This window comes from Streptomyces sp. NWU339 (assembly GCF_003143855.1).
Classification (GTDB): Bacteria; Actinomycetota; Actinomycetes; order Streptomycetales; family Streptomycetaceae; genus Streptomyces.
On record NZ_QFRK01000039.1, the window covers coordinates 1 to 56,973 of the forward strand.

Annotated in this window: 47 protein-coding genes and 6 pseudogenes (1 of these 53 only partly in view); 23 read left to right on the forward strand and 30 right to left on the reverse strand. The window is 70.6% G+C overall.

Going from position 1 to position 56,973, the window contains the following annotated elements; translation table 11 throughout:
• The 3 genes from DIZ27_RS32435 to DIZ27_RS32450 form a co-directional block, all read right to left on the reverse strand.
• The coding region (locus DIZ27_RS32435; protein ID WP_109381992.1) for an IS630 family transposase at positions 1 to 970 on the reverse strand (970 nt) is incomplete at its 3' end.
• 215 nt (positions 971 to 1,185) lie between these two features.
• A complete protein-coding gene (locus DIZ27_RS32440; protein WP_109381993.1) occupies positions 1,186 to 2,427 on the reverse strand; it encodes a PP2C family protein-serine/threonine phosphatase in 1,242 nt (413 codons plus the stop codon).
• A 472-nt stretch (positions 2,428 to 2,899) separates the two neighbouring features.
• Positions 2,900 to 3,103, reverse strand: a complete 204-nt coding sequence (locus DIZ27_RS32450) for a cold-shock protein (protein WP_109381995.1) — start codon at positions 3,101 to 3,103, stop codon at positions 2,900 to 2,902.
• Between the two features lie 398 nt (positions 3,104 to 3,501).
• Here DIZ27_RS32450 and DIZ27_RS32455 point away from each other — a divergent pair, with 398 nt between their 5' ends.
• A complete protein-coding gene (locus DIZ27_RS32455) occupies positions 3,502 to 4,671 on the forward strand; it encodes an ISAs1 family transposase (RefSeq protein ID WP_109381996.1) in 1,170 nt (389 codons plus the stop codon).
• An 82-nt stretch (positions 4,672 to 4,753) separates the two neighbouring features.
• Here the strand turns inward: DIZ27_RS32455 and DIZ27_RS32460 are convergent, their stop codons facing one another.
• The 7 genes and pseudogenes from DIZ27_RS32460 to DIZ27_RS32500 all read right to left on the reverse strand — a co-directional run bounded on the left by DIZ27_RS32460 (position 4,754) and on the right by DIZ27_RS32500 (position 11,119).
• The gene (locus DIZ27_RS32460) at positions 4,754 to 5,092 is read right to left on the reverse strand and encodes a MerR family transcriptional regulator (RefSeq protein WP_109381997.1); all 339 of its coding nucleotides are present in this window, start codon (positions 5,090 to 5,092) and stop codon (positions 4,754 to 4,756) included.
• A 626-nt stretch (positions 5,093 to 5,718) separates the two neighbouring features.
• Positions 5,719 to 6,846: pseudogene (locus DIZ27_RS32475) on the reverse strand (PP2C family protein-serine/threonine phosphatase); the annotation flags it as partial.
• A gap of 337 nt (positions 6,847 to 7,183) precedes the next feature.
• Positions 7,184 to 7,495 (reverse strand): SCO5918 family protein, encoded by a 312-nt coding sequence (locus tag DIZ27_RS32480; RefSeq protein ID WP_109382000.1) that lies wholly within the window; start codon positions 7,493 to 7,495, stop codon positions 7,184 to 7,186.
• Positions 7,496 to 7,586: 91 nt separating this feature from the next.
• Positions 7,587 to 7,853 (reverse strand): annotated as a pseudogene (locus tag DIZ27_RS32485) (CBS domain-containing protein); the annotation flags it as partial.
• Positions 7,854 to 7,899: 46 nt separating this feature from the next.
• Positions 7,900 to 9,408 carry a DEAD/DEAH box helicase gene (locus tag DIZ27_RS32490; protein WP_109382002.1) on the reverse strand — a complete coding sequence of 503 codons (1,509 nt, stop codon included), beginning with the start codon at positions 9,406 to 9,408 and terminating at the stop codon, positions 7,900 to 7,902.
• A gap of 250 nt (positions 9,409 to 9,658) precedes the next feature.
• Positions 9,659 to 9,862 (reverse strand): cold-shock protein, encoded by a 204-nt coding sequence (locus tag DIZ27_RS32495; protein WP_007387007.1) that lies wholly within the window; start codon positions 9,860 to 9,862, stop codon positions 9,659 to 9,661.
• Between the two features lie 471 nt (positions 9,863 to 10,333).
• On the reverse strand, positions 10,334 to 11,119 hold the full coding sequence (locus DIZ27_RS32500) for a hemolysin III family protein (RefSeq protein ID WP_375232029.1): 786 nt from the start codon (positions 11,117 to 11,119) through the stop codon (positions 10,334 to 10,336).
• A 265-nt stretch (positions 11,120 to 11,384) separates the two neighbouring features.
• On the opposite strand from DIZ27_RS32500, the gene DIZ27_RS32505 reads away from it, so the two are divergent.
• Positions 11,385 to 11,945, forward strand: coding sequence for a hypothetical protein (locus tag DIZ27_RS32505; protein ID WP_181383791.1), 561 nt, complete (start codon positions 11,385 to 11,387; stop codon positions 11,943 to 11,945).
• A gap of 381 nt (positions 11,946 to 12,326) precedes the next feature.
• On the opposite strand, the gene DIZ27_RS32510 is transcribed toward DIZ27_RS32505, so the two are convergent.
• Complete coding sequence (locus tag DIZ27_RS32510) at positions 12,327 to 13,091, reverse strand: IS5 family transposase (protein ID WP_109382004.1); 765 nt, start codon at positions 13,089 to 13,091, stop codon at positions 12,327 to 12,329.
• Positions 13,092 to 13,325: 234 nt separating this feature from the next.
• The gene (locus tag DIZ27_RS32515; protein WP_109382005.1) at positions 13,326 to 14,192 is read right to left on the reverse strand and encodes an NAD(P)H-binding protein; all 867 of its coding nucleotides are present in this window, start codon (positions 14,190 to 14,192) and stop codon (positions 13,326 to 13,328) included.
• Positions 14,193 to 14,293: 101 nt separating this feature from the next.
• Here DIZ27_RS32515 and DIZ27_RS32520 point away from each other — a divergent pair, with 101 nt between their 5' ends.
• On the forward strand, positions 14,294 to 14,683 hold the full coding sequence (locus DIZ27_RS32520) for a helix-turn-helix domain-containing protein (RefSeq protein ID WP_109382006.1): 390 nt from the start codon (positions 14,294 to 14,296) through the stop codon (positions 14,681 to 14,683).
• A 326-nt stretch (positions 14,684 to 15,009) separates the two neighbouring features.
• Here the strand turns inward: DIZ27_RS32520 and DIZ27_RS32525 are convergent.
• A protein-coding gene (locus DIZ27_RS32525; RefSeq protein ID WP_109381977.1) for an IS5 family transposase occupies positions 15,010 to 15,851 on the reverse strand; the annotation gives its coding sequence in 2 pieces (ribosomal slippage) (positions 15,010 to 15,467 and positions 15,467 to 15,851; 843 coding nt in all).
• Positions 15,852 to 15,940: 89 nt separating this feature from the next.
• On the opposite strand from DIZ27_RS32525, the gene DIZ27_RS32530 reads away from it, so the two are divergent.
• Positions 15,941 to 16,489, forward strand: a complete 549-nt coding sequence (locus tag DIZ27_RS32530; protein WP_109382007.1) for a GNAT family N-acetyltransferase — start codon at positions 15,941 to 15,943, stop codon at positions 16,487 to 16,489.
• A gap of 354 nt (positions 16,490 to 16,843) precedes the next feature.
• Here DIZ27_RS32530 and DIZ27_RS46055 read toward each other — a convergent pair whose 3' ends face one another.
• Positions 16,844 to 17,269: an alpha/beta fold hydrolase gene (locus DIZ27_RS46055; RefSeq protein ID WP_181383792.1), complete on the reverse strand. Its 426-nt coding sequence runs from the start codon at positions 17,267 to 17,269 to the stop codon at positions 16,844 to 16,846.
• Positions 17,270 to 17,442: 173 nt separating this feature from the next.
• Here DIZ27_RS46055 and DIZ27_RS32540 point away from each other — a divergent pair.
• Positions 17,443 to 17,763 (forward strand): annotated as a pseudogene (locus DIZ27_RS32540) (glycoside hydrolase family 6 protein); the annotation flags it as partial.
• An 81-nt stretch (positions 17,764 to 17,844) separates the two neighbouring features.
• Here DIZ27_RS32540 and DIZ27_RS32545 read toward each other — a convergent pair.
• From DIZ27_RS32545 to DIZ27_RS32560, 4 genes are all read right to left on the reverse strand, one after another.
• On the reverse strand, positions 17,845 to 18,687 hold the full coding sequence (locus DIZ27_RS32545; RefSeq protein WP_109382008.1) for a carbohydrate ABC transporter permease: 843 nt from the start codon (positions 18,685 to 18,687) through the stop codon (positions 17,845 to 17,847).
• Positions 18,688 to 18,694: 7 nt separating this feature from the next.
• Complete coding sequence (locus tag DIZ27_RS32550) at positions 18,695 to 19,678, reverse strand: carbohydrate ABC transporter permease (RefSeq protein ID WP_109382009.1); 984 nt, start codon at positions 19,676 to 19,678, stop codon at positions 18,695 to 18,697.
• 78 nt (positions 19,679 to 19,756) lie between these two features.
• Positions 19,757 to 21,100: a sugar ABC transporter substrate-binding protein gene (locus DIZ27_RS32555; protein ID WP_109382010.1), complete on the reverse strand. Its 1,344-nt coding sequence runs from the start codon at positions 21,098 to 21,100 to the stop codon at positions 19,757 to 19,759.
• 97 nt (positions 21,101 to 21,197) lie between these two features.
• Positions 21,198 to 22,217 carry a LacI family DNA-binding transcriptional regulator gene (locus tag DIZ27_RS32560; RefSeq protein ID WP_109382011.1) on the reverse strand — a complete coding sequence of 340 codons (1,020 nt, stop codon included), beginning with the start codon at positions 22,215 to 22,217 and terminating at the stop codon, positions 21,198 to 21,200.
• 207 nt (positions 22,218 to 22,424) lie between these two features.
• Between DIZ27_RS32560 and DIZ27_RS32565 the strand changes: the two genes are divergently transcribed.
• From DIZ27_RS32565 to DIZ27_RS32580, 3 genes and pseudogenes are all read left to right on the forward strand, one after another.
• Positions 22,425 to 23,795 (forward strand): mucin-1, encoded by a 1,371-nt coding sequence (locus DIZ27_RS32565; protein ID WP_109382012.1) that lies wholly within the window; start codon positions 22,425 to 22,427, stop codon positions 23,793 to 23,795.
• A 30-nt stretch (positions 23,796 to 23,825) separates the two neighbouring features.
• Positions 23,826 to 24,191 (forward strand): annotated as a pseudogene (locus DIZ27_RS48905) (lysoplasmalogenase family protein); the annotation flags it as partial.
• A 655-nt stretch (positions 24,192 to 24,846) separates the two neighbouring features.
• Entirely contained in the window at positions 24,847 to 25,089 is a 243-nt protein-coding gene (locus DIZ27_RS32580) for a DUF5302 domain-containing protein (RefSeq protein ID WP_109382042.1), read from the forward strand.
• 437 nt (positions 25,090 to 25,526) lie between these two features.
• Here the strand turns inward: DIZ27_RS32580 and DIZ27_RS32585 are convergent, their stop codons facing one another.
• Positions 25,527 to 26,939 (reverse strand): aminopeptidase P family protein, encoded by a 1,413-nt coding sequence (locus DIZ27_RS32585; protein WP_109382043.1) that lies wholly within the window; start codon positions 26,937 to 26,939, stop codon positions 25,527 to 25,529.
• A 235-nt stretch (positions 26,940 to 27,174) separates the two neighbouring features.
• Here DIZ27_RS32585 and DIZ27_RS32590 point away from each other — a divergent pair, with 235 nt between their 5' ends.
• Together DIZ27_RS32590 and DIZ27_RS32600 are read left to right on the forward strand one after the other, a co-directional pair.
• Entirely contained in the window at positions 27,175 to 28,167 is a 993-nt protein-coding gene (locus tag DIZ27_RS32590) for a helix-turn-helix transcriptional regulator (protein ID WP_109382015.1), read from the forward strand.
• Between the two features lie 1,065 nt (positions 28,168 to 29,232).
• Positions 29,233 to 29,427, forward strand: coding sequence for a hypothetical protein (locus tag DIZ27_RS32600; protein ID WP_109382017.1), 195 nt, complete (start codon positions 29,233 to 29,235; stop codon positions 29,425 to 29,427).
• Positions 29,428 to 29,443: 16 nt separating this feature from the next.
• On the opposite strand, the gene DIZ27_RS32605 is transcribed toward DIZ27_RS32600, so the two are convergent.
• Positions 29,444 to 29,917 carry a hypothetical protein gene (locus DIZ27_RS32605; protein ID WP_109382018.1) on the reverse strand — a complete coding sequence of 158 codons (474 nt, stop codon included), beginning with the start codon at positions 29,915 to 29,917 and terminating at the stop codon, positions 29,444 to 29,446.
• Between the two features lie 149 nt (positions 29,918 to 30,066).
• Here DIZ27_RS32605 and DIZ27_RS32610 point away from each other — a divergent pair.
• Positions 30,067 to 30,825, forward strand: a pseudogene (locus DIZ27_RS32610) (Tn3 family transposase); the annotation flags it as partial.
• 95 nt (positions 30,826 to 30,920) lie between these two features.
• Here the strand turns inward: DIZ27_RS32610 and DIZ27_RS32615 are convergent.
• Positions 30,921 to 31,619 (reverse strand): response regulator transcription factor, encoded by a 699-nt coding sequence (locus DIZ27_RS32615; protein WP_109382044.1) that lies wholly within the window; start codon positions 31,617 to 31,619, stop codon positions 30,921 to 30,923.
• Between the two features lie 10 nt (positions 31,620 to 31,629).
• Positions 31,630 to 32,769 carry a sensor histidine kinase gene (locus DIZ27_RS32620; protein ID WP_109382019.1) on the reverse strand — a complete coding sequence of 380 codons (1,140 nt, stop codon included), beginning with the start codon at positions 32,767 to 32,769 and terminating at the stop codon, positions 31,630 to 31,632.
• Between the two features lie 136 nt (positions 32,770 to 32,905).
• On the opposite strand from DIZ27_RS32620, the gene DIZ27_RS32625 reads away from it, so the two are divergent.
• The 5 genes and pseudogenes from DIZ27_RS32625 to DIZ27_RS32645 all read left to right on the forward strand — a co-directional run bounded on the left by DIZ27_RS32625 (position 32,906) and on the right by DIZ27_RS32645 (position 36,769).
• A complete protein-coding gene (locus tag DIZ27_RS32625) occupies positions 32,906 to 33,115 on the forward strand; it encodes a hypothetical protein (protein ID WP_109382020.1) in 210 nt (69 codons plus the stop codon).
• A 217-nt stretch (positions 33,116 to 33,332) separates the two neighbouring features.
• A pseudogene (locus DIZ27_RS32630) lies at positions 33,333 to 34,575 on the forward strand (IS1380 family transposase); the annotation flags it as partial.
• Between the two features lie 725 nt (positions 34,576 to 35,300).
• Entirely contained in the window at positions 35,301 to 35,720 is a 420-nt protein-coding gene (gene panD / locus DIZ27_RS32635) for an aspartate 1-decarboxylase (RefSeq protein ID WP_109382021.1), read from the forward strand.
• A gap of 45 nt (positions 35,721 to 35,765) precedes the next feature.
• On the forward strand, positions 35,766 to 36,113 hold the full coding sequence (locus DIZ27_RS32640) for a GNAT family N-acetyltransferase (RefSeq protein WP_109382022.1): 348 nt from the start codon (positions 35,766 to 35,768) through the stop codon (positions 36,111 to 36,113).
• 17 nt (positions 36,114 to 36,130) lie between these two features.
• Positions 36,131 to 36,769 (forward strand): aspartate/glutamate racemase family protein, encoded by a 639-nt coding sequence (locus tag DIZ27_RS32645; RefSeq protein WP_109382045.1) that lies wholly within the window; start codon positions 36,131 to 36,133, stop codon positions 36,767 to 36,769.
• Between the two features lie 527 nt (positions 36,770 to 37,296).
• On the opposite strand, the gene gndA is transcribed toward DIZ27_RS32645, so the two are convergent.
• Entirely contained in the window at positions 37,297 to 38,736 is a 1,440-nt protein-coding gene (gene gndA, locus DIZ27_RS32655) for an NADP-dependent phosphogluconate dehydrogenase (RefSeq protein WP_109382023.1), read from the reverse strand.
• Between the two features lie 418 nt (positions 38,737 to 39,154).
• Here gndA and DIZ27_RS32660 point away from each other — a divergent pair, with 418 nt between their 5' ends.
• Positions 39,155 to 40,396, forward strand: a complete 1,242-nt coding sequence (locus tag DIZ27_RS32660; RefSeq protein ID WP_109382024.1) for a transglycosylase family protein — start codon at positions 39,155 to 39,157, stop codon at positions 40,394 to 40,396.
• Here DIZ27_RS32660 and DIZ27_RS32665 read toward each other — a convergent pair.
• Positions 40,386 to 41,501, reverse strand: coding sequence for a DMT family transporter (locus tag DIZ27_RS32665; RefSeq protein ID WP_181383793.1), 1,116 nt, complete (start codon positions 41,499 to 41,501; stop codon positions 40,386 to 40,388). The genes DIZ27_RS32660 and DIZ27_RS32665 overlap by 11 nt on opposite strands.
• 425 nt (positions 41,502 to 41,926) lie before the next feature.
• Here DIZ27_RS32665 and DIZ27_RS32670 point away from each other — a divergent pair, with 425 nt between their 5' ends.
• The 3 genes from DIZ27_RS32670 to DIZ27_RS32680 all read left to right on the forward strand — a co-directional run bounded on the left by DIZ27_RS32670 (position 41,927) and on the right by DIZ27_RS32680 (position 47,868).
• Positions 41,927 to 44,554, forward strand: coding sequence for a PA14 domain-containing protein (locus DIZ27_RS32670; protein WP_109382026.1), 2,628 nt, complete (start codon positions 41,927 to 41,929; stop codon positions 44,552 to 44,554).
• Between the two features lie 302 nt (positions 44,555 to 44,856).
• Positions 44,857 to 46,263, forward strand: a complete 1,407-nt coding sequence (locus tag DIZ27_RS32675; protein WP_109382027.1) for a wax ester/triacylglycerol synthase family O-acyltransferase — start codon at positions 44,857 to 44,859, stop codon at positions 46,261 to 46,263.
• A gap of 111 nt (positions 46,264 to 46,374) precedes the next feature.
• Entirely contained in the window at positions 46,375 to 47,868 is a 1,494-nt protein-coding gene (locus DIZ27_RS32680) for an SDR family NAD(P)-dependent oxidoreductase (protein WP_109382028.1), read from the forward strand.
• Between the two features lie 13 nt (positions 47,869 to 47,881).
• Here the strand turns inward: DIZ27_RS32680 and DIZ27_RS32685 are convergent, their stop codons facing one another.
• On the reverse strand, positions 47,882 to 48,331 hold the full coding sequence (locus DIZ27_RS32685) for a hypothetical protein (RefSeq protein ID WP_109382029.1): 450 nt from the start codon (positions 48,329 to 48,331) through the stop codon (positions 47,882 to 47,884).
• Positions 48,332 to 48,815: 484 nt separating this feature from the next.
• Here DIZ27_RS32685 and DIZ27_RS32690 point away from each other — a divergent pair, with 484 nt between their 5' ends.
• The gene (locus DIZ27_RS32690; protein WP_109382030.1) at positions 48,816 to 48,989 is read left to right on the forward strand and encodes a hypothetical protein; all 174 of its coding nucleotides are present in this window, start codon (positions 48,816 to 48,818) and stop codon (positions 48,987 to 48,989) included.
• A gap of 89 nt (positions 48,990 to 49,078) precedes the next feature.
• Here the strand turns inward: DIZ27_RS32690 and DIZ27_RS32695 are convergent, their stop codons facing one another.
• The gene (locus tag DIZ27_RS32695) at positions 49,079 to 49,507 is read right to left on the reverse strand and encodes a VOC family protein (protein ID WP_109382031.1); all 429 of its coding nucleotides are present in this window, start codon (positions 49,505 to 49,507) and stop codon (positions 49,079 to 49,081) included.
• A 400-nt stretch (positions 49,508 to 49,907) separates the two neighbouring features.
• Entirely contained in the window at positions 49,908 to 51,329 is a 1,422-nt protein-coding gene (locus DIZ27_RS32700) for a lipase maturation factor family protein (RefSeq protein WP_109382032.1), read from the reverse strand.
• A gap of 170 nt (positions 51,330 to 51,499) precedes the next feature.
• Here DIZ27_RS32700 and DIZ27_RS32705 point away from each other — a divergent pair, with 170 nt between their 5' ends.
• Positions 51,500 to 53,641: a SpoIIE family protein phosphatase gene (locus tag DIZ27_RS32705; protein ID WP_109382033.1), complete on the forward strand. Its 2,142-nt coding sequence runs from the start codon at positions 51,500 to 51,502 to the stop codon at positions 53,639 to 53,641.
• A gap of 77 nt (positions 53,642 to 53,718) precedes the next feature.
• Here the strand turns inward: DIZ27_RS32705 and DIZ27_RS32710 are convergent, their stop codons facing one another.
• The 3 genes from DIZ27_RS32710 to DIZ27_RS32720 form a co-directional block, all read right to left on the reverse strand.
• Positions 53,719 to 54,381: a zf-HC2 domain-containing protein gene (locus DIZ27_RS32710; RefSeq protein ID WP_109382034.1), complete on the reverse strand. Its 663-nt coding sequence runs from the start codon at positions 54,379 to 54,381 to the stop codon at positions 53,719 to 53,721.
• 151 nt (positions 54,382 to 54,532) lie between these two features.
• Positions 54,533 to 55,054 (reverse strand): hypothetical protein, encoded by a 522-nt coding sequence (locus DIZ27_RS32715; protein WP_109382035.1) that lies wholly within the window; start codon positions 55,052 to 55,054, stop codon positions 54,533 to 54,535.
• Positions 55,055 to 55,190: 136 nt separating this feature from the next.
• The gene (locus tag DIZ27_RS32720; protein ID WP_109382046.1) at positions 55,191 to 55,736 is read right to left on the reverse strand and encodes a sigma-70 family RNA polymerase sigma factor; all 546 of its coding nucleotides are present in this window, start codon (positions 55,734 to 55,736) and stop codon (positions 55,191 to 55,193) included.
• A 239-nt stretch (positions 55,737 to 55,975) separates the two neighbouring features.
• On the opposite strand from DIZ27_RS32720, the gene DIZ27_RS32725 reads away from it, so the two are divergent.
• Positions 55,976 to 56,973 carry the 5' portion of a CapA family protein gene (locus DIZ27_RS32725; protein WP_109382036.1) on the forward strand. 157 nt of this gene lie beyond the right edge of the window, so the window shows 998 of its 1,155 coding nt (coding positions 1-998); its start codon is at positions 55,976 to 55,978; its stop codon lies off the right edge, out of view.

Sequence of the window (56,973 nt, forward strand, 5' to 3'; positions counted from 1 at the left end):
GGCGCTGCCTGCGGTGCAGGAAGCGCCGGGTCTCGCGGGCGAGGTCGTCGACGGAGGTGGCGCGGGCSGCGTGGACGTGGTGTTTCAGATCGGCGTTCAGCAGCTCGTCGGGGTTGAGCTCGGGGCTGTATCCGGGCATCAGGTGCAGCTCGATCCGCTCGGCGTTCTCCTCCAGCCAGGCCCGGACGGCTTTGCTGCGGTGGACCGGGTGCCGGTCGACGATCACATGGACCTTGCGCCCGGCGTGTGTGGCGAGGCGATCGAGGAACGCGCACATCACCTTGGCGGTGAACCTGCCGGGGAAGACCGTGAACCACAGCGCGCCGCGCGAGGCGACGGCGGACATGATGTTCACGCGGAAGCGGCGGCCGTTGACCCGCACGAGCGGGGTGTGCCCGGCCGGGGCCCACGAGCGTCCCGGCGGCGCGGTGTCCGAGCGCAGGCCGCACTGATCGGCCCAGACCAGCTCGGCCTTCTCCCACCGGGCCCGCGCTTTGATCGCCGGATACTCCTCCTGCAGCCACGCCCGCACCTTCTCCGGCTGCTGCCGGTAGGACCGGCGGGCCGGGCGCTGCGGCGTGAAGCCGTGCCGGCGCAGCCACTTGCCCACCCCCTGCTCGGTCATCGACACCCCGCACACCAGCTTGATCAGCGCCTTCACCGAGGCGCGGGTCCACAGCACGCCGCCGTGCCCGACCTCGGCAGGGGTGTAGTCCCGCATCGCCTGCAGCACCGCCCCGCGAGCTGATGAATCCAGCAACTCGCCCATTCCTGGACGCGGTTGCCGCACCACAGCGAGCAGGGCCTGACGGCCGCCGGCCCGGAAAGCCCTCCACCACGTGCCCACCGACCGCTCGGACACCCCGAACAACTCCGCGGCCTGGCCATACGTCTTGACCTGCCCGGACTCCAGCGCCGCGACCACCCGCAGCCGCAGGTCCGCCTGTGCGGCAGGCGCCAGCCGCCGCATGTCCCCACTCTCGATCACACCCGATCAACGAGCAGGAAACCCATCAGTTTCGGCTCAATATCTGCAGCCGCCAGCTCCGCGTATTCCTTGGGGGCCGGTTCTCCACCAGCTTGATGAACACGCTCATACCTTGACGATAGATCCCTCGCGGTCTTCTCGCGTGACATGCCAGATCTCACCGCCAACGGCCGCACCACCAGTTGGGCGGTATCGGCTCATTCCAGGCTGGCAAGGTGGTCGGCGGCGCCCCCGCGCCACTCGATCAGGAAGAGGGTCGCGTCGTCGCTGGTGAGCCCGCCCCGCTCCCGGATCAGGGTGTGGGAGAGGGAGCGCACCACCGCCCGAACCCCTTCCTCGGCGTGCTCGATGCGGTTGACCCAGGCGATGAGTTGCTCCTCGCCGAACTGCTCGCCGCGGACATCGTGCTCCTCGATCAGGCCGTCGGTGAAGCACAGCACCCGGTCGCCGACCTGGAGCGTCTGCTCGCTGAGCTGGGGCTCGTCGCCGCCGAAGCCGACCGGCAAGGTGGTGGGGCTGTGCAGTTGCCGGACGACCTGGTGGTTGCGAATCAACAGCGGCGCGGGGTGGCCGGCGTTGACCCATTGCAGGTGGCCTGTCGCAACGTTCAGGCGCATCATCTGTGCGGTGACGAAGTGCTCGGGCCCGAACTGCTCGGCGATGGCCCGGTCCATGAACGCGTAGATCCCGGACAGCCCGACGTCGGTGCGTCGGGCGTGCCGGTAGGCGCCGATGGCGACGGTCGCCATGGTGGCGGCGTCCAGGCCGTGGCCCATCGCGTCGACCATGGCGACGTGCAGGATGTCGTCGTTGAGGGCGTAGTCGAAGCTGTCGCCGGCGACCTTGTAGGCGGGTTCGAGGATGCCGGCCACCGCGACCTGCGGGGTGGACATCGACAGCGGGGGCAGCAGGGACCACTGGATCTCCGCGGCCACGCTCATCGGCTCGCGCCGTCGGGTCTGGAAGAACTGGTCGGTGTAGCTGTTCTTGGTGACCAGCAGGTGGGCGGCCAGGCCGGCCAGTCGGTGCAGCAGCCGCCGGTCGTCGTCGTCGACGGTGTCCAGGGTGAGCGCCAGCACCCCCACCTGGTTGCTGCCGTCCAGTAACGGCAGGTACATCCGCACGCCGTCTGCCTGCGGCACCTCGACGAGGGTCCCGCTCCGGAAGGCCGTGCCGGCGGGGGAGCCATCAATCGGCGCGCGCTCGCCGACGGTCAGCCGCCTACCCGGCAGCGGCAACAGCATCAGCTGTTCGTAGTCCTGCAGGAGGACCGAGACGGCACGGCCCCCGACCCGGCCCACCACTTCCACGATCAGCGGGGCGATCAGATGCGGTGGCATCTCGTGGGCCCGGTCCAGCAGCACCCCCAGCAGCCGCTCACCGAATCCTTCCGACCGGTCCACCGCGCCCTTTTCGGGCTGCGACTCTCCTGCCGTCACAGCCGCACCCGCCCTTGACGGATCCGCTCGAAGACCCCATCACGTGATCGGTACACACGGGCTCCTGATACGACCGTCAATCCGCACAGTCTGACGCGGCCAACCGGCCCAACGAGCCGATTACGCCAACGGCGGCATGTCACACCAGGTCGGGAGACGTGGCTCTCAATTCCGGTGTCCAAACAGCGGCTCCCGATCTCGCTGCCCGAGTGGCTCCGAAACACCGGATCAGGCACACATTCCGTGAGCGATCTTGAGTCCGGCTTCACCCGACCCCAGTGACGCGTGGTCCTCGCAGCTCACGTAACGCGCGCCTCCTGCCGGCGAGAGCCAGCAAGATCTTTCACGGAATGTGTGCCAGAGCCCGAAACACCCTGTCGAAAACACACCTGTCCGGCTGACAGCACCGCCCGCACGGGCGACGGCAGCTACCGGACGCGGTGTGCGCGATCCCTCGGGCAGGGCTGCCAGGTCAGGCCAGGTTGATGTTCTCGGCCTGCGGGCCCTTCTGGCCCTGGGTGACGTCGAACGTCACCATCTGGCCCTCCTGGAGCTCACGGAAGCCTGAGGAGTTGATCGCGGAGTAGTGGGCGAACACGTCCGGGCCGCCCCCGTCCTGGGCGATGAAGCCGAAGCCCTTCTCCGCGTTGAACCACTTCACAGTTCCCGTAGCCATGTCTCATGCCTTCCAGCCGATGAACGCCTCCCGCACCATGCGGAAGGCGGAGGTGATCGCCCTGGTTCCTGCGGCACAGCACAGCAAAGCGCCCACGCCTACGGCGTGGGCAATAGGGAAATTCCGAACCACGACAGCTGACCCAAACGCTACACGCCAACAACCGGCTGTCACCAGAGGAAAACGAGGGCACGACACGTGGGATAGCAGGTGCGCGCAGGCCCGCCGAGGGCCAGGGACTTTGCAAGGTTGCGGGTTGGGTGAGGTTGCCCGGTGATGGGCTGCCATGTCGCCTTATGGAGCCCGGATGCAGGTGCAGGCACGGCCTCGTTGATCATGTGAGTGTCGAGTTCACGTAACCACAACCGAAGACCGTGCCTGCTGTCTCATCTTCTCCTATGCCGTCGGGCCTGGAGCAACTGGCCCGTACCCCGTCACCGCAGCCGCTGCCCGACGCGGTGTGCCTCGCCCGCTTCCTCGCGGGGCTGCCGGATCCGCGCGACCGCCGTGGCCGGCGTTTCCCGCTGACGGCGATCGTGACGGCTGCCGCGGCGAGCGTCCTGACCGGTGCGAGATCCCTGACCGCGATCGCCGAGTGGATCGCGGATGCGCCCCGCTGGGTCCTTCTGACCCTCGGCTTCGCGTTCGACCCGTTCAGCAAGGCGGTCACAGTGCCGCATCCCACCACGGTGATGCGGCTGCTCAGCCGCCTCGACGGCGACGCCTTCGACGCCGCGGTGAACACGTTTCTGCAGGCCAGAGCCGCTGATCTGGAAGCAGGGAAAGCGCGGTGGCGGGCGGTCGCCGTGGACGGGAAACAGCTGCGCGGATCAAGAGCGGCCGGCGGGAAAGCGGTATGGCTGCTGGCCGCGATGGACCACGCCGGAACGGTCCTCGCACAGCGACAGATCGACACGAAAAGCAACGAGACACCCGCGTTCATCCCTCTTCTGGACGGCCTGGCCCTGGAGAACGCCGTCGTCACCGCGGACGCGGCCCACACCCAGCACGCGAACGGCCTCTGGCTGCGCGAGCAAGGCGCCCACTACATCGCTGTCGTGAAGGGCAACCATCCCGGCCTGCTCAAGCAGTTGAGGAAACTGCCGTGGTCCGACATCGCCCTGGACCACAAGGACCGCACCAGGGGCCGGGGCCGGCTCGAGGTCCGTCACCTGAAGACAGCCGCGTTCCGGCACCTTGACTATCCCGGCGCCCGTCAGGCCCTGCGCGTCATGCGCTGGCGCAAGGACCTGACCAGCAACAAGATCACGATCGAGCGGCTGTACTTCGTCACCAGCCTCCCACCCGGCGCGGTGTCCGGAGCCCGGATCGCGGCCTGGATCCGCGGCCACTGGAAGATCGAGAACCAGCTCCACCATGTCCGTGACACCACGTTCGCCGAGGACGCCTCCACCATCCGCGCCGGCCGGCTGCCCCGCGTGATGGCCAGCCTTCGCAACCTCGCCATCAGCGTCTGCCGGCAGGACGGCGAGACCAACATTGCCGCCGCCACCCGCCACCATGCCCGCCACCCAGGCCGCCCTCTGGCCACACTCGGATGGACATGATCAACCAGGACTCACGTGCTCAACCGGACAGAACCGCAACACGCAAAGTCCCTGCGCCGAGGGCTGGCAAGCGCGCCCCAGCTCAGGCCGCAGCTGCCCGGTTTACTGGTTCGGCGGCACGGCGGTGTTCGGCGTTGATGCGCTGGGCTTCCCCGAGCTGGTCTTCGAGGATGACGATGCGGCAGGCGGCTTCGATGGGGGTGCCCTGGTCGACGAGTTCCTGGGCGCGGGCGGCGATGCGCGGCTGGTAGCGGGAGTAGCGGCGGTGTCCGCCCGCCGAGCGGAGCGGGGTGATCAGGCGGTGCTCGCCGATCGCGCGCAGGAAGCTCTGGGTGGTGCCGAGGAGTTCGGCGGCCCTGCCCATCGTGTAGGCGGGGAAGTCGTCGTCATCAAGACGGCCGAACGAATCGTCCGCTGTCATCGCACCTCTCTGTGGAACACGTGGAGGGGCCCTGGTGCCTATCGCATCAGGGCCCCGAACGTCGCCGTCCACGACGGCCAGGTGCTTTACGCCGACGAATACCACCTGCCAACGCGCTGACCCGCGGCGGATAGCGCAACATGCAGGCCGAGTGCGGCTGGGGGCGCCGCTGCGTGCTCGCTACTCGGTGTGGCGGACCGCCTTCTTCACCTCAAGCTCCACGCCGGCCCGCATCGCGCCCTGCTCTTTCGCGTGCACGGTGACTGCGCCCTGCACGTCTTGGGCGAGGTCGCGCCATGTCTGCCATGCGGTCTCGTAAGCGGGCGGGTCGCCTTTGGTGCGTAGGGCTTGTACTGTCGCGTGCGCCTGATCGGCGGCGCGTTGCTTCTCCACGAGTTCTTCGAAGGTGTGTGCCACGTAGGGACCCTAAACCGTGCACGACTGGGCCCCTCCCCGCGACGTGCGCAGCAGGGAGCTCGCTCGTCTATTCCTCGGTCGGGCCGTGGTCGCTCGCGAGCTCTCCGCACCGACCCCGCCACCCAGCTCCTGCGTGCCCTGCTTGTCTTGACGAACCTCGAAGTCAACCGCTGACGGAGGTGGGGCCGCACCGTCTGAACGTTCCAAGACATGACGGTCGCGTCGTCTTCCAGGTGGCCGTGGCCGGCGTCGACGATCGCCCCGATGAGGGTGCGAGCGGCCTCTCGGGGGTGTAGCGCTCGGGTGCGGACGATCAGGTCGGACAGGTCCAGGCTGTTGGCGTTGCGTTCCAGCATGCCGTCCGTCAGCATCACGAGCCGGTCGCCGGGTTGTAGGTCCAGCGACTGCACGCGGTAGGGGTGCGGGGGCTGGAAGCCGAACGGTAGATCGACCTTGGGGACGATCTGCTGCACTTTCCCGTCCCGCATCCGCAGCGGCCAGGGGTGTCCGGCGTTGATGAAGTGCGCCTCGCCGTCGAGCAGGCTGATTCGCAGCAGTTGACCGGTGACGTAGCCTCCGTGGCCGTGCTCGCGCATGGCCTGGTCCGCCTGGCAGGCTTGTTCCTCCAGGCTGGCGCCCGCGCGCCGTGCCCGGCGCAGGGCGCCCACCACCAGTGTGGCCAGCAGGGCGGCGGCAACGTCGTGGCCCATAGCATCGGTGACGGACAGCTGGACGGCGTCCCGGTCGATCACGTAATCGAAGGTGTCACCCCCGACTTGCTCGGCCGGCTCGAGCGCCCCGGCCACCGCGAACTGCGCTGCCTCGCACGCCAGCGACACCGGGAGCAGCCGGTGCTGGATCTCCGCGGCCAGGCTCAGCGGGACAGTGCGCCGGCCCCACTGGTAGACGTCGGTGAAGGAGCGGTTCGCGATGACGATGTAGGCCAGCGCGTGTGCCGTCTCACCGATCTCCCGCATCGTCTCCGCATCCGGCACCGCCGGCAAAAACAGCTCCAGGACACCGATGGCGTCCCCGCGATTGGTCACCGGAGCGACGATCCGCACCGGCACCCCGCCGCCTTTGTCCTCGACCCTGGGGCGCTGGCTACGGATCACATCGTCGTACAGGGTGCCCCGCAGCGGGATACGCCGGGCAGGCTCACCGGTCTCGACACTGCCCGCGGCACCCAGCCGTACGACCGAGCTGCCGTTGAAGTCGGTAATCAGAAACGACACCGACGCCGCCCCCAGGCGCTCCTTGAGCATGCGCGCGACCACATCGAGCGACTCCACGGGCGCCGCGGCCTCCGCCGTCTCCAACGTCCCCGCCAGCGTCAACGCCCCGCCCGCACGACTCCCGCCTGGCCCCCATGCGGTCACGGCGCCTCCTCACTCCTCGACTCGATGCCGCTCAGGACTCGCGTCCCGGACACACGGGTGCCGGCGCCCAGTCCAGCACCGAACGAGTCATAAGGCACCACGTGTCCCAGCCCGCGCCCGGGTACCCAGCCGCCCGGCCGTCACCGCTCTCAGACCGTGTGCGGTCAGGTCCAGCCCCCGTGCGCCCTGCGCTGCCGTATGTGCCTCATGTGGCTGCCAGGAGGATGGCGTTGTAGTGCGCGGTGATGGCCGCGACGCTCAGCTGCTGCAACGGCGGCTCGCGCCTGCCCGTCGGTCAGACTGCCGCGGGGGCCCCGAGCATCGCGGAAGCCTCCTGGAACGCGCTGAGCGTGCGCGTGGGTGCGGCGGCTTGGGAGAGGTCGCGGCAGGTGAAGCCGAGCTGGGTCATGGCCCGCAGGACCTCGCCGGCGCTGAAGTCGCGGCGGTCCTGGCGGGTGACGACCTGCCCGACCTGCTTGACGGGGTAGGTGCGACGGCCGACGATCACGGACGCCCCGGAGACTTCCTCAGGCTTGACGCCCTTCATCGATTCCAGGACGCCGCTCTTGGTGAGGTCGAAGGGGAAGCGGGCGATGACACAGCGCATGATGCCTCACAGGGAGAAGAACGAGGGGACGGTTCTGCCGCGGTCGAGCGGTTCAGCGGGCCAGGGCGAGAACGCCCAGGGCGTTGCCGACGAGGATGTCCCGCAGTTGGACCCGGTCCGTGTACGCGGAGCTGTCGCGGACCGCGGTGAGCTGAGCCTGGGTGAGGATTCCGGTGCACACGCCGTCGTTGTCGCAGACGAGCAGGTGCCCGGTGCGGGCGCTTGCCATGACGGACAGGGCGACCTCGACGGTCGTGTCGTCGCGGACCTGCGGTCCGGCGGTGTCCATGGCGTCGGCCACTGTCCTGGGTACGGGGGCGGCGCCCGTCGGGCGGGGCTGCATCTGAACCATCGTCAAAAGGTGCCTCCTGCAGAGGTGGGCCAGTTTCCTGAACACGAAGGTGTTACGCCGCCGCGTTGAACGAGGACTGCCGGGTCATGCGCCGGGCGGCCGAAGCGGGGCTGCGTCGGCCGCGTGAGGACGTACTGCGCTGACGCCGCTCGGCGACCGGCGCGGTGATCGTCACGGGGATGCCGGAGGGGGTTTGGGCGCCGGTGATCTGGCTGAGTGCCTCTTCGCCGGAGCGGACCGGGGTGGTCTGCGGGGTGATGCCGGCAGCCGTCATGAGGCGGCTCATGGCGCGGCGCTGGTTGGGGGTGACCAGGGTGACGACGCTGCCGGACTCGCCTGCGCGGGCGGTGCGGCCGCCGCGGTGCAGGTAGTCCTTGTGGTCGGTCGGCGGGTCGACGTTGACGACCAGGTCGAGGTTGTCGACGTGGATGCCGCGGGCGGCGACGTTCGTGGCCACGAGCACGGTGACGTGCCCGGTCTTGAACTGGGTCAGGGTTCGGGTGCGCTGCGGCTGTGACTTGCCGCCGTGCAGGGCGGCGGCCCGGACCCCGCTGTTCAGCAGGTCCTTGGTCAGCCGGTCGACGGCGTGCTTGGTGTCCAGGAACATGATCACCCGGCCCTCGCGCGCCGCGATCTCAGTCGTGGCGGCGTGCTTGTCGGCGCCGTGGACGTGCAGCACGTGATGCTCCATCGTGGTGACCGCACCTGCGGACGGGTCGACGGAGTGGACGGCCGGGTCGGTGAGGTAGCTGCGGACCAGGCGGTCGACGTTGCGGTCGAGGGTGGCGGAGAACAGCATCCGCTGGCCCTCGGGGCGGACCTGGTCCAAAAGCGCGGTGACCTGGGGCATGAAGCCCATGTCGGCCATCTGGTCCGCCTCGTCCAGGACGGTGATCGCGACCTGGTTCAGCCGGCACTCCCCGCGGTCGATGAGGTCCTTGAGCCGGCCCGGCGTGGCGACGACGACCTCTGCGCCACTACGCAGCGCATTGGCCTGCCTGCCGATCGACATTCCGCCGACGACGGTGGCCATGCGCAGCTTCACCGAGCGGGCGTAGGGGGTGAGTGCGTCGGTCACCTGCTGGGCCAGCTCACGCGTCGGCACGAGGATCAGGGCCAGCGGCTGGCGGGGCTCGGCGCGCTGTCCGGCGGTGCGGGCCAGCAGGGCCAGGCCGAAGGCGAGGGTCTTGCCAGAGCCGGTGCGCCCGCGGCCCAGGGCGTCGCGGCCCGCGAGGGTGTTGGGCAGGGTCGCGCCCTGGATCGGGAACGGGACACTCACTCCTTGTGCGGTCAGCGCGGCCAGCAGCGGCCCCGGCAGGTCGAGGTCGGCGAACGCCTCGACCACGGGCAGCGCGGGAGTGATCGTCTCCGGCAGGGCGAACTCGCCCTGGACCGCTGCGGGCCGCCGGCCGTGGCCGCCCGAGCGGCTCGGGTTCCCTGAACGGCTCGGGGCGGGCGAGCCGAAGCGGCCGTCCCGCCTCGAACCGGCGCTGGAGCCGAAAGCGGGGCCGTCGCTGCGGTTGCGGCGGGATGAGCGGTCGTTCGTACGTGTGGAGTTCATTGTGAACCTTCCTTGATACGGCACGTATCAAGGAATTCCCGCAGCGGAAGCAGCGCGGGGAATCTCAAGAACGGGCCGAATGGAATGCGAAAAAGAATCTGGAGTACAGTAGATCTGGCGCGGGTTGCATCGACGAAATTTCTGACGCCATATGGACGTGAAATCCCGGACGCCTATCGGTTGCGCCTTGGACGAGACGCGCGTCCCTGGACGAGGGATGCGGGCCCCAGCTACGAAGTGCGCGTCAGCGTCAGGCGAGGACGATGTTCTCGGCCGTCGGGCCTTTCTGGCCGGCCGCGATGTCGAAGGTGACCTTCTGGCCTTCGAGCAGCTCGCGGAAGCCCTGGGCGGCGATGTTCGAGAAGTGGGCGAACACGTCGGCGCCGCCACCGTCCTGCTCGATGAAGCCGAAACCCTTGGCTGCGTTGAACCACTTCACTGTGCCTGACGCCATGTCATATCTCCTCTTGGGCAGTACGCCGGGACCCGCGATGCACGGATACCGGGTCGCTGCGATGATGCCCCGTCCGGAAAATGACCGGCCATACGAAAACGCCGCCGGCGGCTGAAAATACTGGCGAAGGCGCTTGAAGTTTTGGGAACCACAACTGCAACTGAGATCGACAGTAGCATGAGGTGGCGGCCTGAGTGCGGTAAATGAATCCGCCCTGTTGATTGCGGCAAAAACACTTTCCGCGTGACGTGTCAAACCCTCACCTCGCGGCCATAGATATTGCCCCACCCGAAGCGCAGCGTTTCAGGAAGGGCGGTCGCCGTTAAGCGCTCAAAAGAGCGCGATTATTCCGGTGGAGGTTTCCTGCCCGGCGTGGACCCCGGTGGCCCGTACGCCGGTCTCGCCACGGATCAGGGCCGCTGGTGGGGCGAGCAGGCGGACAGCCTGACAGGCGGGCAGATGATGTGGCGGTCAGTAGGTGGCCAGGGAAATGGCGATGTAGTGCGCGGTGAAGGCCGCGACGGTCAGCGCGTGGAACACCTCGTGGAAGCCGAACCAGCGGGGCGAGGGGTCGGGGCGCTGCAGGGCGTAGACGACCGCGCCCGCGCTGTAGAGGAGACCGCCGGCCACGATCAGGGTGAGCACGGCCGCTCCGCCGGTGTGCAGGAAGTCGGGCAGGTAGCGCACCGGTGCCCAGCCCAGGGCCAGGTAGCACGGGGTGTACAGCCAGCGCGGGGCTCCGACCCACAGGACCCGGAACGCGATGCCGGCCAACGCGCCCGCCCACACGATCCACAGCAGCATAAACCGCTGTTCCGGCGGGAGGAGGAGCACGGCCAGGGGGGTACAGGTGCCGGCGATGATCAGGAAGATGTTGGCGTGGTCGAGGCGTCGCAGAAGAGCCTCGCCCAGCGGTCCCCAGGTGCCGCGGTGGTAGATGGCGCTTGTTGCGAACAGCAGCCAGGCGGTGACCGAGTACACGGCGCAGGCCAGGACCGCCTGCGGGGTGCGAGCCAGGCAGATGAGTACGACGCCCGCGATCAGTGCGGCGGGGACCATTCCGGCATGGAGCCAGCCACGCAACCTCGGCTTGATCGATTCGGCCAGGTCGGCCGCCTGCTCCACCAGAGCGGCAACCGAGCGGGCGCTTCCTCCTGCACCGTCACCTTGTGGTCCGCGGGGCAACCCGACTTCGCGGCATTCTCCACACTCTGAGGCGACGTGGACACATTCGACCTCAGCGGCGTCACGGGACATGGCTTCCCGTCCTCCCCCGGGCTCCTGGGCGTCACTGGCAATCATGCGCTCATGCTAGGAGACCTCACAGGACAGCCTTTCGAGAGACTGGTCCGAAAACCAAGCGCACGTCAGCCAGGCGTGGGCTCTCTCGCCGCCGTGTGGACTCCGTCCCCTTGGCCTCGCCGCCAATTGGGCCGCCCGAAGCCGAGTAGAACGGCCGGTTGCGGGAACGATCAGGGCCTCCGAACGGGCATCTCCGCTCGCCTACCCGCAAGGATCGCCGATGCTTCCTCAGGTCCGCCCCCACGTGTCCGCCCCCCTCACAGACCAGTTGGAACACCAATTGGACCTGGCTCCAGACCTCAAAGCCAGCCATCTCGATGTGGAGCGCGTCGCCGGCATCGCAGTTGTCGCAGCCGCCCACTCCGGTGGCTACGCGGCCATCGGCCATCTCCTTGGACTGCTGGCCGCGCTCCCTGCCCCCACCGAGGCAGGCGAACGCTTCTGGTCCAACCTGTGGAGGTCCTCGGGCACCGCCTACCTGCTACCCGCCAACATCAAGGCCGAGGTGCTGCAATCCCTGGCAGGCGAAGGAACCGCGCTGGCCCGCCAGATCCTCTCGGCTGTCGATGAGATGACCCGGCCCCAACGCGTCGCGGCCGGGGAGGTGATCGGTCAAGCGCTCGCCGAGTCCGACCATCTTCCCGACCTCAAGACGCAGGTCATCGGAGAACTATGGCTCCAAGATCTCGAACTCACCGCCTGGCGCGTCCTGCACGCCGACCGCAGGTCGGACGACCCTGCTGGACGGAAAGCCTTCCTCGAAGCCTGGACGAGCGTCTGAACGTCTGCTCCTCCAACTGCACGACAGCCGCACAGGGCATGCGGCGCCCCAGCCGCCACGCGGCGCGCAGCCCCGGCCTCGTATCCATACTCATCGGGCCTGGTGCTCCTGTCGCTTCCGAGTAACACCCTGGTCGCCGACGACCAGGACCGTAGTGTCGTGGCCCCCGGCTCAACGGCTATGCGTACGGTGAGGCGAACGAGCCCGGGACAACGCTTGAAGCGACCGAGTTCAGGAACTCTCGACCGAGGTCGCGCCGTCCCCAGATGCACCCCGATCCTGTGCATGACAGGCTCTTTCGCCGCCCGCGAGAGGGGGATCCCACTGTCTGTTTTCGGCAGGATGAATGGGAGCCACTCCGGCACTGAGCGTTTTCCATCCTCAGTCTGAGCTGGCCAGATGCAGGCAGAGGACGGCTTGGACGAGGCCGGTGATGCGGGTGGTCGAGCAACGGATCTTGCGGAGGAGTCGCCAGGACTTGAGGGTGGCGACGGCCTGCTCGACGAGGGCTCGGATCTTCGCGTGGGACCGGTTGACGGCCTTCTGACCTCGGGAAAGCGTCTCCCACCGACCCCAGTACGGGACGCGGACCGTATTCCCGGCGCCTCGGTATCCCTTGTCGGCCCAGCAGGTGACGCCGGCCTCCGCAAGAGCGGCGATGACGCCGTGCTCACGGGCGGCCCGGACGTCGTGGACGGCTCCGGGCAGGGCAGGTGAGGCCCACAGCAGCCGGCCGGAGGGGTCGGCCAGRATCTGCACGTTCATCCCGTGCTTCTYGTGCTTGCCGGAGTAGAAGGGACGGTCCGCGGCGATGCGGTCGATCGGCAACAGGGTGCCGTCCAGCAGCACGAACGCCTTTGTCGATGCCGTCCGGGCCGCCTCGGCGAGAGTCGGGGCGAGGGCGGCCAGGAGCTCGACGGCCTCGGTGATGTACCGGTAGGCGGTGGYGGTCCCGACGCCGAAGCCGACTGCGAGCTGGGCGTACGGGTGGCCGTTGCGTAGGTGGGCGAGGGCGAGGAGGGCCTGCCGGCCCGGGCTCAGGCGCCGCCATCGGGTGCCGAGCTCCTGACGGTGTTGGCGGAGCTTGGCGGACAGGAAGCGCAGGGCAGAGCCGGACACGTCGACGCCGGAAGGGTRGACAAGCACACGAAGCCTCTGGAGATGGTTCTTCTTGGTCGAAAACCCATCTACCAGGGGCTTCACCCGTCTGTCAGCTCAACTGCCCAGCTTGCGCGACAGGTGGGAAAACGCTCAGTGGTGCATCACGAAGTGGGTGGGGTGCAAAGTGGCTCTTCGCAGACCAGGGTGTAGCTGCGATCTGGCGCCCCGCCGGACCCGAGTCCGACTCCGGCGGGGCGCCCGATGACCGTGATGTCGGCGCTACGAGGCGGCGACGGCCGAGCGCACGGCGTCAGCCGGGGTGGTGGTCGGTCGTCCGATGAGCGTGCGAAGGTCATCTCCCTCGACCAGGAGGTCACCGCGGGCGAGTCCCTGATCCGAATCCGCGAGGATCTCGGCGAAGGCCTCCGGGATGCCGAACGAMGTCAGCAGGGCCACGTACTCCGCGGCGGGGAGGTCCTTGTAGACGACGGTGGTGCCRGTGACGGCCGTGATCTCCGCGGCGAAGTCGGTCAGCGTGAACGCGACGTCGCCGCCGAGYTCGTAGACCTTGCCCGCCTGGTCCTCGCCGAGCAGGACGGCCACGGCGGCCTCCGCGAAGTCACGGCGGGTGGCAGCGTTGACCMGGCCGCTACCGCCGCTGCCCACGAGCACACCCTGCGCGAGGGTTCCCTGGATCTGGTCGGTCCAGTTCTCGAAGTAGTAGCCGTTGCGCAGCAGCGTGTAGGGAACTCCGGCGTCCGCGAGGATCGCCTCGGTCGCCTTGTGGTCCCTCCCCAGCACCGTCGCGTTGATGTCTGCGTTCGCGTTGCTCGTGTACGCGAGGAGTTCGACGCCCTCCGCCTTCGCGGCCTCGATCACGGTGCGGTGCTGCCCCGGCCGGTCCTTGCCCACCTCGGAGCTGGCGATCAGGAGGACCTTGCTGGCACCGGCGAGGGCCGCGGCCACGGACGCCGGGTCGTCGTAGTCCATCGCCGTGACCCGGACACCCTGGGCGGCGAAGTCCTCGAGCTTCTCGATGGAGCGGCCTGCGGCAACGATCTCCTTCGCCGGGACGTTGCGCTCCAGCAGCACCTGGAGAACGTGGCGGCCGAGCTTGCCGGTCGCGCCGGTGATGACGATGCTCATGGTGTTTCCTCTCGAGGTTTGTACGTGTTCACCRGTCACAACCTCCGCGACCACGACCTGCTTCCCCAGAGTTAGTACGCACTTTGAAGTAAGGTGCATGTATGACAGTTAGCACCTCCTCCSCGAGCCTCCCCGCGACCTCCACTGACAACGTCTTCCTGGCGGGCTGTCCCAGTCGGACAGTGGTGGAACACGTCACCAGCAAGTGGGGCTTTCTCCTGCTGATCGCCCTGTCCGAGGGCGAACAGCGCTGGAGCACCCTCCGCCGGCGTGCCGACGGCATCAGCGAGAAGATGCTGGCCCAGACCCTGAAGACCCTCGAACGAGACGGTCTCGTCCACCGACACGCCCAAGCCACCATCCCCGCGCGCGTGGACTACAGCCTGACCGACCGCGGCCACGAGCTGAGCGCGCTACTCGTTCCCCTCGCCACCTGGGCCATCCAGAACGCAGACGACATCCTCAGCGGGCAGGACTCCACACSGRCCTGACCCGRCCCCGCAGATCCTCGCGAGTAGCGGGGGCCTCGTGGCGCCCCCATTGACGACGGCCGGTGCAGGGGCTTGCCAGGCCGCTTACGACCCTTGGCGGTGGGTCAGCCACCCTTTCGCGGGGAGCGTGTCCAGCGCCCGCTCTCAGCGGGGCACAGTGAGCGGTTTCCCACCTGTCGCACAAGCTGGGCAGTTGAGCTGACAGACGGGTGAAGCCCCTGGTAGATGGGTTTTCGACCAAGAAGAACCATCTCCACCAGAGGCTTCGTGTGCTTGTCTACCCTTACGGCGTCGACGTGTCCGGCTCTGCCCTGCGCTTAGAGGTCCTAACAGAGTGCTCGGACGCGCCGGTACAGGATGAGGCAGACCGCCAACTGCAGGAAGCCGTCGTGGATGTCGTCCCGGCGCTCCCAACGGATCCTCAGATGCCGGAAACCGTGCAGCCACGACAGGCCGCGTTCGACCACCCACCGGTGGACGCCCAGGCCCGAGCCGTGGGACTGCCCCCGGCGGGCGATGACCGGGGTGATGCGCAGGGTGCGGACCATGCTGCGGTAGCGGTCGTGGTCGTAGCCGCGGTCGGCGTACAGCCGCCGCGGCCGGAACCGGGGACGCCCGCGGCGGCCGCGGACCGCGGGAATCGCCTTGAGCAGCGGCATGAGCTGGGTGACGTCGTTGCGATTGCCGCCGGTGAGCGAGACCGCGAGCGGAGTGCCGCGCGCATCGGTGATCAAGTGGTGCTTCGAGCCCGGCCGGGCGCGGTCGACCGGGCTCGGGCCGGTTTTGGGCCGCCCCGCAGGGCACGCACGTGGGTGGGGGTGCCCCCGGCGAAGCCAGGGGGAGCGTCGATGGCGGCGCGGGAGAAGTCCAGCTGGTTCGCGCCGCGCAGCTTGGCCGGCAGGATGGCCTGCAACTGCTGCCAGACGCCGGCCTGGTTCCAGTCCCGCAGCCGGCGCCAGCAGGTCATGCCCGAGCCGAAGCCCAGTTCCTGTGGCAGCCACTCCCACTGGATGTCGGTGGCCGGCACGAACAGGATGCCCTGCAGGGCCTTGCGGTCGTCCAGTCGCTTGCGGCCCGGATGGTCGGGCCGGCGCTCGACCACTGGCAGCAGCGGCTCGATCAGGGCCCACAGGTCGTCGTCGATTTCCCAGGGCTTGGGGCGGGACATCGCGCACCTCCTGGTCAGAGCGGATCCGCACCGACATCTCCAGATTAGCGCAAACGTTCTATTTTGTTAGGTCCTCTTAGCGTCGTGCCGTGACCACTGCTGACAACACTGCTTACCGGTACCGCACCGCCGTCCCCGAGGACGCCGAGGCCATCGGGGCCCTGGACGGCTCCTTCACCACCGGCACGGTCTTCCAGGTGACCGTCGCCGACGACGGGTTCGCCCTGCGGGAGATCGCGGTGGACCCGCCCCTGACCAAGGTGTTCCCCGAGGACGAGCACGACGGGGGCGACGCGGACTCCCGTACCTTCGTCGCCCACGGGGCCGCCGGCGACCTGGCCGGGTTCGTCGCCGTCTCGTACTCCGGGTGGAACCGCCGGCTGACCGTCGAGGACATCGAAATCGCCGCAGAGCACCGGGGGCGGGGGGTCGGCCGTGTGCTGATGGGGCTCGCGGTGGAGTTCGCCCGTGAGCGGGGCGCCGGGCACCTCTGGCTGGAGGTCACCAACATCAACGCGCCCGCGATCCATGCGTACCGGAGGATGGGCTTCGTCTTCTGCGGGCTGGACACCGCCCTCTACGACGGCACCCCCTCCGAGGGCGAGCAGGCGCTCTACATGAGCATGACCTGCCCCTGAGCGGACAGCAGGCGGCACACGGACGGAGCGCCCCCATCGCCCGGCGCGACCGTGACGGCCAGCAGCCAGGCCGGGTCTCCGTCCGCAGCCCTCTCGTACCACTCCACGCGCGCGTCGAGCAGCCAGCCGGGTGGCGTACCACCTCTGGAAGTGTTCGGAGCGCCACCCCACGAGCGGGACGGCCCGCTCGCCGCCGGTGCGGCGGGAACCGCGGCCCACCGCGCGCACGGCCGCTCCCGCCGCCCCCGGAAGGGCGCGCTCCACCGGCACCCCGAACATCCCGGCGAAGGGTAGGAGGTACGCCACGCGCTCGGCCTCCGGCGGCGCACCGAGCACCGCCCGGCCCGAGTTGTATCACACCCCCACTTGATGTTGGAGACCAGACCGGGAAGCCGGTTCATCGTCCGGGGAATCCAGAACAGAACGAAGTCCGAGCGGGGCATCGCCTCCTCCTCCCAGATGACTTGGTCCGCGTACGGCGGGTAGGACCCGCCCGCGGCGGGCTCCGGCAGGAAGACCGCCAGTCGCGTAACGGGCGCCGGGGATTACCGCGGCCACCTCACGACTCAGGTGGGCGGGAGTCAGCACGTCGTCGGCGAAGCCCACCACCCGCAGGGGCGTGGTGATCCGTGCGTACGCGGCCAGCCGGTCGGGGGCGGGCGGGCGCGGGCGGTGCGCGGCGGCGGAGATACCGCTGAGCACGGCGATCTCGAACAGGTCCAGCCATTCCGCGGCCGTGTCCTCGTCCGCCAGGGCCCTGGGGGAGAGGTTCTGCACCATCCGTACGAACGCCTCGTACGCCAGCGGCAGTCGCTGCCCGTCTCGGTGTACGAGGCCTCGGCGCGGGCCAGCGCGTCGCCGACCGGATCGGGCCGTCCCCGCGTCGCGGCTGGCACCGCGCCGCTCGCCAGGTGCGGATCGGTGGGGAGTAGTTCCTGTACCGCCAGGGGCCCGGTGGCCGTTACGACCGCCGCATCCACATCGGCAACTGGTGCAACCAGTCGGGAGCCGGACTCGGCGAGTGGCCCCAGGCGTCCCCGGAGCCCGGGATCGATGCCTACGTGTGGATGAAGCCCCCGGGCGAGTCCGACGGGTTGGACAAAGCCCTACCGAATGACGAGGGCAAGGGCTTCGACCGGATGTGCGCCCCCACGTACCCCGGCAACCTGCGGAACAACGTGTCGGAAGCGCTGCCCGCCACCCCGATCTCCGGACACTGGTTCTCCGCCCGGTTCCAGGAGCTGATGAAGAACGCCCACCCGCCGCTGCCGTAGAACCCGGGTGGGCCGACGCGGCCCCGTGCGGGACGGCGACGAGGAGTTCCGAGCCCTCGTCGCCGCCCCGTACGAGTGCGGTCAGCCCTTGACGGCGGAACTGGCGACCCCTTGGACGAACCAGCGCTGGAAGAAGGCGAAGACGACAAGGACCGGCAGGACGAGCAGGACGCCGAAGGCGAGGATCTGGCCCCAGTCCGGGGGCTGCTGCCCCTGGAAGACGCTCATCTCCAGGGGGAGGGGACGCACCGACGGGTCGGACACCATCAGCACCGGCCACAGGAAGGAACCCCACTGGATGAGGAAGGTGAGGATCGCGACCGAGGCGAACACCGGCCTGGACATCGGCACGATGATCGCGAAGAACGTGCGCCAGGGCCCCGCGCCGTCCAGCCGGGCCGCCTCCTCGATGCTCGGCGGGATCTTCCGGAAGAACGTGTGGAACTGGTAGACGGCGAAGGCGTTGGCGACGAACGGCAGCGCCTGAATGTACAGGGTGTTGCGCTGGCCGTTGAACATGTAGAACAGCGGCACCGCCACCGACTCGAACGGGATCAGCATCAGCAGCAGGACTAGGGTGAACACCGCTTTCTGCCCGCGCCACTTCAGCCGGGTGAGCCCGTACGCGGCCATCGAGTTGACGATCAGTCCGCCCGTCACCACCACGAACGACAGCAGCACGGACACGCCCATGAACTGCCAGAAGTAGCCGGTGCTGTCGGAGCTGAGGCTGTCGAGGACGGCGGCGTAGTTGTCGAAGGAAAGGTGGGTGGGCAGGAAGCCGGACAGGCCGTTCAGGACCTCGTCGGACGGCTTGAGGCTGCCGAGGAAGAGGTAGAGCGCGGGCAGGGCGAAGACGAACGCCAGGACGCTCAGGACGGTGTAGTCGAGGACGCGGCGTGCGGGCGTACGGGTCATGGCCATGGGGCAGTCAGTCCTCGTGGTCGGGCCGGACGAGGCGGCGCTGGACGATCGTCAGGGCGATGACGATCAGGAAGAACACCACCGTGACGGCCGAGGCCTGGCCGATGTCGTTCTGGTCGAAGGCCGTGGTGACGGCCTGGTACATCACGGTCCGGGTGGCGTTCTCGTTCAGGCCGCCGCCGCGGATGAGGATGTACACCTGGTCGAAGACCCGGAAGGACAGCACCGAGGTCAGCATCGCGACGAAGACGAGGGTGCCGCGGATGCCGGGCAGGGTGACGTGCCGGAACTGCTGCCAGCGCGAGGCCCGGTCGAGCTGGGAGGCCTCGTAGAGCTCGCCCGGGATCTGCTGGAGGCCGGCCAGCAGGATGACCATCTGGAAGCCGACGCCCTGCCACACCGACAGCACGATGATCGAGCCCATCGCGGTGAGGCCGTCGCCGAGCCAGTCGAAGGCGCCCCAGTTGCCGAACGTCACCGCGTCGAGCAAGGAGTTGAGCATGCCCTGCTCGCTGCGGGCGAGGATCAGCCGCCAGATCACGGCGACCAGCGCCATCGGGAAGACCACCGGCATGAAGAAGAAGGACCGGAACAGGCCGATGGCCTTCAGCTTGCGGTTGAGCAAGATCGCCAGCGCCAGCGCGAGGCCGGTCTGGAGCGGTACGACGACGGCGGCGAAGGTCAGGTTGTTCAGCAGCGCCCGCAGGAACGGGCCGGACAGGTCGGGGTCGGTGAACAGCCGCCGGTAGTGCTCCACGCCGAAGAAGGCGGGTTCCAGCGGGGAGCCGAGGCGGACGTTGTAGAAGGAGAGCACCACGGCGTAGCCGAACGGGATGCCGACGAAGGCGATCAGCCCGCCGACGGCCGGGGCGGACATCAGCAGCCCGTGCAGCCGGTCACGGTTGCCGCGCGAGGGTTTCGCGGGGGGCGCGGACGATGCGGCCTGGGCCCGGCCTGGGGGCGCGGCATGCGCGGGTTCCACGGTTTTCACGGGAGGGTCCTCTTTCCGGCGGGGCGGGCGCGGTCAGTACGTCACCGACGGCCCGCCCCGGCCGATGCGTCCTGCGGGTTACGGGATCTCGTAGCCGGCGTTGTCGGTGAAGTCCCGGTCTATGGCTCGGGCGGCCTTGCGCAGGGCCTCCTCGGGGTCGGCACCGCCGTAGATCGAGTTCAGGGCGGTGTTGAACTTGGCGGTGACCGTGGGGTATCCGGCGGTCACCGGCCGGGTGACGGCGACGCAGGAGGCGTTGATGTCGCTGTCGCCGCAGGGCCGGGCGAGCTGGTCGGCGAGGAGCTGGAGCGGGCCGCCCTCCTGGTACAGCTCGCTCTTGGCGAGCGCGGTCCTGGTGGCGGGCACCGCGCCGTTGGCCTTCGTCATCGCGCCGACGTTGGTGTCGTTCAGCAGGTAGTCCAGGAAGGTGCCGGCGGCCTTGCCGTTCTTGCTGTCGGCGCCGATGCCCCAGGCCCACGAGCCCTGCCCGGTCTTGGGACCGTTGCCGAAGTCGGGCAGCGGCAGGACGACGAGGTCGTCGCCGAGGGCCTCGCTGTAGGCGGGGTACATCCAGTGGCCGACCCAGCTCAGCGCCACCTTGCCCTTGGCGAAGGCGTTGCCGTCGGTGTTGGGGTCGACGTACGTCTTCCAGGACTGGAACGTCTTCATCGCGGCGACGGCCTTCGGGCTGTCGAGGGCACCCTCCGCCTTGCCGTTCTTCAACAGGGCTCCGCCGGACGACCAGAGGATCGGGGAGAAGCCGAAGGTGCCCCACTCCGTGGCCAGGCCGTACTGCTCCGATATGTCGAGGACCTTGCCGTCGGAGTCCTCGGCCTTCAGCGCCTCGAGCGCCTCGCCGAACTCCTCGGCCGTCCAGGCGTCGTCCACCCGCGTCGGGTACTTCACGCCGGCCGCGTCCAGCAGCTTCTTGTTGGCGTACACGCCGAGCCCGGCGTCGAACATGCCCAGGCCGTAGTGCTTGCCGTCGATCTCACCCTGCGCCTTGACGGCGTCGGTGGCGTTGCCGAGGGTCTTGGCGGAGACATGGTCGTCGACCGGGGCGAGCTTGCCGTTGTAGACGAAGTTCGCCATCGTCGGGCCGTCGAACTCCAGCACGTCCGGCAGTTCGGCGGGGTCGGTGGTGGTGATGGTCTTCGTGTAGTCGTTCTCGGGGATCAGCTTCAGCTCGGCCTTGATGTCGCTCTGCGAAGAGTTGAAGGTCTGCACGGCCTTCTGCAGCGCGGCCGTCTCACCGGCCTGGCCCTGATGGGCCCAGACGCTGATGGTGCCCTTGCCGCTGCCCTCCTCGGCGGAGGTGTCGCCGGCGCCGCCCCCGCCGCCACAGGCGGCCAGCGCGGCCAGCGGCAGCAGGGCGAGAGCGGTCAGGCCCGTACGACGGTGTCTTCTGGGTCCGTTGGTCATGGTGGTGCCTCCGAGCGGTGTGCGGTGGGTGTGGGGGCGGTGGGACCGGGGGGCGGGAACGGCCCTCCGGAAGCGGGTGGTTGACGAGGCGGTTGGGCTACCGCTGCCGGCGGCTGTGCGGCGGAGCGGTGGTCTCGCGGAGGACGAAGCGGAGGGGCATCTCGACGGGGTCTGCCGGCCCGGCGTCCGGGTCGTCCAGCCGCGCCAGCAGCAGCCGGGCCGCCTCCCGGCCCTGGGCCGCGACCGGCTGGGCCACGGTGGTCAGCCCGACCACCTCGGACAGCTCGTGATCGTCGAAGCCGACGACGGACACGTCCTCCGGAACCCTCAGCCGGTGCCGGCGCAGGGCGCGCAGGGCGCCCATCGCCATCTCGTCGGACTGGGCGAACACGGCGGTCGGCGGGTGGCGCAGCGCCAGCAGCTCGGTCATGGCCCGCTCGCCGCCCTCGACCGTGTAACCGCCGTCCGCCTCCAGGGCGGGGTCGGGCTCGATCCCGGCGTCGGCCAGCACGTCCAGGTAGCCCTGCCGGCGGTCGAGGGGCGTGGTCCAGTGCAGCGGCTCGCTGGCCCCGGAGATCATGCCGACCCGGCGGTGGCCGAGGTTCACCAGGTGCCGTACGGCGCTCTCCGCCCCGCCCCAGTCGTCGATACCGACCACCGTGAAGCCGGGCCGGGCGCCGCCGACCGTGGTCGCCAGCGGCACGTCCAGGGAGCGCAGGGCGGAGGCCTCCTCCGGGTCCGGGATCAGCAGGGACAGCACGGCGTCGACCCGCTTGCGGATCGGCAGCTTGGTGAAGAAGCGCTTGCGTACCTCCGGTGAGCCGAGGTTGTACAGCAGGACGTCGTAGCCGGCGGCGCTGAAGACCTTCTCGGCCGCGTCCAGCACGGTGCCGAAGAACCAGCGGCCGACGTACGGGACGACGACGCCGATGGTGTGGGTGTGCCCGCTGGCCAGGCTGGACGCCGAGCGCGAGGCGGTGTAGCCCAGTTCGGCGGCGGCCGCGACGATCCGGGCTCGCATCTCCTCCGACACTCCGGGACGGCCGCGCAGGGCGCGGGACACGGTGGACGCCGAGACACCGGTGGCCTCGGCGACATCGGTGATGCTGACCGTCACGGGACGCTCCTTGAACGGGTGCACACCGCGTGGCCGGGGTCCGGCAGCACGTCGGCGTGAGGGGGAGTGACGAGACCGTAAACCCGTCCACCCGGTTGCGCAAGCGTTTGCGTTCAGTTTTACTTCGGCTGACTCTCAGAGGAACTCCCACCAGCCAGAGAACAGCGCACACGTTTGAGTGCGACTGTCGGCAGACAGGACCTGTCCATGCGATACGCGCCGCCCGGCCTCTGCGTGAACGACTTCGACCTCCTGCGCCACGCGGACGGCACCTACACCGTGCTGCACCTGCAGGGCCCGTGGACAGCCGAGTTCGACCACCTGCGCATGGAGACCTCCTACGGCCGGGCCACCTCCGCCGACCTGGTCCACTGGGAGCCGCAGGGCACCGCCTTCGGCAACGGCCTGCCGGGTCGCTTCGACCAGCAGGCGGTGTGGACCATGCACGCCTTCCCGCACGGCATCGGCATGGCGATGCTCTACACCGCTGTCTCCGGCCTCACCCCGGACGGCTGGCCGCTGCAGTCGGTCGGCCTGGCGTACTCCGAGCGCACCGACGGCACCGGCTGGCGCCGCCATGGCACGGGGCCGGTCGCCGAGGCCGACCCGCGCTGGTACCGCACGGGCGAACGCATGGGCTGGCGCGACCCCTTCGTCGTGCGCGACGACGAGTCCGACGGCTGGGTCATGGTCCTCTGTGCCGCCGACGCCTCGTTGCCCGTCGACGTCAGCGGCTGCGTGGCCTGGGCGACCTCCGACGACCTGGAGCACTGGACCGTCCACCCGCCGCTCGTCGCCCCCGGCGACGTCGACGAGTTGGAGTGCCCCGTCCTCGAACGCCTCGACGACGGCAGCTGGCTGCTGCTCGGCTCCATCGGCGCCACTCGGGGCTTCGAGGCGTGGACCGCGCCCCGCCTCCGCGGCCCGTGGGCCCGTCACGGCCCGCTCGGGCCGACGGGCGCGTACGCCCCGCGTGTCGTCGCAGCCCCCGACGGCTCCCGCGTCGTGCTGCACACCACCCCGCGCCGCGTCGGCCTCACCGACACCGGCGACCCATGCCGCGGCATGCTCGCCCAGCCCAAGTCCCTGGTCGTGTCCGCGGATTCGGGGCCCCGCCTGGAATGGTGGCCGGGCCTGGAGACCTGGCTCGGCGAGGAGACGTACGATGCCCCCCTGCACGCGGTCGGCCACGTCGACGTCGGCGGCCGCATCGAGGTCGTTCTGCGTGCCGAAGCTCCGGGCAATGACCGTGCCGCCCTCGCCGTGGCCTGCGACGGCAAGCACCTCCGGGTCACCGGGTCCGGCGGAAGGGTGCTGGCGCAGACCGTTCTGTCGAGTCTCCCCGGCGCGTTGCGCATCCTCACGGTCGGCGAGTACATCGAGGTCTACGCCGACGACGCCTTCGCGCTGACCGCTCTGTGCTATTCCGGTCGGCCTGTCCCCTGGACGGCGGTCACCGGCAACGGTGCCAGTCCGGTCCCTGTCCGCCCGATCCGCCTGCCCGACCCGTGCCGGGACGACGCCTCGGCCGTGTGGCCCGGTCCGACGGCAACGACCGCGGCCGCCGGCCTACGGTGAAACCGGGGGGCGGAGGGTGCGGGATACCTCGTTGCCTGGGCTGCGGTGAACGCGGCGCTGCTGCCACGTGTGGGTCTCCTGGTCCGGGCGGTGGCTCCCTGCAGCGCCGCACTGGTGACCATGGCGGCCACCGCCTGCGTCACGGGGCCGCGGGCGGCGCGGGGCGGGGTGCTGTTCCTGGGCTCCGACCTGCTGGTCGGGCTCGGCGCGGCCGGGGCGGAGTGCGCCGGCCGTCAGGTCCTGGTGACGGCCACCTACGTGGTCGCTCAGTTCCTCCTCGTCGACGCGTGCGCTCGCGCCCCTGCGGCGCAGGGGACGGCGCGCCCCGCCAGACGGAGTCCTCGAACGTCTGACGGTTCGTTGAGAAAGTCAGCATCGAGTCAGTGTGAGTCCTGAAACACCAGGAGACAGCTGACCGCACGTGCGAATCGTTGTAATCTCCAGAAGGTGCCTTTGACCTGCAAGAAGCAGGCAGAGAGCAGAAAAACCGGGAGCATCTTCATGTTTCGTACAGTATTCAAGTCCAAGATCTAGCGTTTGGGTGTTTCCGCAGGTCAGAGCCCTGATCGCCGCCTCCAGGTCAGCAAACGGTCAGCATCGGGTCGGACGGTGTCCGGCTTGCTGACCTGCACTCGTGGCAGGGGACTGCTGCGCTGCCCGGCGCCCTGCTCCGAAGGCTTGATGTGTGGCTCGACAGCTCGCCCACGGGATGGGGGTGTTCTCCAAGGAGTGGGGGTTGTTCCAGACCAGCAAGGACACCGCCCGCGGTGCCGGTGGCAAGTTCCGAAAGGCCGTCGAGGCCCGCAAGGCCGCCCTCGTGCGTCGCAACGGCCGAGAGCCGTTGCCCCGTCAGCGAATCTCCTGTCCACGGGATCGACGACCCTCGGCCCGGCCCGGCCCGAAACCCGTCCTGTGCCCCCACTGAGAAGCAAACGCCCACGGCCGCGAGTGGGACACCCGTCGAAACAGAGCAGGATGATGTTGCCGGTGCCCCGCACTGCGCCCGGCATGACAAGCTGTGCTGGCCCACCCCCGAACCCAGGAGATCACCATGACCGCAGAGCCCGTATCCACGGAAGGTTCGGAGCCGGCTGCCCCCGAGACGTCCCCTCTGGCGCCGGACAGCGACGGCAACTACGACCTCAAGCGCAAGTTCCGTGAAGCCCTGGCGCGCAAGCGCGGTGCGCAGGCGGCCGCGGCCGATGGTGCCGCCAACCCGAATGCGTCGAAGGTGCGTGCGGCGCACGGCCCGGCTGCGAGCCAGCGGTCGTTCAGGCGTAAGAGCGGCGGCTGAGTCGATCAGTCCCGCGGTCCGGCCGCTTTACCGGCACTCTGCGCGCTGTCCGTTCGCGCGCCCGGTGCCGTGGCCCGCAACGTGCGCATGCCCGTGTGCGCGTTGCGGGCGAGGCGTAGCCGGCGGTCTGGCCTGTGGGAGGGCCCGACCGAGGCCGGCGCGGGTCGGTGGCGCCGCCGCCCCGGCATTCCCGGCCAGGACGTCCGGCCGCCGACGTCGCACGGTGGTCAGGACGTGGCTGACGGCCCGGTGCGACGCCGACGCGTCTGGCCGGCGCCCGGCCGGCGTCATCACCGGAGCCGTCCGGATCACTGACGCAGTCCTGGAAGGCGACCGCCAGTTCCTCCCCCCCGGCGATGTTTCCAGGGTCCCCTGCATCACCGAGGGCGACGGCGAACCCCCGGCGCACTGGCGCACCGACGACGCCACCGCCGCACTCAGCCGGAGAAGCGCGCCATCCACGCCTCGACCTCGTCCGCGGCGCGTGGCAGGGCCGCCGACAGGTTCTCGTGGCCGTCGTCGGTGACCACCAGGTCGTCCTCGATCCGGACGCCGATGCCGCGCCACTCCTCGGGCACCGTCAGGCCGTCCGCCTGGAAATACAAGCCCGGCTCGACGGTCAGGCACATGCCCGGCTCCAGCACACCGTCGACGTAGTCCTCCGTGCGGGCCTGCGCACAGTCGTGGACGTCCAGGCCCAGCATGTGACCGGTGCCGGCCATGGTGAAGCGGCGCTGCAGGCCGAGCTCGTACGCGCGGTCGACGGGACCCTCGATGAAACCCCACTCGACCAGCCGTGCCGTCAGGTGGCGCTGGGCCGCCTCGTGGAAGTCGCGGTACTGGGCGCCCGGCTTGACCGCCGCCATGCCGGCCTCCTGGGCCTCGTACACCGCGTCGTAGATCTCGCGCTGCAGGGGCGTGAAGGTGCCGCTGATCGGAAGCGTGCGGGTGACGTCGGCGGTGTAGAGGGAGTGCGTCTCCACGCCCGCGTCGAGCAGCAGCAGGTCCCCCGGGCGCACCGGGCCGTCGTTGTCCGTCCAGTGCATGATCGTGGCGTGCTCGCCGGCGGCGCAGATCGAGCCGTAGCCCACGGCGTTGCCCTCGAGGCGTGCCCGGCGGAAGAAGGTGCCCTCGATCCACCGTTCCGACGAGGCGATTGCCCGGGAGAGCTCCCCGACGACGTCGGTGAAGCCGCGCACGGTGGAGTCCACGGCCTTGCGCAGTTCCCCGAGCTCCCAGGCGTCCTTGACGAGGCGGAGATCGCTGAGCGCCTCTTCCAGCTCGGCGTCACGCTCCGCGTCGGTGGTGACGGCGGCCTCGAGGGAGGGGTCGATCCCGCGGACGATCCGCGTCGGCGCTCCGGAGGCGGCGGCCAGGTCGGCAGCCGCGGTGCGCACGTCGCGGCACGGCAGGCCGAGCACACGCTCCGATTCGGCGAGTGAGCGGCGCCGGCCCGTCCACAGCTCCGCGTGGGCACCCGTCCAGAACTCGTCGTCGTTCCTGCTGTCCCGTGGCAGCTGGTAGCAGTAGGCGTCGTGGCCGCCGTCCGCGCGGGGTTCGAGGACGAGCGCGCCGTCCCGGACCTGGTCGCCGGCCATGTGCACGTAGCCCGAGTACGGCCGGAAGGGGTAGGTGTCGTCGTTCGAGCGGACCTTGAGGTTCCCCGAGGGGATCACGAGGCGTTCGCCGGGGAACCGCGCGGAGAGCGCGGCGCGGCGGCGGGCCGCGTGCGGGGCCTGCTCGGCGAGCTGGAGGTCGTGCCGTTCGGTGTCCGCCCAACCCGTCCGCATCAGAGCGGACAGCTCTGCGGAGATCTCCGGGTAGAGGCCGTTCTTCCGGCGCTTCGCCACGTCGTGCACCTTTTTCCGTTGGGCTTACATGTGCTTCCGAGGAAGCCCATGTCTCGGCGGCGAGGGCCGGCAAGCACACCGTCCGGGCAGGGGCCCCCGCCCGGTGGGGTTCCGGGCTCCCTCGCTGCCGCCGGTTGGCGGCGGCTCCCGGACGGTACCGCCTCGCGGCGGACCCTGGGGCCGAACAGTGCCAGTGGCACAGATCGGCCACGGGTCCAGGCGGAATGCGTCGATAATGTGTCCCGTGGCGAACACGGAACTCGGCGAGGCCCTCCGGCGGCTGGGGCTCGATCACACGGCGTGCCGGGTCTACCTGGCCCTGCTGGAGCTGGCTCCCGCTCCGCTGAGCGCGATCGGCGCGGCGGCCGGGCTGGGCGGGACCGATCTCGCCGCGGCGTACGGAGAACTGGCCGACGCCGGTCTGGCCAGTACCGCAGCCGAGGACGGGGACACGGCGGCCCCGGTGCCGCCCGCCGCGGGCCTGGAAATCCTCGCCCGGCACCGGGCGGCCGAGCTCGAGGAGTCGCGCATCGCCGTCACCGGCGCGTTCGAGTCGTTCCGGCGCCAGCGGCTCGCCGCGTACAACGACAACCTCGTCGAGGTCGTCACCGGCGAAGCCATCGGTCCGAGGATGCGCCATGCGTGGGCCAGCGCCCGCGAGCAGATCCGGCAGTTCGAGTCCCCGCCCTACGCCCCTCTGGCCGGCGCCACCGACGACGCCCTGGCGACGCTGGCCCGCGGGGTGACGCAACGCGTCGTCTACTCAAGGGAGTCACTGGAGCACCCCGGCCACCTGAAGGACGTCATCGAACCCTGCATCGAGGCGGGCGAGCGGGCCAGGGTGCTGCCGTCGGTGCCGGTCAAGCTCTTGATCATCGATGAGGCGTACGCACTGGTGTCATTGTCGATCAAGGAAGCGGACGTGCACAACACCATGCTGGTGGTGCAGCCGTGTGGCCTGCTCTCCGCCCTGGTGGCCCTGTTCGAGCAGGCATGGCACAACGCCCTCCCCATCCACGGCCACGCCACCGGCCCCGCCGGCCTCCCACCCGCCGACCGTCGCCTGCTGCGTCTCCTCGCCGGCGGCGCGACCGACGACGTCATCGCCCGCGAACTGGGCATCAGCCGCCGTACGCTGTTCCGCCGCCTCCAGATCCTGATGGCCCGTCTTGGTGCCGCGAACCGCTTCCAGATGGCCCTGCAGGCACAGCGCTCCGGCTGGCTGTGACCAGGTGCCCAGGAGCCCCCTGCGACGGCTTCGCCCGGCTTCAGCGGAGAACGGTTCGTTGTGGCCCCCACGCGATCGTCACCAGGCCTCGAGAGTTCGTCATCGGCGGCGAACAGGCCGACGCTGACACCAGGGGACGAGACGGCCCGGCGGCGAGCATGTCGCCGAGATCCTGGAGGCGATCCGGCTCTTCCCCAAGCCCCGGAGTTCGCGGCCTTCTACCCATCGGCCGAGCAGCTCTGCGAGGGGCCGGCGAAGTGCTGGATCACGCACCTGCACCAGCTGGGGGTGGTGCTCTTTCATCGCGGCCAGGTCGCCGCCCAGCCGCGCAAGCTGATGCCGTCGGAAGCCGCCCCTGGCGTCGCCGCCCCGAATGCTGGCCGTCGCGGAGAAGTGGCTTGCGGCCCGCAGGCTGACCGACGCGCCCTCGACGGTGGACGAACTGGAACTCGCGGTGCGGGTTTTCGGGCAGTGGCTCGGCGAGCACCACCCCGGCATCACCACCTTCGCCGACGTCACTCGCGAGCACTGCCTGGACTGGATCAGCCACATCGCCGAGGCGCCGACGCAGAGGACGGGCAAGCCGCTGGGCGTCATGTCGCGGATCCAGCGGATCTCCGGGCTGTCGCAGTTCTTCCGCGACACCGCGCTCTTGGCAGTACGACGACGTGCCCGGCCACACCCTCATCGGTGCCGGCGACGCACCGAAGTACCCGCAGAAGGTGCCGCGGTTCATCCCCGAGCAGGACCTCGACCGGCTGATGCCCGCCATCGACGCGATCGCCTGCCCGTTCCAACGGGCCGCCCTGCTGGCCGCCCGCTGGTCCGGAGCCCGCCGCAGCGAGATCCAGCGCCTTCCGCTGGACTGCCTGGACCGCTGTCCCGACGACACCCCGCGGCTCCGCCTGTCCGGCCGCCGACGAACTGCGCAACGGCACGCTGCCGGACGCGTCGGTCGACTGCCTCAAGACCAACTTCTTCAAGACCGAACTCGGCCGCCGCCTCCGGCTCCCCGCCGAAGGCCCCTGCGAGTGCGACCTCTACCTGACCTGCGCGAAGTTCGTTATGACGCCGGAGTACGCGCCGTGGCTCCGCGCTCGAAGGGAAGTTGAACTGACCCTCGCCCGCGACGCGGCCGAACGCGGCTGGGACCGCGAGGCCGAACGCCATCGCTGCACCAGCGAACGCATCGACAGACTCCTGGCCGACCTCGGCCAACCCGCCCACGGCGCAGCGGAGGCCGACGAGTCCAGTGCTTGATCACGCCGCCGTGGTGCTACCTGAGCGGCCCTCGCTCGTCGACGAACGCAGTGGGCGTCGCCAAGAACACGTCGTCACTCACTGGACCGTAGGCGATGTTGAAAGTGTCCAGCCAGTACGCCCAGCCTCGGATCCCCAGTGCGCTGCTGAAGCGGTAGTTCAGCTGCCATCGGACCCATTGACCGGGGGCAAGACGCACGGCCGGAGGCCGTCGCGGCCGAGGGGGTATGGCGAACAGGGGCTGCACGCGGGGAAGGACGCGCAACCGGCCGTCGGCTTCGCGGAGCTGGACGTCGACCTTGCGCAGGTCTTCCTGGCTGTCATAGGGGGCGAAGCCGTCACGCTCATGCATGCGAACCACGTGCGCGACCGAAGGCGGCGCGTGCGGAACGGTGAAGCCGGCCGGGGCCGCGTTCCTGCGAGTGGCAGCCTCTCCTCCCCGGGACTGCTTCGTCCAGGACGTCCGTATCCACTGGACGGTAATTTCCACGGCTCCTGCCCTCGCCGACTCGTCGAGCGTCCCACTCTATGTCTGCTTTTTCTCGCCCAGCCGCGAGCGCCTCCCGATGACGCCGACACAGCCGGCGGTCCGAACGACACACCCGAAGAAGATCAACTTGAATTGTCCACATAAACTTTGACATGGCGTTCGGCCCGTGCAAGATGCTCGGCTTCCGCTTCGCCCCGTGCTTCCGCGACCTGGAGGGCCAGGGGTTCTGGCGGGCCGACCTCCCCGGCGGCGAGGTGGCCGCCGGGTACGGGCCGCTGGAGGCCATCGCTCGCAACAAGGTCAACCTGAAGCGCATCGAGACGCACTGGCCGGACATGCTCCGGGGCGCCGGATCGCTCACCAACCAGGTCCGCGCCTACGACCTGCTGCGGATGTTCGGCCGCGAGGGCCACCCCACCCCGCTGGGGCAGGCGTTTGCCGAGTACGGCCGCATCGACAAGACCATGCACCTGCTCGCCCTGCCCGCCCTGCCCGCCCTGGTCGACCCCGTCGACGACACATACCGCCGTCTGATGAACCGGCAGCTGGCCGTGCAGGAATGCCGCCACCGCCTCGCCCGCGCGATCTGTCATGGCGGCCGGGGTCGGATCCGTCAGACGTACCGCGACGGTCAGGAGGACCAGCTCGCCGCCCTCGGTCTGGTCCTCAACGCCCTGGTCCTGTGGAACCCCCGCTATCCGGACGCCGCCGTGACTCGGCTCCGCGCCGAGGGCCACGACATCGAGGACGAGGATGTCGCCCGGCTCTCCCCGCTCAAGGACCGGCAGATCAACTTCCTGGGCCGCTACCTGTTCAACATCAAGGCCAGCGGCCCCGGCCAGGGCCTGCGCCCGCTGCGCGACCCGGATGCGCCCGAGCTGGACGAGGGCGACGGCGCCCTGGACTGATCGGTCAGGAGTCGGCCAAGGCGCTGATCAGCTTGCGGGCTACCGCCTTCGCAAGCCGCATCACGGCCGGCGCGGGCTGCTGCCCTGAGCCGTGCTCAGAGTGCCGCGCCCGCGTCGTACACCATGAGGGCAATCTGCACGCGGTTGTTGAGGTCCAGCTTGGCCAGAATGCGCGAGACATGCGTCTTGACGGTCGGTACCGACATGTAGAGCACTGCCGCAATTTCCGCGTTGGTCTTGCCCTGCCCCACCGCGACTGCCACTTCCCGCTCCCGGTCGCCGAGCAACGCCAGTTGCGCCCGCGCTCGCTCGGCCCGGGTCTCGCGCCCGCCCATTCCCTCCGACACCTGTGCGATCAGCTGCTGCGTCACCGCAGGCGAGAGCACCGGCTCGCCTGCCACCACCTTCCGCACCGCCGCCACGATCTCCTGGGGTGGGGTGTCCTTCAGGACGAAGCCGGCGGCGCCCGCGCGCAAGGCGCGCAGCACGTGCTCGTCGGTGTTGAACGTGGTCAGTACCAGTACCTCGGGCGGATGGGACATCCTCTGTGTGGAGATTCTCGGAGAGCTTGGGGAAGGGCGGGCGCGCAACGCCTCGGTAGCGGTGAGGCCGTCCATGCCAGGCATCCGGATGTCCATGAGCACGATGTCGGGGGAGTGCTCGGCCACCAGCGCCGCCACTTCAGCCCCGTCTGTGGCTTCGGCGACCACCTCCACGTCCGGTGCGCCGCTCAGCATCAGCCGCAGTCCGGAGCGCACCAGCGGATCGTCGTCGACGAGAAGTACTCGGATCATGACGGGCACGTTAGCGGTCCACGGCCTTGGCGCCGTCCCAGGGCAGCCAGGCGCGCAGCACAAACGAGCCGTCCCGAGGTCCGTGCTCCAGCCGCCCGCCCGCCAGCTCGGCGCGTTCTCCGAGCCCGATCAGGCCTTGCCCGGCACCCGGGATCGCTGTTCCTGGGCTGCCCGGGAGCGGGTTCGCCACAACCACCGTAAGTCCCTCTCCTGGTCGGCCTGACACAGTGACCGTGATCTCAGTGTCGGCCGCGTGCTTGCGAACGTTTGTCAGGCCCTCCTGCACGATGCGGTACGCGGTGCGGCCGATGACGGCGGGGAGCGTGTCCGCATTCTTGGCCTCCTGGTGGTATGTGACGCCTATCCCGGCCTCGTGGGACTCCGCCACCAGCCGCTCCACGTCCGCCAGCGTTGGTTGCGGTCGCCCTTCGGCGCCGTCCCGGCCCGCCGTTGGCGCCCGCAGGACGCCGATCACCTCGCGCAGGTCCTGCAGCGCCTGGTGCGCGCTGTCGCGGATCACCTCGGCCGCACGCTGGATGTCTGACGCGGGGGCGCTCGGGTTGAACTCCAGTGCCCCGGCATGCACGCTGAGCAGCGACAGCCGATGGGCAAGGACGTCGTGCATCTCCCGGGCTATCTCCTCCCGTGCCTGCCGCCGTGCCTCTTCGGCCGCCTGAGCCGTGCGTTCCTCCAGTGACGCGATCAGCGCCCGCCGGTAGCGGACGTACAGCCCCCAGCCGATAGCGCCCGCCACCAGCGCGAAGTAGGTGAGGGCAGAGCCGGCTGCCTCGGACTCCGCATCCGGCCCCTGGGCCAGGAACAGCAGGAACTGCACCAGCACGACCGCCGCCACACAGGAGGTGACCCGCCGCTTCCGATGCACTGCAACCGTGAACAACGCGACCAGCATGGCTCCGGTGAGATGGTGGAAATAGGTTCCGGCCAGCATCAGCGCCACGGCCAGGTGCACCGGCCACCGCCGCCGCAGGAACACCAATGCGCAGGCCAGCCCGCCGGCCACCTGATCGGCGATCTGCTCGCCACCGGACATGCTCTCATCCAAGTGCACCGAGTCCGCCGTGACCACGGAGAAGATCACGGCGAAGAGGAAGAAGGCGATGTCGACGACCCAGTCGCGGCGGCTGCGCATGCTGCCGAATCTATGCCTGCAGCGCAGCCGTCCGGCTCCTGCGTGCCGCGGGTCGATACTTTCGGACTACAAGCCTGCCGCCTCCGTATACCAATACCCGATACTGTCCTGACCTGGGGTTTCTACTGTTGAGGTCATGAAGGGCATTCTCGGTTTCATCAGCTTCACGTTCATCTTCGGCGGCTTGCAGGGCATCGTTCACGAGGCCTTCGGCAAGTGGATCCCGCTCATGGGCTTCATGAAGCACCTGTACGTCGACGGCTACGAGATCTACATCAGCATCGCGCTCATCATCCTGGGCATCGCCGTGGGCACCGCCGTGCAAAAGGCCCCGAAGGAGCAGTGACCGCTCAGAGGGCCGCCGCCTCCGACTTCTTGATCGCCCCGGCACGGCACACGCTCGGCGGGTCAGTCAGCCAGGGCGGTACTGATTCTCATGAATGACCAGTTGCGAGAGTTCTGCGAGACGCCCCGCGCGGACTGCGTTCCCGCAGGTCGCCGCTCGCAAAAGCTCTCTCGAAACCCGCATGTTGTGCGAGGTCGAGGAGGGCCCTGCCGGGGTCGTCCATGATCCCGGGAAGGCCCTCCTGGACGTCGCCCTGGCGGTCGCACTGGGCGGGGACTGCCTCGCGGACGTCGCGATGCTGCGGTGTGAGCCGGCCGTCTTCGGCCCGGTCGCCTCCGACCCGACCATCTCCCGTCTGATCGACACCCTCGCCGCCTCCGGCGAGAAAGCCCTGCAAGCCATCCGGTCCGCACGCTCCGAAGTCCGCAACCGGGTCTGGTCATTGGCCGGCGAGAACGCCCCGGACACCGGCGGGCAGGTCGTCATCGATCTCGACGGCGTCCTCGTGATCACCCACTCCGACAAGCAGGACGCGGCCGCGACCTGGAAGAAGACCTACGGCCACCATCCGCTGACGGCCTTCGTCGACCACGGCCCGGGCGGAACCGGCGAGCCCGTCGCCGCCCTCCTGAGACCGGGGAACGCGGGCTCCAACACGGCAGCCGACCACATCACCACCGTCCGACTCGCCCTGGCCCAGTTGCCCAAGCGCTACCGGCAAGGGCGGCAGACGCTGATCCGCACGGACTCCGCGGGCGGCACCCACGACTTCGTGTCCTGGCTCGCGAAGCGCGGGCGCTGGCTGTCCTACTCGGTCGGCATGACGGTCACCGAGGCGATCCACGAGCACGTGCTGAAGGTCCCCGCCGCGGCCTGGACGCCGGCCGTCGAGGCCGACGGTGAGGTCCGGGACGGGGCCTGGGTCGCCGAGCTCACCGGCAGGCTGCTGGACGGCTGGCCGAAAGGCATGCGGCTGATCGTCCGCAAGGAACGACCGCATCCCGGAGCCCAGTTGAGGATCACGGACGCGGACGGCATGCGGATCACGTGCTTCGCGACCAACACCCCCGGCCGGCCGATCGCCGAGCTCGAGCTCCGTCACCGGCTGCGGGCCCGCGTCGAGGACCGGATCCGGGCCGCCCGGGCCACCGGCCTGCGCAACCTGCCCCTCCATCGGGCAGCCCAGAACAGGGTCTGGCTCGAGATCGTCCAGATCGCCCTCGACCTGCTGGCTGGGGGCACCCCCGGACGGAGTCTGGGGGAGGATGCCGATGCTCGCGCTGACCGGCAAGGCCCGGCTGTGGGAGCCCCGCCGCCTGCGGTTCCGCCTGTTCTCCGCGGCCGGCCAGCTCGTCACCACCGGCCGACGCAGGATTCTCCGCCTCGCCCGGCGCTGGCCCTGGACCGGCGAGATCGCCGGCGCCCTCGAACGGCTCGCGCTCCTGCCCGACCCCGGCTGACCGGCAGCTTTCCACCGTCCCGGCGACAACCTCACCCGCCCCGGGCCGTGGAACCCGGCGCCCACCCGACGCGACAGCCGGGTCGCCGGCCTGCCCACCACCCGTCCCGGAAAGCGAAGAGGTCCACCGACTCCGTCGGCGGACCCTCGCGAAAGATCGAGGTTAACGCCCTCTGAGCGTAGCGAGACGTCCCATAACAGTGACCGACGGCTGTCGGGCTCAGCGGAGGTGCACCGCGACGTAGAGCCAGACCGAATCCCAGAGTGGCTCCCGTTCTCGGAGGGTGTCGGTGTCGATCCGGACGGCAAGACCATCTTGAGGGTGCGAAGCTCGTCCTGCGATCTGGGTGAAAGCCGCGTACGGGTGGGGTGCTTGAGGCGGTTCTCGACGCCCGCCTCAACGACGACATAGGACCGACAATCGGGGGCGGTCATGCACCTCGCGCGCTGCGTGCTGAGATGCCCCTCATGTATCTGATGTGTCGTCAGGCAAGTCGGCATCCGATCAGCATCAGCCCCCGCACATTCCGAGACGGGTGTCCGAACAGACGCCTGGTCGGCGGCGTCACAACAGCCTGGTTCGCGCGGAAACGCAGGCAGGGAGCCTTCTCGCCAGAGTGAACCGATGTTCCTCACAATCTTCGAGTCCGACGCGTGCCAGTGTAGAGTGAAGAACGCCCTTGACCTGCAGAAAGCTGGCAGGGAGCCGTCCTTCAGGAGTCTAAAGTGCTGCGAACTTTGATCAAGTCCAAGATCCATCGCGCCACCGTCACCCAGGCCGACCTGCACTACGTGGGATCCGTGACGATCGACGCCGACCTGCTCGACGCCGCCGATCTGTTGCCCGGTGAGCTCGTGCACATCGTCGACATCACCAACGGGGCCCGGCTGGAGACGTACGTCATCGAGGGGGAGCCGGGCTCGGGTGTCGTCGGGATCAACGGGGCCGCGGCGCATCTCGTCCACCCCGGTGACCTGGTGATCATCATCAGTTACGCTCAGGTGACCGACGCCGAGGCGCGGGCGCTGGAACCCCGGGTGGTGCATGTGGACCGCGACAACCGCATCGTCGCCCTGGGAGCCGACCCGTCCGAGCCGGTGCCGGGGTCGGACCAGCAGCGCAGCCCGCAGGCCGTCACGGCCTGACCGGCGCGGACGGTGGCAGGCAGAGGTCAGGAGCGTGATGCGTCCATGAGCGACATCGAGATCCGCGACGACCGGGCGGCGGGCCGTCTGGAAGCGGTGGCGGGCGACGGCGAGGTCGTCGGACGGATCGAGTACTTCGTGCTCGAGTCCCCCGAGCACGCGGTCGTTCCGGTCCACACCGTCGTGGAACCCGCCCACGAGGGCAAGGGCGTCGCCGGCTCCCTGGCCCGTGAGCTGTACGCCACGGCCGCCCGTGAGGGCATCGCGGTCGCTCCGCTCTGCCCGTACGTCGTCAGGTGGGCCGAACGCCACCCCGACCAGGCCCCGGCGGCCTCCCTGGAACTCCTTCGGGCGGCGAAGGCGTGGCTGGCGGCGCACCCCGGACGCTTCTGACCTCGCCGGACGCCCCCGTGCTGGCCCTTCTGCACACCTCGCCCGTCCACGTCCCCGTCTTCGAGGCCCTGCGCGACGACGCCCATCCGGGCCTGGAGCTGCGGCACCTCGTCGCCGAGGGGCTGCTGCACCGGGTCCGCGCGGAGGGCCTCGCGGCGGTCGTCGACGAGGTGCGGGTGAGGGTGCGGGAGGCCGTCGCCGGTGGTGCCCGGGCGGTGCTGTGCACCTGCTCGACCATCGGCGGAGTCGTGGAGGAGGCGGCCGCCGAGGCCGGTGTTCCCGTGCTGCGGGTCGACCGGCCGATGGCGCGTGCCGCCGTGGCCGCCGGGCCGCGGATCGTCGTCCTCGCCGCCTACGAGGGCACCCTCGGGCCGACGGTGTCGCTGGTCGAGGAGGAGGCCCGCCGGGCCGGCCGCCCGGTCGAGGTGCGCACCCTGCTGGTCGAGGACGCCTGGGCCCGCTTCGAGGCGGGCGACACGGCGGCGTACGTCCGTCAGGTCGCCGACGCGGCCGACGCGGTCACCGGTGCCGACGTGATCGTGCTCGCCCAGGCCTCGATGGCCCCGGCGGAGCGGCTCACGGCGAGCGCCGTCCCGGTGCTGTCCAGCCCCCGCCCCGGACTCGCGGCGGGCGCGGCGGCGTGCGGCGTGCGGTAGCGCCACCTGGGCTCCCGCCGTCATACGGGGGAGTGACTGGGCACGCGGCCGTCGGGTAGGCGGGGGAGTAGTCCAGAGCCGACGTCGACCGACTGGCCGGAGGACACCCGCCATGACGCAACCGCACCCGGACCCCGTCCCACCGAGCCCCACCCCGGACCCCGGCACCCCCGGGCCCGCCCCGGGCCCTGTCCCCCCGGGGCCCACCCCGGGCCCGGACCCCACGCCTCCGCAGCCTCACCCCGAGCCGGTCCCGCCCCCCGAGCCGCCCCCCGGCCCGGGACCGACACCCCCGCCACCCGCTCCGGTACCGCCCCCTCCCGGGCCGCCCGCTCCGGGGCCGACCCCGCCTGTTCCCGGGCCGCCGCCACCCCCGCCGGGGCCGCCCGGACCGTCACCCTCGCCCATTCCGCCCGGTCCCGAACCCGTCCCCAACCCGGAGCCGGGCCCGCCGCTCACCTGACGGCCGGCACAACACGCGGGTGCCCGCCGACCACGTCGGCGGGCACCCGTCACCTGTCCTCCGCTTACGCCGAGACCTCCGAGCGGTCGCCGCCCCACAGCGTGTGGAACGACCCCTCGCGGTCCGTACGCCGGTAGGTGTGCGCGCCGAAGTAGTCGCGCTGCCCCTGGGTGAGCGCGGCCGGCAGGCGCTCCGCGCGCAGGGCGTCGTAGTAGGCGAGGGCCGCGGCGAAGCCGGGGGTCGGCACGCCCTGGCGGGTCGCGGCGATCAGCACCTCGCGCCAGTCGTCCTGCGCGTCGGCGATCTCCCGGGCGAACGTCTCGTCGGACAGCAGGCTCGGCAGGTCGGCGCGGGCGTCGTAGGCGGCACGGATGCGGTCCAGGAAGGCCGCCCGGATGATGCAGCCGCCGCGCCAGATCGCGGAGACCGCGCCGAGGTCGATGTCCCAGCCGTACTCCTCGCTGCCCGCGGCGATCTCGTGGAAGCCCTGCGTGTACGACACGATCTTCGACGCGTACAGCGCCTGCTCCACCCGGTCCGCGAACGCCGCCGCCTCCGCCTCGTCGAGCGGCGTGGCCTTCGGGCCCTCCAGCCCGCGCGAGGCCTCCCGCAGCGCCGCGTGACCGGACAGCGAGCGCGCGAACACCGCCTCCGCGATGCCCGACACCGGCACACCCAGGTCGAGCGCGATCTGCACGGTCCAGCGTCCAGTTCCCTTCTGCTCCGCCTGGTCGACCACCACGTCGACGAACGGCTTGCCCGTGGCGGCGTCCACGTGGGAGAGCACCTCGGCGGTGATCTCGATCAGGTACGAGTCCAGCCGGCCGGTGTTCCAGGTGCGGAAGATGTCCGCGATCTGCGCGGGCGTGTACCCGGCGACATCGCGCAGCAACTGGTACGCCTCACCGATCAGCTGCATGTCGGCGTACTCGATGCCGTTGTGCACCATCTTCACGAAGTGCCCGGCGCCGTCCGGACCCACGTGCGTCACGCAGGGCGTGCCGTCGGCAGCCTTGGCGGAGATCTTCTCCAGCATCGGGCCGAGCGAGTCGTACGACTCCTTCGGGCCGCCCGGCATGATGCTCGGCCCGTGCAGCGCGCCCTCCTCGCCGCCGGAGACGCCCATGCCGACGAAGTGGATGCCCTGCTCGCGCAGCGCCTTCTCCCGGCGGCGGGTGTCGGCGAAGTGGGCGTTGCCACCGTCGATGATCATGTCACCGGGCTCCAGCAGCGGGGCGAACTCCTCGATCACGGCGTCCGTCGGCTCACCGGCCTTCACCATGACGACCAGCCGCCGCGGACGCTCCAGCGCCGCCACGAACTCCTTCGCCGTCTCGGCCGCCACGAAACTGCCCTCGTGCCCGAACTCCTCCACCAGCGCACGCGTGCGCGCCGACGTCCGGTTGTGCACCGCGACCGTGTAGCCGTTGCGGGCGAAGTTGCGTGCGAGGTTGCGGCCCATGACCGCGAGTCCCGTGACGCCGATCTGCGCTGAACTGCTCATTGGTGGCTCCTAGTGACCTTGGTATCGGTACTGCCGGGGGGTCGGTGGTGCTGTCGGGCTTCTGCGCCGCCGGTCGGTGCCCGTCGGCCCCGCCGTCGACCATTCTGACCGTCGCGACCATCCTGACGTGCCGCTACCCCGCCCGCACGCGCGGGTCCCACGACACCCCGCAGCCACATACGGGCGGGACCCCCCTCCGTACTCATCCGGACCCGTACGGACCCGTCCGGCGCGCGCACGCGTGTTCGGCGCACGCCCGCGCCTCCGCGCGAGCGGGCCGCACGACGGCGGCAACCGGGGCGCAACGGGCGAAAAGTACCGGCCACTTGGCGCATCCGCACGGCCGATAGCCGTCTTGTCACCGTCAGTTCGCAGCGCTTACTTTTGCCCCTCCTGACGCATTGTCGAGGGGGACTCCATGGCCGTGCGCGGCCGGCACCGCCGGTATCAGCCGAACAGAATCAACCGCGCCTCACTCACCGTCACCGCGGGCGGGGCGGGGGTGGCGCTGCCCTTGCTGGGCACCGGCGTGGCCCAGGCGGCCGACGTGGACACCTGGGACAAGGTCGCCGCCTGCGAGTCCAGCGACGACTGGGACATCAACACCGGCAACGGCTACTACGGCGGGCTCCAGTTCACCCAGTCCACCTGGGAGGCCTTCGGCGGCACCCGGTACGCGCCGCGCGCGGATCTGGCCACCAAGGACCAGCAGATCGCCATCGCCGAGAAGGTGCTCGACGGCCAGGGCCCCGGCGCCTGGCCGGTCTGCTCGAAGCGGGCCGGGCTGTCCCGGGGCGGCGACACCCCCGACATCCGGCCGGCCACCGACCGGACCGGCGGGAAGGGGGCCGGTCGCTCCACCGTCGAGGAGGTCAAGCCGCAGCACACGCCCCAGTCCCGGGCGGGCCGCGCCGAGATGTACACCGTGGTCCGCGGCGACACCCTGTCCGGCATCGCGGCGGGGGAGCGGGTCCGGGGCGGCTGGCGCGGGCTGTACGAGGCGAACGGCGCGACCATCGGCGCCGACCCCGATCTGATCCTGCCCGGCCAGCGCCTCACCCTGCCCGACGGGAAGGCGTCCGGGCAGTCCGGGCAGACCGAATCGTTCAAGTCCTCCAACTCGTCCAAGTCGTCCGAGAAGAAGGCCGCAAAGAGCAAGGCCGCAGAGAAGAGGACCACGGAGAAGAAGGCAGCCGAGAAGAAGGCGTCCTCGCAGCGCACCGAGGAACGGGCCGACCGCGCCACCCAGTCCGGTGTCACCCGTGTGGCCCCCGTCGGTGCCCCGCTGGGCACGCCGTACCACAAGGCGGGTTCCTCCTGGTCGAAGGGCTACCACACCGGTGTCGACTTCCCCGTGCCCACCGGCACGCCCGTGAAGTCGGTCGCGGCGGGCAGTGTGGTCAGCGCCGGCTGGGAGGGCTCGTTCGGCTACCAGGTGGTGGTCCGGCACGCCGACGGCCGCTACAGCCAGTACGCGCACCTGTCGGCGATCTCCGTGCGCAGCGGCCAGTCGGTCGCCGCGGGCCAGCGTCTCGGCCGTTCCGGCTCGACGGGCAACAGCTCGGGCCCGCATCTGCACTTCGAGGTGCGGACGGGGCCCGGTTTCGGATCGGACGTCGACCCGCTCGCCTACCTGAGGGCGGGCGGCGTCAGGATTTGACCCGCGTGCGGTGCCGGTCCTGTACGGGTATCGGTACGTAGGGGCCGCCGTGGAAGGGCGCGTAGGCGACCAGCGTCAGGGGCGGGTCCGGCTCGGCGACCGCGACCGCGGGCCCGGCCTCCGGGGCGGCGCCCACGGCGGCCCGTACGGGGGCCGGGACCGGCACCCGTACAGGCCGTGCGAGTTCGGCCAGCAGCAGTTCCCCGGCGGCGTCGGACAGCGACCCGGTGGCCGGCACGGACCGCGCGGCGCCCGCCGGCTCCGGCTGGTGCTGCTCGCGCGCCAGCCGTTCCGTCGTCAGCAGGATCAGGCCGCCGGCCGCCACCACGCCGCAACTCAGCGCGAGCGCCGTGCCCGCCGCGCCGTAGCGGAAGGTCTCGCCGAACATCGTGATGCCGACCACGGCCGCCACCACCGGGTTCACCACCGTCAGAGTGGCCAGCGGGGCCGCGAGGCCGGCGCCCCGGTAGGAGGCCTGGGACAGCAGCAGCCCGGCCGTGGCGAACACGCCGATCACCGCGAGGGACGGTACGTCCGCCACCGAGACGTCGTCGGTCCAGTCCACGGCCACGGCCTTCGTGAAGACGGAGGACATGCCGAAGGCCACACCGGAGGCGACGGCGAGGAGGATGCCGCGCACGGCGGGATGCCGCCGCACGGTCCGGGCCGCCGTCATCAGGGCGACGACAGCCACGGCCGTGACCGACGCCGTCGCCACCCGCTGGATGCCGTCGAGGGACTGGGCCTCGGACGCGGCGACCAGGGACAGCAGACCGGCGAGGCCGACGGTCGCCATGAGGGCGCCGCGCCACGCCGTCGCGCCCGCCCTGCGGCCGACGAACAGCGCGGCCATAGGCAGTGCGAACACGATGGTCAGCGCGCCCAGCGGCTGGACGAGGCTCAGCGGGCCGTAGGCGAGCGCCACCACGTGCAGCAGTCCGCCGAGGCCGTTGAGTGCGACCGCCGCCCACCAGCCCGGGCGGCGCAGTGGTGCGTACTGCTCAGCGGGCGAGGACACCGCGACCCGCTCCTGCACGATCGCTCCGCCCGCGTACGCCACGGCGGAGACGAACGACAGCAGCACGGACAACGCGAGGGCGCTCATCGGCGGCTCCTCCGCGCGAGGCCGGGGCGCTCGACCCGGCGCGGCGATCGGTCGGCTTTCATGACGAACACGATGCCGTGTCCCGTTGTTTCCGTCGTCGTCCCTGAGCACTCAATGTGTCCTACTGCCGATGGAGTACGCGGACGGCCCCGTCATCCCCAGGGTGGGTACCGCACGGCGGAGGTCCCCTGACGGCTTCCCTTAGGGGGCATGACGCCGTCGTGCCCCCTGGGCCCCGGCGGGTCTTTGTCATGTCCCTGGACGGACGACGGAATCCGTGCTGTTATGCAAAGTACTGTTCATGACAACGTTGTACAGGCGATCGCAACGCACAGAACAGAACACGCACCGCGCAACCGAGAACGGAACACCGAGAACCGAGAACCGAGCAGAGAGCCGTCACCTTCCTCACAGACGGAGGATCCGTGCGCATCAGACGACTCAGAAACCGTTTCGCGCTGTTCCTGGCCGCCGCGCTGGGGCTCGCGGGGCTCACCGCGACCGGCCAGGCCGCGACCGCAGCCGAGGGCGATCCGGTGGACATCCACGGACTGAAGGGCGAGTACTACACGCACTCCGCCCCCGGCGCCTTCGACTTCCACGAGCTCAAGGCCACCGCCTTCGATCCGCACCTCGACTTCGACAACCTGGAGCCGCGGCTGAACTTCACCACGGGCCGGGCGGACCACGTCAGCGTCCGCTGGACCGGGAAGATCGTGCCGGAGAAGACCGGCGCGCACACCTTCTCGATCATCGGCGACAACGGCTTCCGGCTGTGGATCGACGGTCGGCTCGCCATCGACCACTGGGTCGACGACTGGGACCGCGAACAGACCGCCGGGCCGATCGAGCTGACCGCCGGCAAGGCCCACGACATCAAGGTCGAGTACTTCGAGCACTACGGCGGCTCCAACCTCCACCTGCGCTGGACCGAGCCCGGCGGCACCAAGAAACCCGTACCGCAGTCGGCGTTCCGCCTGCCGGACGGCTTCGACTACGACGGGGCCCTCGCGGCCACCGTCCTCGGCTCCGGGCGCACCCTGAAGCTCGACTTCCCGCGTCCGCTCGCCGCACCCCCGGCCGGTCTCACCGAGCACGTCAGCGCGGTCATCGGCGGTGCGAAGTGGCCACTGACGAAGGCCGGGCCGGACCCGGCCGACCCCAAGGCCCTGCTCATCACGCTCGCCGAGCCAGTCGTCGGCAACAAGACGGGCACCGCCCGCGGCACCGCCGACGTCCGTTACGACGGCCGGGGCGGACTGGCCACCACGGGCGGCGACCCCGTGGACGCGTTCATGAGCAGCGGGCCCAACCGCTCCACCCACGAACTGAGCACCGAGTGGGCCGACGAGGTGGGCCCGGACAACGCCCTCCCCGAGTACCCGCGCCCCCAGCTCACCCGGGAGCAGTGGCGCAACCTCAACGGGCAGTGGCAGTTCGCCGCCGCCGAGGAGGGGGAGCGGCCGCCCGTCGGGAAGACCCTCAAGGAGCGCATCCTCGTCCCGTACCCGGTGGAGTCCCAGCTCTCCGGCGTCCAGCGGCACGAGGACCGCATGTGGTACCGCCGTACCTTCACCGTCCCCCGGGACTGGCGCATCGGCTCCGGCAAGCGACTGCGGCTGAACTTCGGCGCCGTCGACTGGCGGTCCGAGGTGTACGTCAACGGCACGAAGGTCGCCGCCCACGAGGGCGGGTACGACAAGTTCAGCGCCGACATCACCGACGCGCTGAAGCCCGGCCGCACCCAGGAGCTCATCGTCGGCGTGTACGACCCCACCGACGCCGCGAACGGCGAGAACCCGCCGCTCGGCAAGCAGCGTCTCGACCCCAGCGGCATCTGGTACACGCCCAGTTCGGGCATCTGGCAGACGGTCTGGATGGAGCCGGTCGCCCGGGACCACGTCGACTCCCTCAAGCTGATCCCGGACGTGCCCGGCGAGCGGCTCACCGTGGAGGCGAAGGGCGTCCGCGACGGCGTGCCGGTCAAGGCGACCGCGTACGACGGACGGCGCAGGGTCGCCACGGCGACCGGTCGCACCGGGAAGCCGCTGACCCTGAAGATCGAGAACCCGCGCCTGTGGTCGCCGGACGACCCGTTCCTGTACGACCTGGAGGTGACCGTCGGCGCCGACCGCGTCGACAGCTACTTCGGGATGCGCTCCATCGCCGTCGAGGAGGTCGACGGGGTGCCGCGCACGGTCCTCAACGGCGAACCCGTCTTCCTGATGGCCACCCTCGGCCAGGGCTTCTGGCCGGACGGCCTGCACACCGCGCCCACCGACGAGGCTCTCGCGTACGACCTGCGCGTGCACAAGGAGCTCGGGTTCAACTCGGTGCGCAAGCACATCAAGGTCGAGCCGGACCGATGGTTCCACTGGGCCGACCGGCTGGGGCTGATGGTGTGGCAGGACATGCCGTCCATGAGGGCCGGGGTGAACCCCGGTGACTCCGCCCGCGCCCGCTACGAGCGCGAGATGCAGCAGATGATCGACGAGCACATCAGCAGCCCGTCGATCGTCATGTGGGTCACCTTCAACGAGGGCTGGGGCCAGTACGACGTCGGCCGCATCGCCGAGCAGGCCAAGGCCTGGGACCCGTCGCGCCTGGTCAACAACCAGTCGGGGCTCAACCTCGGCGCCGACGGCAACGCCGGCGACATCATGGACGAGCACGGCTATCCCAGTCCGGCGCTCCCGCCCCGCCCGGACGGGCGGCGCGCCCTGGTCACCGGCGAGTACGGCGGCCTCGGCCTGGCGGTGCCCGGTCACGCCTGGTCGGTGCAACAGTCGTACGTCGACGTCGATCCGGAGACCTACACCGACGACTACCTCACCAAGCTCGACGAGGTGCGGGCCCTGGTCTGCCGGGGCAGCAACGGCGCCGTGTACACGCAGATCTCGGACGTGGAGGGCGAACTGAACGGCCTGCTCACCTACGACCGACGCGTGCTGAAGCCGGACGTCGCCCGGGTGAGGGCCGGCCATGACGCCCTGATCCGGGACGCGTCCCGGGCGCGGCCCGCGGGGTGCCCGGCCGAGGGCGCCGCGCGATGAGCGCTTCCTCCGGCGGCCCGCGCCCGTCCGGGTGGCGTTCGTCACCCAGGGTGCCACCCCGGGTCTTCCCCCGGGTGCCGTCCCGAATGCCGCTTCAGGCACCATTTCTGACGCGATTTCAGGAGGTTTCGACCGCACGGCCGTGACCCCGTCCGCCCCATGGGACCCGCCCCTTTCGCCGTACCGACGGAAGGGGCGGAGGCGTAATCTGATGTTAACTGTGTGTGGTGGGATCGTACTTGACCGTAATCAGTCGGGGACGGTGTACTGCTGGTCCATCCCGTCGTCATGCGAGGCACTCCTTGAACGCAGACCCGCTCGCTCCTCTCGACCTGGCGTTCTGGAACATCGAGTCCGCCGATCACCCCATGCACCTCGCGGCCCTCGGGGTCTTCTCGGCCGGTTCGCCCACCGCCGGCGCCCACGCGGCGGATCTGCTCGCCTCCCGTGCCGCCGCCGTGCCCGGACTGCGGATGCGCATCCGCGATGTGTGGCAACCGCTGTCCTCGCGCCCGCTGCTCCCGGCTCTGCACCGCCCCGTCGCCTCCGCCCTGCGCCATCCGCTCGCCTCCGCCCTGCGCCATCCGCTCGCTTTCGGTGGCGCCGAGCGGAAGACCGACCCCGGCTTCGATCCCCAGAACCACGTCAGGCTGCACGCTCCGACCGCCGACTTCCACTCGGTCGCGGGCCGGCTCATGGAGCGGCCCCTGGAGCGCGCCCGGCCGCCCTGGGAGGCCCATGTGCTGCCGGGGGAGGACGGTGTCTCCTTCGCCGTACTGTTCAAGTTCCACCACGCCCTCGCCGACGGGCTGCGGGCCCTCACCCTCGCCGCGGCCCTGATGGATCCGATGGACCTGCCCACCCCGCGGCCCCGCCCGGCCGAGCCGGCGCGCGGACTGCTCCCGGACGTGCGCGAGGTGCCCGCCCTCGTCCGCGGCCTCCTGTCCGACGCGGGCCGGGCCCTGGACATCGGCGCCTCGGTGGCCCGCTCCACCCTCGACGTGCGCTCGTCGCCCGCGCTCGCCTGCGAGCCCAGCGGCACCCGCCGCACCGCCGGAGCGGTCCTCGACCTCGACGACGTGCACCGGATCCGCAAGAGCGTCGGCGGCACCGTCAACGACGTGCTGATCGCGGTCGTCGCCGGCGCCCTGCGCCGCTGGCTCGACGAGCGCGGCGCCGGCAGCGAGGGCGTCGCCCCGCGCGCCCTCGTCCCCGTCTCCCGTCGCCGCCCGCGCACCGCGCACCCCCAGGGCAACCGGCTCTCCGGCTACCTGATCCGCCTGCCGGTCGACGAGGCGGAACCGCTCGCCCGTCTCGCCCTGGTGCGCACCGCCATGGACCGCAACAAGGACGCGGGCCCGAACCGGGGCGCGGGCGCCGTCGCCCTGCTCGCCGACCACGTGCCACCGCTCGGCCACCGGCTCGGCGGCCCCCTGGTCGGCCAGGCGGCCCGGCTCTGGTTCGACGTCCTGGTCACCAGCGTGCCGCTGCCCGGCTTCGGCCTGCGGCTCGGCGGCGACCCGCTCGGCGCGGTCTTCCCCCTCGCGCCGCTCGCCCCCGGTCACTCCCTCGCGGTCGCCGTCTCCACCTACCGCGGCCGCGTCCACTACGGGCTGGTCGCCGACGGAGCCGCCGTCCCCGACCTCGACCGGCTCGCCGGGGCCGTGTCCGAGGAGGTGGCGACGCTCATCTCCGCGTGTGATCCCTGACCCGTCGCCCGCCGCGGGTTTGGTGCTGCGGCCCGGCGCTCCGTAAAATCTCCCGTTCGACAGCGGGCGCGACCGGAGCGCCGCCACGGCAGACCAGGAACGGCGACGGCGATGACGGTGACAGAGGACGGCCTCCGGGCCACGGACGCGGTGGCACACGGGGACGCCGTGGCACACGGGCCCGGCATCGACCCGGAGCGGCTGGCCGTGTGCCTCGACGTGCTCGCGGAACTCGACACACTGGACGTCGACCACCCGGACGCGATCAGGGTCCGCCGCGCCACCTCGCACATCTACCGCACGGTCAAGCAGCGCCGTCGCCAGGAGCGCCGGGCCGCCAAGACGGCCCACGACAAGGCGGTCACCGAGGCCACCGCCACCGGGTCCGCCGAGCGCATCGACGACGAGACGGAAGGCATCCTGCCCTCGTCCCGTACCGAGGAGGGCCAGATCGCGGGGATACTCCAGCGCCCCCGCTCCTGCTACATCTGCAAGCAGCGGTACGTCGAGGTCGACTACTTCTACCACCAGCTCTGCCAGAAGTGCGCCGCCGAGAACCGGGCCCGGCGCGACGCCCGGACCGACCTCACCGGCAAGCGCGCGCTGCTCACCGGCGGCCGGGCCAAGATCGGCATGTACATCGCGCTGCGGCTCCTGCGTGACGGTGCCCACACCACGATCACGACCCGCTTCCCGAACGACGCCATCCGCCGCTTCAAGGCCCAGCCCGACAGCGACGAGTGGATCGACCGGCTGAAGATCGTCGGCATCGACCTGCGGGATCCGGCCCAGGTCGTCGCGCTGGCCGACTCGGTGGCCGCCGCCGGCCCGCTGGACATCCTGATCAACAACGCCGCGCAGACCGTACGGCGCTCCCCGCAGGCCTACAGCGAACTGGTCGCCGCCGAGTCCGCGCCGCTGCCCGCCGGTGAACTGCCCGCCGCCGAGGTGATCGGGGGCTTCGGCTCCGGTGCGGTGGCCGAGCTGCCCGTTGCGGGCTCCGGCGCGCTCACCGCGCAGGACGTCACGGGCCTGGCCCTGGTCTCCGGCTCGGCCTCCCTGGACCGCATCGCGGCGGGCACCGCGATCGACGCCGGTGGCCTGGTCCCGGACCTGCACGACACCAACAGCTGGGTGCAGACGGTCGAGGAGGTCTCACCGGTCGAGCTGCTCGAGGTCCAGCTCTGCAACTCGACGGCGCCGTTCCTGCTCATCAGCAGGCTGCGCCCGGCGATGGCGGCCGCGTCGGCGAAGCGGACGTACATCGTGAACGTATCCGCCATGGAGGGTGTCTTCGACCGCGGCTACAAGGGCGCGGGCCACCCGCACACCAACATGGCCAAGGCGGCCCTGAACATGCTCACGCGCACCAGCGCCCAGGAGATGTTCGACAGCGACCGCATCCTGATGACGGCCGTCGACACCGGCTGGATCACCGACGAGCGCCCCCACCCGGACAAGATCCGCCTCGCCGACGCCGGCTTCCACGCCCCCCTGGACCTGGTGGACGGCGCGGCCCGCGTCTACGACCCCATCGTGCGCGGTGAGGCGGGCGAGGACCTGTACGGCGTCTTCCTCAAGGACTACGCACCCGGCAGGTGGTGACGCCGAGGCGCCGTCAGTCCATCGCTCCCAGCCGGGAGTTGCGCGCCGCCAGCAGTTCCAGCACGGTGCGCCAGTCCTCCAGGACCCCGGCGTCGAAACAGGCGGTGCGGGCCTCCTCGTCCGCCGCGCGCAGGGCGAGGAGGTCGTCCTCCGCCGGAAGGCCGGGTCGGGGCCGACGGCGGACCAGACCGGCGACCCGCTCGCCGAGCAGCGCGCGCACCGCGTCCGCAGCCCGGTCCGCCCGGGTGCCCGGCTCCCCCGGATGCAGCAGCCGCCCGACCGGCCGCACCAGGCCCGCCACCTGAAGCTCCTTGTCGGCGGGGTGGCCCCGGCGCAGCAGCGCGGCGGTCCGCAGGGCGTGGTCATACGTGTCGACCTGGGCGCCGCCGGGGCCCGGGGCGTCCCGGGCGCCCCGGCAGGCGTACAGCAGGTCCATCAGCTCCTCGACACTGCGCAGCTCCATGCGCCGGTCCTCCTGGAAGACAGCCGTTTGCCGTACGGCAGCACAGCATGGCGAGCTTGCGCACCGGCCAACGGGACTTGAACTACGTCATGACCATGCAACTTTCTCGAACACTCGACCACGTGGACAGCTGTGTAGTCCGATCGGGTGACCATCTGTAGCGGTACGGATGGCGAAAAAGGAGGCTATAAGGGTTCATCGGGTGCAGTCCGACGGGCGATTGGTGCCGCGAGTTTCGAGCCCCATCGAGCAGGGGTCCGCTCATTTGGTTAGTCTGAGTCAGACGGGCAGCACTAAGGGGTTCTACCCACACCCACAGGTCCGTCATGGGACACGCCGCTTCACAACGGCCTGCTCTCCTACGAGTTACCGGCGCCACCGCGTCCGAACGGCTTTCGACTCATGCCCGAGCGGACGTACGACGCGGGCGCGGCAGGACCGGCGCGAAACGTCCCGAGGGTGACCGACACATAAGGAGTGCGCGGTGACACCGGAAACGACGACCAGTGATCAGCCGACCAAGGAACGCCCCGAGCGGACGGGCCGCCCGGCCGGGCAGCTCTGCAGTCTCGAGGTGTGGGCCCGGTCGGCCCCGATCCGCCTGGCGGGCTACGAGGACGATCTCGCCGAACCCCACATCCTGCCCAGCGTCGACTGACCTCCGCTCCGGCACCGCATCGCCGCCGCGGAGGAGACCTGCGCCCGGGACCCGGGCACCTCGGAGGAGGACGCCCGGGCCCGGTGGCGTCAGGGCCGGACGTAGGGCCGGGTCAAGATCTCCAGGTTGTGGCCGTCCGGGTCCTCGAAGTAGGCACCGCGGCCGCCGAAGAGACGGTTGACCCTGCCGGGTTCGGTGTGGTTCGGGTCGGCGTAGTAGGTGACCCCGACCGCCTCGAGGCGGTCGATCATCGTGTCGAACCGCTCCTCGGGCACGAGGAACGCGTAGTGCTGCGACTGGATGGGCTCGTCCCGCAGTTCGTAGTAGTCGAGCGTCACCCCGTTGCCCAGGTCCACGGGGAGGAACGGCCCGAACGGGGCGCCGACCTCCAGCCCCAGTATCGCGGCGAGGAACTCCGCCGAGAGCCTGCGGTCCCGGGCGTATACGGCCGTGTGGTTCAACTGGACGGCCGTGGTGGGAGATTCGGGTGCGGTGGGTGTGATGGGTGCGTCGGGCATGGCTGGTACGTCTCCGGGTGTCGGTTTCCGTCGGGATGCCGCGAGGCGCGGCGGGAAGCGGGAGAGGGAACGGAAGGAAACACGGAGAGGAGGGCGGGGCGCGGGCAGTGCCCTGCCCTCGGCCGGGCGTGAGCGGGGACGGCCCCGCCCGGCTCACGCCGAGGCCGGGAGCGTCTTTCGTGTGTGGCCCAAGGCCGACCCGGCAGTCACCCGGCCGACGATAGGCGCACGCCGCTGAGCGCCGCAACCCCCGGGCGGGCCGGACCGCGCGGGTACACACACCGTGCGTTCGCTGCGGGCCGGCCCGAACACCGGCATGATCACCGCGAAGGCGCCGCTCCAGGAACGCAACCGGCGCGGCCGGTGGTCGCCCGAGGCGAACACCGCGGACACCACCGTCTCACCGTGTCCCTGAAGCCCCCGCCAGCCGGGTCGGCGGCAGGTACTCGCGCACGAACGTCCGCTCCCAGCACGCCCCCGTCTCCCGCAGCTCCCGCCAGGACGTGTAGCGGTACCGGAAGAGCCGGGCGCGCACGTACCGGGGCGGTGCGCCGGGCGGGAAGGGGGAGCGGCGCAGCAGCCGCAGCGTGTCCCGGTCGTCCTCCAGCAGCCGTTCCACCAGCGCGCCGAACCACGGCCCGGCGTAGGACGGCGACAGCGCGGCGAACCACATCAACCAGTCGAGCCGCAGGTGGTACGGAGCGAACTGGCGCGGCCAGCGCCGGGGGTCGCCCGGCTTGCCCCGGAACTCGTACTCCCGCCAGTCCGAGTCCGCCCGGGGCGCCTCGTCGGCGGTGCCCTCGACCACCACCTCGTACCGGATCCGGCTGACGCTGCCGAACGCCCCGTAGGTGTTGACCAGGTGGAGCGGGTCGAACGAGCGGTTCATCACCTGGCGGCGGGAGAGCATGTTGCGCGCCGGCTGGTAACCGAGGCAGAGCAGCAGCGCGGACACCGCGAGGACGACGACCACGTACCACAGCGGGGCGCCGGCCGTGTCCGGCGGCTCGGCGGGGAACGCGACCGCGGACAGGGCCAGCACGATCGTGATCCAGTTCAGCCAGGAGAAGTTGCCCGACAACACCAGCCACAGCTGTGTGGCGATCATCAGCGCGGCGGCGGCCGTGGCGATCGGCTGGGGAGTGAACAGCAGGAACGGCACGATGAGTTGGGTGACATGGTTCGCGGCTGCCTCGGCCCGGTGCAGCGGCTTCGGCAGATGGTGGAAGAACCAGCTCAGCGGCCCCGGCATCGGCTGGGTCTCGTGGTGGTGGTACAGACAGGTCAGCTTCCGCCAGCACGCGTCGCCGCGCATCTTGATCAGCCCGGCGCCGAACTCGACCCGGAACAGGATCCACCGCAGCAGGAACAGCACGACGACCGGTGGGGCCACCTCGTCGTTGCCGAGGAACACGGCGAGGAACCCGACCTCGAGCAGCAGCGACTCCCAGCCGAACGCGTACCAGGTCTGCCCCACGTTCACGATCGACAGATACAGCGCCCACGGCACCAACCACAGCAGCATCCCGCCCCACAGCGGAAGCCGGGAGTCCAGCCCCGCGAGCAGCGCCACCGACACCGCGCAGCCCGCCCACGCGCAGAGCGCGAAGAAGCGGTCCGAGTAGTGCAGGTGGAACAGGCTCGGCGCCCGCCGGAACGGCACCCGCTCCACGTACCGGGGCACCGGCAGCATGCCGCGTGTCCCGATCAGCGCACGGAACTGCAGCGCCGCCGTCAGGAACGCGACCAGGTACAAGCCGGCCAGTGCCCGCTGGAAGACCAGCCGGCTCAGCCAGTACTCGGATGCGGTGAACCATTCCACGGCCGGGCGCTCCTTCCCTCATCGTCCCGCCGTCGCTCCTGTGACTCTCCGTATACCACCGGGGTGACCGGGCAACCCCGTGCACGCCACGGAGGCGACCGACGGGGTGGGCGGCGTCCCGGAGCCCGCAGCGGTCGAAGAATCCGGTGAATCCTGACAAAGTTGCTTTCATGGCTGATCGGGGAGCGAGCGCCCTGTCACTCCCGGACGACTGGCCGGACCACCCGGATCCGATCCTGGCGCTCAACCGCATGGGCAGTTTCGACTGGGACCTGGACACCGGGGCGCTTCAGATGGACGCCCAGGCCCGCGACATCTTCGACCTGCGCGCCGACGAATTCGACGACCGCCCCGAGACGCTGTCGTCACGGGTGCCGACCGCGGAGATCGCCCGTCTGGACACCACCGTCGCGCAGGCCGTGAAGGACGGCAGCGAGAACTACGGCGCCTACTTCCGGGTCCGCCGCCGTGACGGCACCCTGCGCTGGACCCACACCCACGGCTACATCCTCCGGGACGACACCGGACGGCCCGTCCGCATCATCGGCATCGTCCGGGACGCCACCCAGGAGCTCGGCGCCAGCGAGGCGAGGCAGCAGCAGGTCACCCAGGAGGACGCCCTGCGTGAGCAGACCAACGTCGTCCAGCTCACCACGGCCGCACTCGCCCACGCCCGCACCGTGCAGGACGTCATCGACGTCCTCAAGGACACCCACGGCCTCACTCATCTGGGCGCCACCAGCCTTGTCGTGGGACTGGTCGAGGCCGGCCACATCCGGCTGGTCGCCGAGGGCCCCGTCGGCAGCTTCGTCCCGGGCACCCGCGTCACCCGGATCGACGAGCAGTACCCGATGAGCGAGGCGGTACGGACGCTCAGTCCGCGCTTCATCGAGTCGCCGGAGGAGTTCGCCGAACGCTACCCGGGGCTGTGGCCCCACCTTGCCGACCTGCACGTCACCTCGGCCGCCTACCTGCCGCTCATCGTCCAGACCCGACCGATCGGCGCCATGGGCCTGCTCTACAGCGACCGGCGCGGCTTCACCCCCGAGGAGCGCAACATCCTCGTCGCCCTGTGCAGCAGCATCGCCCAGAGCCTGCAGCGGGCCATGTTCTACGAGCAGGAGATGGACCTCGCGCAGGGCCTGCAACAGGCCATGCTGCCCCGCACCATTCCCAGCGTGCCCGGCGCCGACGTCGCCGTCCGCTATCGCGCGGCCGGCATCGGAGGCTCGCTGAGCCGGGACATCGGCGGCGACTGGTACGACCTGATCCCGCTGCCCGGAGGCCGGGTCGGCGCCGTCATCGGCGACGTCCAGGGTCACGACACCCACGCCGCCGCCGTCATGGGCCAGCTGCGCATCGTGCTGCGCGCCTACGCCGCCGAGGGGCACCCGCCGGCCACCGTGATGGCCCGCGCCTCCGTCTTCCTGCACGAACTCGACACCGACCGCTCCGCGACCTGCCTCTATGCCGAGGCCGACCTGTCCACCGGTGTCCTCCAGGTGGTCCGGGCCGGCCACATCGACCCGCTCGTCCGCCGCACCGACGGCTCCTGCCGGCGCGTCTTCGTCACGGGCGGGCTGCCGCTCGGCCTGTCCGCCGAGTTCGGCAGGCTCGAGTACCCGGTCGGGACCATGGAGCTCGATCCAGGCGACGTGCTGATGCTGTGCACCGACGGCCTGGTCGAGCAGCCAGGCGCCGACCTCGACGACGGCATCGAGACGCTCTGCGCGCTCATCACCACCGGCCCCGAGGACGTGCGCGACCTCGCCGACCGGCTCATCGACGTGGCCGAGGAACGCGGTGGTGACGACGACGTGGCCCTGCTCCTGCTGCGCCGCCGCCCGCCGGACAGCCCGCGCTCCGGAGGGCGGCTCCAGCAGCACGTGACCCCCGGCGACCCCGAGGCCCTCACCGAGGCCCGGCGCATGATCCGTGCCGGGGTCGGCGCCTGGGGCGCCGGGGACCGCGCCGACGAGATCGAACTGGCCGCCGACGAGCTGATCACCAACGCGCTGATGCACACCGAGGGCGCCGCCGTCGTCACCCTCAGGGTCCTCACCGGCACCGAACGGCGACTGCGCGTGGAGGTCACGGACTCCTCCAGCGCCCTGCCGCGCCGCCGCGAGGCGGGGGAATCGTGCGTCTCCGGGCGGGGCCTGCTGCTGGTCGAGACGCTCACCGACGTGTGGGGCGTGGAGGCACGGGGCGGCGGCAAGTGCGTCTGGGGCGAGTTCGCGGTGACCACCTCTCCCGCCGCCGCGGACCACGGCCACGACGCCGACGGCGGCACGGGACGTGGTTCCCGCTGACCGGTCCGGTCCGGGGCGACACGGTCCGCGAGGCCGTGGCCGAGCCGGTGTCGGCGGTCGGCGGGTGCCGACGGGCGTCAGCGGCCGGTGGGCGTCAGCGTCACCAGGTGCTCGCCGTCCGAGGAGCGCAGCTCGTAGCGCATGATCTGCCCGGAGTGCAGGGTGGAGCCGCCCGTCATGCTGTTGGGCCGGGCGTCGTGGCGGGGCACACTCCAGCTGGTCACGGTCTCCTCGGTGCCGTCCTGCCCGACCACCACCAGCCGGCAGACGCGGGGACCCGCGCCGTCCTTGACCTTCAGCTCCAGCCGACTGCCCCAGTCCTCGTCCTCCGTCGTGATCTCCGCCCACACCCCGGACCGTTCGTCGGTCGCCGCGATGCTCTCGCGCGGCGGCCGGTCGCCGCCGCTCGCCATCATGGCGAGCGCCGGAGCGGTCGTCGCGAGCACCACCGAGGCGGCCAGTGCGAACAGCAGCCGCCGGCGTTCCGCCCGCTGCCGGGCCGCCACCTGGGACAGCAGCCGGTCCAGCATCCTCGGACCGGGCCTGGCCATCGGATGCGCCAGCGGCGGCGTGGAGCGCCGGTACAGCATCAACTGCCGTGTCGTCGCCCCGAATTCGGTCACCTGTGCAGCGCAGCTGGGGCACTCCATGAGGTGGTCCTCGAAGCGGAACGCCTCCGCCTCGTCCAGCACGCCGAGCGCGTACGCGCCGACGTCGCGATGCCGTTCCAGGGACCTCATGCCGAATCCTCGTACCGTTGGGTATGGGTGGGGTTACTCCTTGCTCCCATCGGTACGCACCAGGCAGTCGATTCACTCAAGCCGCACACCGAATCGTGACCAAAGGATTCGGAGCCCTCGGGCTCACGGATTGGTCCGATTCACCGGAAGGCTAGAAAAGGTGGATGGCGAGGTGCCCGAGCGGCAGTCCAAGCTGCCACGCCGGTGTCCACACCTTCGGTCCCTCGTCCTCTCCGGCCCCCGTGCCGCCGCCCGGCACCGCGTTCAGATCCGGCGCGAGCAGCTCCGTCTCCCGCAGCCAGCGCCAGGCCGACCGGGCGAGTTCCAGATCGGGCCGTGCCGTGCTCCGGCCGGCGGCGGCACATTCCGCGGTCAGGTCCGCCAGGCGTCCCTGCACCCACTCCTGCCACGGCTGGTCGTACGCGGTCAGTGACAGCCAGGTCTCCAACTGGGTGATCACCCGGATGCCGGAGAGCTCGCCGTCGGCGTCGGACAGGAAGACGGTCAGCGCCAGCGCGTCCCGGCCGGCCCGGAACTCGAAGGACGTCGGCGGCATCAGGTCGCCGCTGCGCAGTAGTTCGTCGGCGATGTACTCGGCGTACAACCAGGCCATGGGGACGGTGAGTTCACCGTCTCCGATGTCGTCGGTGCTCTCTTGCCCTCTGTGCGGCATCCCTTTCAGCCTTCCTCCGGTACGTGCGCGTCGCCCGACCCCGGGCTCCCGGTCCGCAACACGGATGAGGACAGCCGATTACTCAACCGGGGTCGTCGGCAAGGCGCTTTACGGAGGTTTGACCCGGCCGTCGGTTTCACCGCAGGTCGGTGGCGTATCCCGGAAGCACCCGGCGCAGGGCCCGCAGCGCGTAGAACGCGCGGGACTTCACGGTACCGGGCGGGATGCCGAGGGCGGCCGCGGCTTCCGCCACACTCGCCCCCTGGAAGTACACCAGCACCAGGACTTCACGGTGTTCAGGGGTGAGTGTCTTCACAGCCTTGCGGACATCGAGCGTCGCCGCGGCCCGCTCGGCGTGGTCGGAGATCACCCGCGCGTTCTCCAGTACCGCGTCGCCCACCTCGGCGGGCCGGGCCTGCCGTGCCCGCCGCGCGTCGATGGCGAGCCGCCGTCCCACCGTCATCAGCCAGGGCCGTACGGAGTCGAAGTCGTCGGCGCGCAGGGCCTCGGGGTGCTGCCAGGCCCGTACCAGGGTCTCCTGGACGAGGTCCTCGGCGCGCTGCCGGTCCCCGTCGCAGAGCCGCAGCAGCAGTGCGAAGAGGGGCCGGCCGTGCTCGCGTTGCAGGGCGGCGAGTTCGTGCTCGGCGGTTGTCCCGTTCGTGAGTGTGATTCCGGCCGTCATGGCGGTATGGCAGCGTACGGCGATCCCCGGGGACAGGGCGCGCACGGGAGCGTGCGGCGGACGGTCGATCGCGTCGACGAACGGTTCGACGAACGGTCGCGGCGGCCGTTCGCGCACGCCGGACGGCTTAAAACAGCGTGTCGGAGCAGCGGTGGCCCAGAAGTTGATTCTTATCTATTTGTCAGCAAATACGACAGCGAAGAGCGTGACCGCGAAGAGATCCGTACCGGGGTGAAGCGATGATTGCCCGCAGTAGACAGGTGGCCCTGGCCCTCACCGTCGTCCTCGCCGCGGGCGCCGCCTGCCAGGCCCGGGACTACCGCCCACCGGAATCCGGCCATCCGGGTGCCTCGGCCGTGCGGGACCGCGGCTTCACCCTGGTCGCCTCGGGGGACGTGCTGCCGCACGACTCGGTCATCGACCGCGCCCGCTTCGACGCCGGATGGGCCGGCCACGACTTCCGTCCGATGCTCTCAGGGGCCCGTTCCGTCGTCACCGGCGCGGATCTGGCGCTGTGCCACGCGGGAACCGTGTACGGAGCCGACGACGACCACGGCGGCTCCCCCGCCCTCACGTCCCCGCCCGAGCTGGCCCGGGACCTCGCCGCCACCGGCTACGACGACTGCTCCACCGCCTCCGACCACGCCCTGGACGACGGCGTCGACGGCATCCGGCGCACCCTCGACGCCCTCGACGGCGCGGGCGTACGGCACGCCGGGACGGCCCGCTCCGAACGTGAGGCCCGTACGGCGACCGTGCTGCGCGCGGGCCGGGCCGAGGTCGCCCACCTCGCCTACACCTACGGCACCGACGGCCTCCCGCTCCCGCCCGACCGGCCCTGGGCCGTCGGCCTCATCGACGGGACCAGGATCCTCGCCGACGCCCGCGCGGCCAGGAAGGCGGGCGCCGACGTGGTCGTCGTCTCCCTGCACTGGGGCACCGAGTGGCAGGAGGCCCCCGACGGGCAGCAGATCGCCCTGGCCCGCTCACTCACCGCCGCCCGTACCGGCGACCGCCCCGACATCGACCTGATCCTCGGCACGCACGCCCATGTCCCGCAGGCCTACGAGAAGATCAACGGCACCTGGGTGATCTACGGGACGGGCGATCAGATCGCCGGTGAGACGACCGACCCCGACGGCGTCCCGGACCCCCGCGGCAACCAGTCCACGCTGGGCCGCTTCACCTTCGCCCCGCCCGCGCGCCCGGACGGGCGCTGGGAGGTGACGAAGGCCGA

Coding starts and splice junctions, on each gene's coding strand:
- DIZ27_RS32450 (WP_109381995.1), bottom strand. CDS start 3,103: ATGGCTACGGGAACTGTGAAGTGGTTCAACGCGGAGAAGGGCTTCGGC.
- DIZ27_RS32455 (WP_109381996.1), top strand. CDS start 3,502: ATGCCGTCGGGCCTGGAGCAACTGGCCCGTACCCCGTCACCGCAGCCG.
- DIZ27_RS32460 (WP_109381997.1), bottom strand. CDS start 5,092: ATGACAGCGGACGATTCGTTCGGCCGTCTTGATGACGACGACTTCCCC.
- DIZ27_RS32480 (WP_109382000.1), bottom strand. CDS start 7,495: ATGCGCTGTGTCATCGCCCGCTTCCCCTTCGACCTCACCAAGAGCGGC.
- DIZ27_RS32490 (WP_109382002.1), bottom strand. CDS start 9,408: ATGAACTCCACACGTACGAACGACCGCTCATCCCGCCGCAACCGCAGC.
- DIZ27_RS32495 (WP_007387007.1), bottom strand. CDS start 9,862: ATGGCGTCAGGCACAGTGAAGTGGTTCAACGCAGCCAAGGGTTTCGGC.
- DIZ27_RS32500 (WP_375232029.1), bottom strand. CDS start 11,119: ATGTCCCGTGACGCCGCTGAGGTCGAATGTGTCCACGTCGCCTCAGAG.
- DIZ27_RS32505 (WP_181383791.1), top strand. CDS start 11,385: ATGCTTCCTCAGGTCCGCCCCCACGTGTCCGCCCCCCTCACAGACCAG.
- DIZ27_RS46055 (WP_181383792.1), bottom strand. CDS start 17,269: ATGGTGCAGAACCTCTCCCCCAGGGCCCTGGCGGACGAGGACACGGCC.
- DIZ27_RS32545 (WP_109382008.1), bottom strand. CDS start 18,687: ATGGCCATGACCCGTACGCCCGCACGCCGCGTCCTCGACTACACCGTC.
- DIZ27_RS32555 (WP_109382010.1), bottom strand. CDS start 21,100: ATGACCAACGGACCCAGAAGACACCGTCGTACGGGCCTGACCGCTCTC.
- DIZ27_RS32565 (WP_109382012.1), top strand. CDS start 22,425: ATGCGATACGCGCCGCCCGGCCTCTGCGTGAACGACTTCGACCTCCTG.
- DIZ27_RS32580 (WP_109382042.1), top strand. CDS start 24,847: ATGACCGCAGAGCCCGTATCCACGGAAGGTTCGGAGCCGGCTGCCCCC.
- DIZ27_RS32590 (WP_109382015.1), top strand. CDS start 27,175: ATGTGTCCCGTGGCGAACACGGAACTCGGCGAGGCCCTCCGGCGGCTG.
- DIZ27_RS32600 (WP_109382017.1), top strand. CDS start 29,233: ATGACGCCGGAGTACGCGCCGTGGCTCCGCGCTCGAAGGGAAGTTGAA.
- DIZ27_RS32615 (WP_109382044.1), bottom strand. CDS start 31,619: ATGATCCGAGTACTTCTCGTCGACGACGATCCGCTGGTGCGCTCCGGA.
- DIZ27_RS32620 (WP_109382019.1), bottom strand. CDS start 32,769: ATGCGCAGCCGCCGCGACTGGGTCGTCGACATCGCCTTCTTCCTCTTC.
- DIZ27_RS32625 (WP_109382020.1), top strand. CDS start 32,906: ATGAAGGGCATTCTCGGTTTCATCAGCTTCACGTTCATCTTCGGCGGC.
- DIZ27_RS32640 (WP_109382022.1), top strand. CDS start 35,766: ATGAGCGACATCGAGATCCGCGACGACCGGGCGGCGGGCCGTCTGGAA.
- gndA (WP_109382023.1), bottom strand. CDS start 38,736: ATGAGCAGTTCAGCGCAGATCGGCGTCACGGGACTCGCGGTCATGGGC.
- DIZ27_RS32660 (WP_109382024.1), top strand. CDS start 39,155: ATGGCCGTGCGCGGCCGGCACCGCCGGTATCAGCCGAACAGAATCAAC.
- DIZ27_RS32665 (WP_181383793.1), bottom strand. CDS start 41,501: ATGAGCGCCCTCGCGTTGTCCGTGCTGCTGTCGTTCGTCTCCGCCGTG.
- DIZ27_RS32680 (WP_109382028.1), top strand. CDS start 46,375: ATGACGGTGACAGAGGACGGCCTCCGGGCCACGGACGCGGTGGCACAC.
- DIZ27_RS32685 (WP_109382029.1), bottom strand. CDS start 48,331: ATGGAGCTGCGCAGTGTCGAGGAGCTGATGGACCTGCTGTACGCCTGC.
- DIZ27_RS32695 (WP_109382031.1), bottom strand. CDS start 49,507: ATGCCCGACGCACCCATCACACCCACCGCACCCGAATCTCCCACCACG.
- DIZ27_RS32705 (WP_109382033.1), top strand. CDS start 51,500: ATGGCTGATCGGGGAGCGAGCGCCCTGTCACTCCCGGACGACTGGCCG.
- DIZ27_RS32710 (WP_109382034.1), bottom strand. CDS start 54,381: ATGAGGTCCCTGGAACGGCATCGCGACGTCGGCGCGTACGCGCTCGGC.
- DIZ27_RS32715 (WP_109382035.1), bottom strand. CDS start 55,054: ATGCCGCACAGAGGGCAAGAGAGCACCGACGACATCGGAGACGGTGAA.
- DIZ27_RS32720 (WP_109382046.1), bottom strand. CDS start 55,736: ATGACGGCCGGAATCACACTCACGAACGGGACAACCGCCGAGCACGAA.